At 63.0% G+C, this 56043-nt stretch carries 55 protein-coding genes and 1 riboswitch (1 of these 56 only partly in view); of the genes, 26 read left to right on the forward strand and 29 right to left on the reverse strand.

The window, feature by feature from the left end:
- Together HP556_RS30075 and HP556_RS03775 are read left to right on the forward strand one after the other, a co-directional pair.
- Positions 1 to 210 (forward strand): hypothetical protein (locus HP556_RS30075; protein ID WP_210269057.1); only part of this gene is annotated, 210 nt, incomplete at its 5' end.
- A 484-nt stretch (positions 211 to 694) separates the two neighbouring features.
- A complete protein-coding gene (locus HP556_RS03775; protein ID WP_231079079.1) occupies positions 695 to 2758 on the forward strand; it encodes a M23 family metallopeptidase in 2064 nt (687 codons plus the stop codon).
- A 96-nt stretch (positions 2759 to 2854) separates the two neighbouring features.
- Here HP556_RS03775 and HP556_RS03780 read toward each other — a convergent pair whose 3' ends face one another.
- Positions 2855 to 3493: an NAD(P)H-binding protein gene (locus tag HP556_RS03780; RefSeq protein ID WP_175365977.1), complete on the reverse strand. Its 639-nt coding sequence runs from the start codon at positions 3491 to 3493 to the stop codon at positions 2855 to 2857.
- A gap of 72 nt (positions 3494 to 3565) precedes the next feature.
- Positions 3566 to 6202: an ATP-dependent chaperone ClpB gene (gene clpB, locus HP556_RS03785; protein WP_175365978.1), complete on the reverse strand. Its 2637-nt coding sequence runs from the start codon at positions 6200 to 6202 to the stop codon at positions 3566 to 3568.
- A 231-nt stretch (positions 6203 to 6433) separates the two neighbouring features.
- Between clpB and HP556_RS03790 the strand changes: the two genes are divergently transcribed.
- Entirely contained in the window at positions 6434 to 7207 is a 774-nt protein-coding gene (locus tag HP556_RS03790) for an MOSC domain-containing protein (protein WP_175365979.1), read from the forward strand.
- A 6-nt stretch (positions 7208 to 7213) separates the two neighbouring features.
- On the opposite strand, the gene HP556_RS03795 is transcribed toward HP556_RS03790, so the two are convergent.
- The 3 genes from HP556_RS03795 to metX all read right to left on the reverse strand — a co-directional run bounded on the left by HP556_RS03795 (position 7214) and on the right by metX (position 10091).
- Positions 7214 to 7858, reverse strand: coding sequence for a TIGR02594 family protein (locus tag HP556_RS03795; RefSeq protein WP_068729161.1), 645 nt, complete (start codon positions 7856 to 7858; stop codon positions 7214 to 7216).
- Positions 7859 to 8199: 341 nt separating this feature from the next.
- Positions 8200 to 8886, reverse strand: coding sequence for a methionine biosynthesis protein MetW (metW, locus tag HP556_RS03800; RefSeq protein ID WP_246297382.1), 687 nt, complete (start codon positions 8884 to 8886; stop codon positions 8200 to 8202).
- A gap of 2 nt (positions 8887 to 8888) precedes the next feature.
- Complete coding sequence (metX, locus tag HP556_RS03805) at positions 8889 to 10091, reverse strand: homoserine O-acetyltransferase MetX (protein ID WP_175365980.1); 1203 nt, start codon at positions 10089 to 10091, stop codon at positions 8889 to 8891.
- A gap of 87 nt (positions 10092 to 10178) precedes the next feature.
- Positions 10179 to 10258: riboswitch (SAM riboswitch) on the reverse strand.
- Positions 10259 to 10461: 203 nt separating this feature from the next.
- Here metX and HP556_RS03810 point away from each other — a divergent pair.
- From HP556_RS03810 to HP556_RS03820, 3 genes are read left to right on the forward strand one after another with little or no spacing between them, the layout of a single operon-like run.
- Positions 10462 to 11313, forward strand: a complete 852-nt coding sequence (locus HP556_RS03810; protein WP_093757388.1) for a chorismate mutase — start codon at positions 10462 to 10464, stop codon at positions 11311 to 11313.
- Positions 11314 to 11339: 26 nt separating this feature from the next.
- On the forward strand, positions 11340 to 12443 hold the full coding sequence (gene hisC, locus HP556_RS03815) for a histidinol-phosphate transaminase (RefSeq protein WP_175365981.1): 1104 nt from the start codon (positions 11340 to 11342) through the stop codon (positions 12441 to 12443).
- A 1-nt stretch (position 12444) separates the two neighbouring features.
- Positions 12445 to 13383: a prephenate/arogenate dehydrogenase family protein gene (locus HP556_RS03820; RefSeq protein ID WP_175365982.1), complete on the forward strand. Its 939-nt coding sequence runs from the start codon at positions 12445 to 12447 to the stop codon at positions 13381 to 13383.
- A 126-nt stretch (positions 13384 to 13509) separates the two neighbouring features.
- On the opposite strand, the gene HP556_RS03825 is transcribed toward HP556_RS03820, so the two are convergent.
- A complete protein-coding gene (locus HP556_RS03825) occupies positions 13510 to 14700 on the reverse strand; it encodes a DUF2125 domain-containing protein (protein WP_120287236.1) in 1191 nt (396 codons plus the stop codon).
- Between the two features lie 127 nt (positions 14701 to 14827).
- Here HP556_RS03825 and HP556_RS03830 point away from each other — a divergent pair, with 127 nt between their 5' ends.
- Entirely contained in the window at positions 14828 to 15385 is a 558-nt protein-coding gene (locus HP556_RS03830) for a gamma-glutamylcyclotransferase (RefSeq protein ID WP_120287237.1), read from the forward strand.
- Between the two features lie 7 nt (positions 15386 to 15392).
- Here the strand turns inward: HP556_RS03830 and HP556_RS03835 are convergent, their stop codons facing one another.
- The 4 genes from HP556_RS03835 to ftsE all read right to left on the reverse strand — a co-directional run bounded on the left by HP556_RS03835 (position 15393) and on the right by ftsE (position 18622).
- A complete protein-coding gene (locus HP556_RS03835) occupies positions 15393 to 16166 on the reverse strand; it encodes a lysophospholipid acyltransferase family protein (protein WP_175365983.1) in 774 nt (257 codons plus the stop codon).
- 26 nt (positions 16167 to 16192) lie between these two features.
- Positions 16193 to 16918, reverse strand: coding sequence for a YdcF family protein (locus HP556_RS03840; RefSeq protein WP_175365984.1), 726 nt, complete (start codon positions 16916 to 16918; stop codon positions 16193 to 16195).
- A gap of 80 nt (positions 16919 to 16998) precedes the next feature.
- On the reverse strand, positions 16999 to 17970 hold the full coding sequence (locus HP556_RS03845; RefSeq protein WP_175365985.1) for a cell division protein FtsX: 972 nt from the start codon (positions 17968 to 17970) through the stop codon (positions 16999 to 17001).
- On the reverse strand, positions 17963 to 18622 hold the full coding sequence (ftsE, locus tag HP556_RS03850; RefSeq protein WP_068729180.1) for a cell division ATP-binding protein FtsE: 660 nt from the start codon (positions 18620 to 18622) through the stop codon (positions 17963 to 17965). Before ftsE ends, HP556_RS03845 begins: the two co-directional genes overlap by 8 nt.
- Positions 18623 to 18729: 107 nt before the next feature.
- Here ftsE and HP556_RS03855 point away from each other — a divergent pair, with 107 nt between their 5' ends.
- Both HP556_RS03855 and HP556_RS03860 read left to right on the forward strand, forming a co-directional pair.
- The gene (locus tag HP556_RS03855; RefSeq protein WP_246297384.1) at positions 18730 to 19614 is read left to right on the forward strand and encodes an MJ0042-type zinc finger domain-containing protein; all 885 of its coding nucleotides are present in this window, start codon (positions 18730 to 18732) and stop codon (positions 19612 to 19614) included.
- Between the two features lie 15 nt (positions 19615 to 19629).
- A complete protein-coding gene (locus HP556_RS03860; RefSeq protein ID WP_175365986.1) occupies positions 19630 to 20007 on the forward strand; it encodes a response regulator in 378 nt (125 codons plus the stop codon).
- A 191-nt stretch (positions 20008 to 20198) separates the two neighbouring features.
- Here HP556_RS03860 and HP556_RS03865 read toward each other — a convergent pair whose 3' ends face one another.
- From HP556_RS03865 to argH, 4 genes are all read right to left on the reverse strand, one after another.
- The gene (locus HP556_RS03865; protein ID WP_175365987.1) at positions 20199 to 22820 is read right to left on the reverse strand and encodes a TIGR02302 family protein; all 2622 of its coding nucleotides are present in this window, start codon (positions 22818 to 22820) and stop codon (positions 20199 to 20201) included.
- A gap of 326 nt (positions 22821 to 23146) precedes the next feature.
- Positions 23147 to 24412, reverse strand: coding sequence for a diaminopimelate decarboxylase (gene lysA, locus HP556_RS03870; protein ID WP_175365988.1), 1266 nt, complete (start codon positions 24410 to 24412; stop codon positions 23147 to 23149).
- Positions 24413 to 24418: 6 nt separating this feature from the next.
- Positions 24419 to 24703 carry an LPS translocon maturation chaperone LptM gene (gene lptM, locus HP556_RS03875; protein WP_175365989.1) on the reverse strand — a complete coding sequence of 95 codons (285 nt, stop codon included), beginning with the start codon at positions 24701 to 24703 and terminating at the stop codon, positions 24419 to 24421.
- A 92-nt stretch (positions 24704 to 24795) separates the two neighbouring features.
- Complete coding sequence (gene argH / locus HP556_RS03880) at positions 24796 to 26193, reverse strand: argininosuccinate lyase (protein ID WP_175366041.1); 1398 nt, start codon at positions 26191 to 26193, stop codon at positions 24796 to 24798.
- A 141-nt stretch (positions 26194 to 26334) separates the two neighbouring features.
- On the opposite strand from argH, the gene tlpA reads away from it, so the two are divergent.
- The 3 genes from tlpA to HP556_RS03895 all read left to right on the forward strand — a co-directional run bounded on the left by tlpA (position 26335) and on the right by HP556_RS03895 (position 27919).
- Positions 26335 to 27009 (forward strand): thiol:disulfide interchange protein TlpA, encoded by a 675-nt coding sequence (tlpA, locus tag HP556_RS03885; RefSeq protein WP_246297386.1) that lies wholly within the window; start codon positions 26335 to 26337, stop codon positions 27007 to 27009.
- Between the two features lie 153 nt (positions 27010 to 27162).
- The gene (locus tag HP556_RS03890) at positions 27163 to 27522 is read left to right on the forward strand and encodes a DUF1428 domain-containing protein (RefSeq protein WP_175365990.1); all 360 of its coding nucleotides are present in this window, start codon (positions 27163 to 27165) and stop codon (positions 27520 to 27522) included.
- A gap of 19 nt (positions 27523 to 27541) precedes the next feature.
- Positions 27542 to 27919 carry a VOC family protein gene (locus HP556_RS03895; RefSeq protein WP_089267617.1) on the forward strand — a complete coding sequence of 126 codons (378 nt, stop codon included), beginning with the start codon at positions 27542 to 27544 and terminating at the stop codon, positions 27917 to 27919.
- Positions 27920 to 27960: 41 nt separating this feature from the next.
- Here HP556_RS03895 and HP556_RS03900 read toward each other — a convergent pair whose 3' ends face one another.
- Positions 27961 to 29175, reverse strand: coding sequence for an MFS transporter (locus HP556_RS03900; RefSeq protein ID WP_175365991.1), 1215 nt, complete (start codon positions 29173 to 29175; stop codon positions 27961 to 27963).
- 68 nt (positions 29176 to 29243) lie between these two features.
- On the opposite strand from HP556_RS03900, the gene HP556_RS03905 reads away from it, so the two are divergent.
- Positions 29244 to 30233, forward strand: coding sequence for an AraC family transcriptional regulator (locus tag HP556_RS03905; protein ID WP_175365992.1), 990 nt, complete (start codon positions 29244 to 29246; stop codon positions 30231 to 30233).
- On the opposite strand, the gene HP556_RS03910 is transcribed toward HP556_RS03905, so the two are convergent.
- Together HP556_RS03910 and HP556_RS03915 are read right to left on the reverse strand one after the other, a co-directional pair.
- Positions 30230 to 30424 carry a putative motility protein gene (locus HP556_RS03910; RefSeq protein ID WP_175365993.1) on the reverse strand — a complete coding sequence of 65 codons (195 nt, stop codon included), beginning with the start codon at positions 30422 to 30424 and terminating at the stop codon, positions 30230 to 30232. The two genes, HP556_RS03905 and HP556_RS03910, sit on opposite strands and share 4 nt — an antisense overlap.
- A 71-nt stretch (positions 30425 to 30495) precedes the next feature.
- A complete protein-coding gene (locus tag HP556_RS03915) occupies positions 30496 to 31347 on the reverse strand; it encodes a LysR family transcriptional regulator (RefSeq protein ID WP_089267621.1) in 852 nt (283 codons plus the stop codon).
- Positions 31348 to 31456: 109 nt separating this feature from the next.
- Here HP556_RS03915 and HP556_RS03920 point away from each other — a divergent pair, with 109 nt between their 5' ends.
- On the forward strand, positions 31457 to 31840 hold the full coding sequence (locus HP556_RS03920; protein WP_093757403.1) for a tautomerase family protein: 384 nt from the start codon (positions 31457 to 31459) through the stop codon (positions 31838 to 31840).
- Positions 31841 to 32098: 258 nt separating this feature from the next.
- Here the strand turns inward: HP556_RS03920 and HP556_RS03925 are convergent, their stop codons facing one another.
- The 5 genes from HP556_RS03925 to HP556_RS03945 all read right to left on the reverse strand — a co-directional run bounded on the left by HP556_RS03925 (position 32099) and on the right by HP556_RS03945 (position 35771).
- Entirely contained in the window at positions 32099 to 32980 is an 882-nt protein-coding gene (locus HP556_RS03925) for a 3-hydroxybutyryl-CoA dehydrogenase (RefSeq protein WP_089267834.1), read from the reverse strand.
- A gap of 167 nt (positions 32981 to 33147) precedes the next feature.
- Positions 33148 to 34083 carry an electron transfer flavoprotein subunit alpha/FixB family protein gene (locus tag HP556_RS03930; protein WP_089267623.1) on the reverse strand — a complete coding sequence of 312 codons (936 nt, stop codon included), beginning with the start codon at positions 34081 to 34083 and terminating at the stop codon, positions 33148 to 33150.
- Positions 34083 to 34832 carry an electron transfer flavoprotein subunit beta/FixA family protein gene (locus HP556_RS03935; RefSeq protein WP_175365994.1) on the reverse strand — a complete coding sequence of 250 codons (750 nt, stop codon included), beginning with the start codon at positions 34830 to 34832 and terminating at the stop codon, positions 34083 to 34085. Before HP556_RS03935 ends, HP556_RS03930 begins: the two co-directional genes overlap by 1 nt.
- A gap of 138 nt (positions 34833 to 34970) precedes the next feature.
- Positions 34971 to 35543: a cob(I)yrinic acid a,c-diamide adenosyltransferase gene (locus HP556_RS03940; RefSeq protein WP_089267625.1), complete on the reverse strand. Its 573-nt coding sequence runs from the start codon at positions 35541 to 35543 to the stop codon at positions 34971 to 34973.
- A 33-nt stretch (positions 35544 to 35576) separates the two neighbouring features.
- A complete protein-coding gene (locus HP556_RS03945) occupies positions 35577 to 35771 on the reverse strand; it encodes a twin transmembrane helix small protein (protein WP_068730376.1) in 195 nt (64 codons plus the stop codon).
- 199 nt (positions 35772 to 35970) lie between these two features.
- Here HP556_RS03945 and HP556_RS03950 point away from each other — a divergent pair, with 199 nt between their 5' ends.
- A complete protein-coding gene (locus HP556_RS03950) occupies positions 35971 to 36831 on the forward strand; it encodes a YihY/virulence factor BrkB family protein (RefSeq protein WP_210269064.1) in 861 nt (286 codons plus the stop codon).
- Here the strand turns inward: HP556_RS03950 and HP556_RS03955 are convergent.
- The 3 genes from HP556_RS03955 to HP556_RS03965 all read right to left on the reverse strand — a co-directional run bounded on the left by HP556_RS03955 (position 36758) and on the right by HP556_RS03965 (position 39903).
- Positions 36758 to 38020, reverse strand: a complete 1263-nt coding sequence (locus tag HP556_RS03955; protein ID WP_175365995.1) for an ATP-binding protein — start codon at positions 38018 to 38020, stop codon at positions 36758 to 36760. The genes HP556_RS03950 and HP556_RS03955 overlap by 74 nt on opposite strands.
- Positions 38021 to 38110: 90 nt before the next feature.
- The gene (gene gluQRS / locus HP556_RS03960) at positions 38111 to 38998 is read right to left on the reverse strand and encodes a tRNA glutamyl-Q(34) synthetase GluQRS (RefSeq protein ID WP_210269059.1); all 888 of its coding nucleotides are present in this window, start codon (positions 38996 to 38998) and stop codon (positions 38111 to 38113) included.
- An 11-nt stretch (positions 38999 to 39009) separates the two neighbouring features.
- Positions 39010 to 39903 carry a LysR family transcriptional regulator gene (locus tag HP556_RS03965; RefSeq protein ID WP_175365997.1) on the reverse strand — a complete coding sequence of 298 codons (894 nt, stop codon included), beginning with the start codon at positions 39901 to 39903 and terminating at the stop codon, positions 39010 to 39012.
- 121 nt (positions 39904 to 40024) lie between these two features.
- On the opposite strand from HP556_RS03965, the gene HP556_RS03970 reads away from it, so the two are divergent.
- Entirely contained in the window at positions 40025 to 40765 is a 741-nt protein-coding gene (locus HP556_RS03970) for an SDR family oxidoreductase (RefSeq protein WP_175365998.1), read from the forward strand.
- A gap of 45 nt (positions 40766 to 40810) precedes the next feature.
- Positions 40811 to 41710: an SDR family oxidoreductase gene (locus tag HP556_RS03975; RefSeq protein ID WP_175365999.1), complete on the forward strand. Its 900-nt coding sequence runs from the start codon at positions 40811 to 40813 to the stop codon at positions 41708 to 41710.
- A gap of 69 nt (positions 41711 to 41779) precedes the next feature.
- On the opposite strand, the gene HP556_RS03980 is transcribed toward HP556_RS03975, so the two are convergent.
- A complete protein-coding gene (locus HP556_RS03980; RefSeq protein ID WP_246297388.1) occupies positions 41780 to 42364 on the reverse strand; it encodes a L,D-transpeptidase in 585 nt (194 codons plus the stop codon).
- Between the two features lie 652 nt (positions 42365 to 43016).
- Between HP556_RS03980 and HP556_RS03985 the strand changes: the two genes are divergently transcribed.
- From HP556_RS03985 to HP556_RS04000, 4 genes are all read left to right on the forward strand, one after another.
- Entirely contained in the window at positions 43017 to 43904 is an 888-nt protein-coding gene (locus HP556_RS03985; protein WP_175366000.1) for a cation diffusion facilitator family transporter, read from the forward strand.
- Positions 43905 to 43981: 77 nt separating this feature from the next.
- Complete coding sequence (locus tag HP556_RS03990; protein ID WP_175366001.1) at positions 43982 to 44365, forward strand: DUF2946 family protein; 384 nt, start codon at positions 43982 to 43984, stop codon at positions 44363 to 44365.
- 70 nt (positions 44366 to 44435) lie between these two features.
- Entirely contained in the window at positions 44436 to 46634 is a 2199-nt protein-coding gene (locus tag HP556_RS03995; protein WP_175366002.1) for a TonB-dependent receptor family protein, read from the forward strand.
- 44 nt (positions 46635 to 46678) lie between these two features.
- On the forward strand, positions 46679 to 47641 hold the full coding sequence (locus HP556_RS04000; protein WP_246297390.1) for a DUF1775 domain-containing protein: 963 nt from the start codon (positions 46679 to 46681) through the stop codon (positions 47639 to 47641).
- A gap of 86 nt (positions 47642 to 47727) precedes the next feature.
- Here HP556_RS04000 and HP556_RS04005 read toward each other — a convergent pair whose 3' ends face one another.
- The gene (locus tag HP556_RS04005; RefSeq protein ID WP_120287257.1) at positions 47728 to 48699 is read right to left on the reverse strand and encodes a S1C family serine protease; all 972 of its coding nucleotides are present in this window, start codon (positions 48697 to 48699) and stop codon (positions 47728 to 47730) included.
- 101 nt (positions 48700 to 48800) lie between these two features.
- Positions 48801 to 49877, reverse strand: coding sequence for a carboxylesterase family protein (locus HP556_RS04010; protein ID WP_175366003.1), 1077 nt, complete (start codon positions 49875 to 49877; stop codon positions 48801 to 48803).
- A 219-nt stretch (positions 49878 to 50096) separates the two neighbouring features.
- Between HP556_RS04010 and HP556_RS04015 the strand changes: the two genes are divergently transcribed.
- From HP556_RS04015 to HP556_RS04030, 4 genes are read left to right on the forward strand one after another with little or no spacing between them, the layout of a single operon-like run.
- On the forward strand, positions 50097 to 50792 hold the full coding sequence (locus HP556_RS04015) for a GntR family transcriptional regulator (protein ID WP_175366004.1): 696 nt from the start codon (positions 50097 to 50099) through the stop codon (positions 50790 to 50792).
- Entirely contained in the window at positions 50789 to 51685 is an 897-nt protein-coding gene (locus HP556_RS04020; RefSeq protein WP_175366005.1) for a fumarylacetoacetate hydrolase family protein, read from the forward strand. Before HP556_RS04015 ends, HP556_RS04020 begins: the two co-directional genes overlap by 4 nt.
- A 36-nt stretch (positions 51686 to 51721) precedes the next feature.
- Positions 51722 to 52618, forward strand: coding sequence for a polysaccharide deacetylase family protein (locus HP556_RS04025; protein WP_175366006.1), 897 nt, complete (start codon positions 51722 to 51724; stop codon positions 52616 to 52618).
- A 58-nt stretch (positions 52619 to 52676) separates the two neighbouring features.
- Complete coding sequence (locus HP556_RS04030; RefSeq protein ID WP_175366007.1) at positions 52677 to 53654, forward strand: Bug family tripartite tricarboxylate transporter substrate binding protein; 978 nt, start codon at positions 52677 to 52679, stop codon at positions 53652 to 53654.
- A 24-nt stretch (positions 53655 to 53678) separates the two neighbouring features.
- On the opposite strand, the gene HP556_RS04035 is transcribed toward HP556_RS04030, so the two are convergent.
- Entirely contained in the window at positions 53679 to 54236 is a 558-nt protein-coding gene (locus tag HP556_RS04035; protein WP_089267641.1) for an HNH endonuclease, read from the reverse strand.
- Between the two features lie 221 nt (positions 54237 to 54457).
- On the opposite strand from HP556_RS04035, the gene HP556_RS04040 reads away from it, so the two are divergent.
- Positions 54458 to 56043: the 5' portion of a chloride channel protein gene (locus HP556_RS04040; RefSeq protein WP_175366008.1), read on the forward strand. 169 nt of this gene lie beyond the right edge of the window; 1586 of the gene's 1755 nt are visible here — the first part of the coding sequence; the start codon lies at positions 54458 to 54460; its stop codon lies beyond the right edge, outside the window.

The raw sequence follows: 56043 nt of genomic DNA on the forward strand, positions 1-56043 counted from the left end.
ACCGCCGAAGTCTTTCGTCCGGCCCCGTCTCAAGAAGCCGAAGCTTCCATCGAACGAGACCCGCAAGGACTCCGCCGTCCACGTTTCTCTTTCTTCAATTTAACTTGTCAAACAGCCCGACGCAGATGCGTCAATCTCCCCGAGAGGGAGAAAATCTTGTCACTCAATCACCCGACAACAGATCAGCAGCCGACACCTATCGGCTACTGAAACACTCTTCGCGGTGATGAGCTTCCGAGACACGAACAACCGCCCGGGCTGGTAGGCCCCGGCGCCGCTGCGCTCAGTGGCCGGGTTATAGGCCCCCTCACCCGAAACTGTCAACGCCATTCGTCAGAAAATCGTCACGTGCTGTGGAGGACGCTCCAGGGCCCAAAAAGCGTAGGTTTTACAGGGGTGACGCCGTACAAGAGCCACATTCCTCCGACGTTCTGAGCATGCCTTGTGCAAAGATTCTGCGTCGCCTCTGAAACTTTTTGGGGGCGGTCGAACCGGATCTGGGCCCAACGGTCTCTCGAAAGAACGAGCTGCGTCATCGCAGTGCGCTTTTGGGCCAAAGAGAACACAGCGAAAGAGTTTGCAGCATTGACGTTCGTCCATTCGGCCAGCATTTTGGCGCGCACTGTTCGACCGTCGATGCGATGTGCTTGGGGAAGACTCTTCGCATGATGCTGGGAATTCGGGGGATGTCGGCTTGAATCACGGACTGTCACGCGGTGGCGCCTATAATCGTGAGACCGGGATGATTGATCTCGGCCACGAGCCGCCGCTATCCGTTGACGGCTCCGAAGCCGCAGTCATCGATCGTCGCCGCGTCTCGGTACAATGGTTCAGTGGTACTATCCTCACAGGTCTCTGCGGCGCGGCTCTGATCGGCGGCGCCGTTTTTGCGTCGCTTGACGGCGAGATGACCTTTGCCAAGGTACCGGAGCGTGTCGAAGGCGCGCTACGCGGCGCCTTCAGTGCCACCGACAAACAAGCCAGCCTGCATAAGTCTGACCGCCTGCCGCCGCCGAGCGACTCTTCCGCCGCGCGCCAGGTACTCAAAGTCTCCACCGTCACCCGCGTCGGCAATCGCGACGTCATGCGCGTGCGGCCCTTCATCCGGATTTCCGGCAATCTGGCGATGGCGACCAGCGATCTCAGCGCCAAGATCCCGCCCTTCAATGCACAGCGCCTGCTGACCGATGTCGGCAGCCCCGCCCCGAACAGCGACGACGCCGCGGTCAATCCGAATGCCGTCGAGCCGGATGCCGAAGTCTCCTTCGTCACCCGCGATCTCGGTCAGGTACTGCCGAAAGCCAAGATCGGCGCCAGTGTTGCCATCGATGAAGTCCTGATGCGCGTGCGCGACGCCTCCAACTGGCGCGGCAATACCGGCGTTCGCTACACGACGGTCGCCAGCGCCACCGGCGATATCGGCGGCCAGCCCGACATGAAGATGGCCTATGCCGCCGAAGGGACCACAGCCGATCCTTATGCCGGCTTCGAAACCCGTATCGTGCCGGAAAACGTCACGCTGCTGGCCAAGACCAAGGATCAGGCGACCGGCGGCAACCCGAATGGCGAGCGTATCCATATCGTCAAGAAGGGCGACACCATCCTGACCATCCTGCGCGACCAGGGCGCGATGCCCGAGGAAGCCAAGGCCATTGCCACTACGCTGGGTGCCCGCGGCCGCGACGGCGGACTGAAGGAAGGCCAGAAAGTTCGAATCCTGATGTCGCCGGCCGGACCTGGCCAGCGCTTGCAGCCGTATCGCGTGATCGTCGCCAACGACTCCACTATCGAAGCTGTCGCCGCTCTCTCCGATCTCGGCAAATACGTCGCCGTCGACGTCTCCAGCATGAACACCGTCGCCGAAGCGCCAAGCGCATCGGATGATGACGAGGAGGATGACGGCACCGGCGTGCGGCTCTATCAGAGCATTTACGAGACGGCACTGCGCAACAAGGTCCCGGCTACTGTCATCGAGGACATGATCCGGATCTACTCCTACGACGTGGATTTCCAGCGCAAAGTACAGCCCGGCGACTCGTTCGACGTGTTCTTTGCCGGCGAAGACGAAGGCGCCACCATCACCGAAAAGACCGAAGTGTTGTTCGCTTCGCTTACGGTGGGCGGCGAAACCAAAAAATACTATCGCTTCCTGACCACCGACGACTCGGTCGTCGACTACTATGACGAGACCGGCAAGAGCGCGAAGAAGTTTCTGGTCCGCAAACCCGTCAATAACGCCATCATGCGTTCAGGCTTCGGCGGACGCCGCCACCCGATCCTCGGCTACACCAAGATGCATACCGGCGTGGACTGGTCGACGCCCTACGGCACCCCGATTTTCGCATCCGGCAACGGCGTGATCGAAAAAGCAGCCTGGGAAGGCGGCTACGGCAAATATATCCGCATCAAGCACAACAACGGCTACGAGACCGCCTACGGCCATATGTCGGCCTTCGCCAAGGGCATGGAGCCCGGCAAGCGCGTGCGGCAGGGTCAGGTCATCGGTTTCGTCGGCTCCACCGGCATGTCCACAGGCGCCCACGTTCACTACGAAATTCTGGTCAACGGCCGCTTCGTCGATCCTATGCGCGTGAAACTGCCACGCGGCCGCTCGCTCGAAGGGCCGATCATGGCCGGCTTCGAGAAGGAACGTGACCGGATCGACGCCCAGATGACCATGCGAGGCCCCGGCGCCCGCGTGTCCGACGCAGGCGTGACCGGCGCGGTGCCACCAGCACGGCCGACGACCAGCCGCTAAATTCGTATTTTTCGCCTTCTTCTGCGCGTCAGACCAACGCCGCGTGGGCTAGGTGACGCTCGGGACAGTAGCAAAAGAGTCGCTGAGGTCCGGCGATCAATCCGCGGCGAGCTCTGCAGACCCGATCAGGTGAACACCAGGCGCGCCGGTTACGGCGGCCTCGATCAGTGCATCGGCGATCCTGTCGGCGGGGCTGATCCGGTAGCTGCGCGGCAGGACCGGACCGAGGATACCGAGCACCGCTGCTGCGATGCGTTCGCCCAGCCGGAATTCGTCACGGTCACCGCCGATCAGGCCCGGCCGCACAACCGTCAAAGACTGAAAGCCCATCGCCTTCAGCGCTTCCTCCACTTCGCCTTTGGTACGCGGATAGAGCAGCTTTGAGCGCGCATTGGCACCCACCGACGAATTGAGCGCGAAACGGCTAGCGCCGTGCTTGCGCGCCAGCCGGGCAACTTCAAGCGGGTAATCATGATCCACAACGCGAAACGCCTGATCCGAGCCAGCTTTGGCGCGCGTCGTGCCGAGTGCACAGATCACACCCTCGACGTCCCACCAGTCGGCCTCGGCGGGTAACCGGCCGAAATCGACCAGTGGGTTGTCGAGTTTCGCATGCGCCTCGAGCGGCCGCCGCGTCGGCGCAACGACGCGCGCGATCCGACTGTCGGCGAGCGCTTTGGCGATGACATGGCGGCCGACAAGGCCGGTGGCGCCGACCACGAGAATGCGGGTCATGATCTTTCTCCGACGTGGAAACGGCCTGAACCGTGAGGTTCAGGCCGTTTCGTTGCGTTTAAATCCGTGCCGTCAGTTCAGCTGCCGCTTCGGCACCGGCGCCTCGAACTCGGCGATCTCCGCGGTCCGGGCCGGTTTGCCGTTGAAGGTCAGGACGTTGCCGGCGGCGCTTATGTCGACATGGTCACCGTCCTTGACGTCGCCGGCGAGGATCATCTCGGCCAGCGGATCCTGGACGTTGCGCTGGATAACGCGCTTGAGGGGACGGGCGCCGTAGGCGGGATCCCAGCCCTTGTCCGCGAGCCAGTCGCGGGCATCGTCGTGCAGCACCAGCGTGATCTTGCGATCTTCCAGCAGCTTTGTGAGCCGCGCGAACTGGATCTCGACGATCCGGCCCATTTCGCTCTTCTGCAAGCGGTGGAACAGGATGATCTCGTCGACACGATTCAGGAATTCCGGCCGGAAATGGGCGCGGACGTTGCCCATCACCAGGTCGCGCACCGCTGACGTATCCTCGCCCTCGGGCTGGTTGACCAGGAATTCCGAACCGAGATTCGACGTCATGATGATCAGCGTGTTGCGGAAATCGACGGTGCGGCCCTGGCCATCGGTCAGGCGGCCATCGTCGAGCACCTGCAGCAGCACGTTGAACACGTCCGGATGCGCCTTCTCGACTTCGTCGAACAGAACGACCTGATAGGGCCGCCGCCGCACAGCTTCGGTCAGCGCGCCGCCCTCGTCATAACCGACATAACCCGGAGGCGCGCCGATCAGGCGTGAGACCGAGTGCTTCTCCATATATTCGGACATGTCGAGACGCACCATCGCGGTGTCATCGTCAAACAGATAGGACGCCAACGCCTTGGTCAGCTCGGTCTTGCCGACGCCGGTGGGGCCGAGGAACATGAACGAGCCGATCGGCCGGTTCGGATCCTGCAAGCCCGCGCGTGAACGACGGACGGCAGTTGCCACCGCACGCACGGCTTCGGCCTGGCCGACGACGCGCTCGCCGAGGCTCAGCTCCATCCGCAACAGCTTGTCCTTCTCGCCTTCGAGCATCTTGTCGACCGGCACGCCGGTCCAGCGCGAGACCACCTGCGCGATGTGATTGGCGGTGACCGCCTCTTCCATCATCTCGGAATTCTCGTTGGCTTCGATATCGGCCAGACGCTTTTCAAGGTCGGGAATCCGGCCATAGGCCAGCTCACCGGCGCGTTGATATTCGCCGCGGCGCTGTGCTTCGGCCAGTTCGAGGCGCAAGCCATCGAGCTCGCTCTTGAGCTTCTGCGCATTCGACAGCTTGTTCTTCTCGGCCGACCAGCGCTGGGTGAGCGCTGCCGATTTCTCTTCGAGCTCGGCGAGTTCCTTCTTGAGCGTTTCGAGCCTGCTCTTCGAGCCTGCATCGGTTTCCTTGCCAAGCGCCTCCTGCTCGATCTTGAGCCGGATGATCTCGCGGTCCATCGAATCGAGTTCTTCAGGCTTGGAGTCGACTTGCATCTTCAACCGTGCCGAAGCCTCGTCCATCAGGTCGATGGCTTTATCCGGCAGGAAGCGATCGGTGATGTAGCGGTTCGACAGCGTCACGGCGGCGACCAGCGCCGAGTCCGTGATGCGGACACCGTGATGCTGTTCGTATTTGTCCTTGAGGCCGCGCAGGATCGAGACGGTGTCTTCCACAGTCGGCTCAGCCACGAAGATCGGCTGGAAACGCCGCGCAAGCGCCGCGTCCTTCTCCACATGCTTGCGATATTCGTCGAGCGTGGTGGCGCCGATGCAATGCAGCTCGCCGCGCGCCAGTGCGGGCTTCAGCAGGTTGGACGCATCCATCGCGCCATCGCCCTTGCCGGCGCCGATCAGCTGATGCATTTCGTCGATGAACAGGATGATGCCGCCTTCGGCCGAGGTCACCTCGCCGAGTACAGCCTTCAACCGTTCCTCGAACTCGCCGCGATATTTCGCGCCAGCGATGAGCGCACCGAGATCGAGCGACAGCAGGCTCTTGTCCTTCAGGCTCTCCGGCACGTCGCCATTGAGGATGCGCAGCGCGAGACCTTCGACGATGGCGGTCTTGCCGACGCCGGGTTCGCCGATCAGCACGGGATTGTTCTTGGTTCGCCGCGACAATACCTGAATCGTGCGGCGGATTTCCTCGTCGCGGCCGATCACCGGGTCGAGCTTGCCATCGCGCGCGGCCTGGGTCAGGTCGCGGGCATATTTCTTCAACGCGTCATAGGCGTTTTCAGCCGTGGCGGAATCCGCCGTGCGGCCCTTGCGCAGCGCATTGATCGCCGCGTTGAGATTTTGCGGCGTGACGCCGCCCTTGTTCAGCAGGCTGCCGGCTTCGGAGTCCTTGTCGAGCGCCAGCGCAAACAGCAGCCGTTCCACGGTGACGAAACTGTCGCCAGCCTTTTCGGCGGCCTTTTCGGCGGCATCGAAAGCGCGCGCGGTCGCCGGCGCCAGATAGACCTGTCCGGCCCCTGCGCCCGAGACCTTGGGCATCTTGCCCAGCTCGGTTTCTGTCGCCTTCAGGATGGCGCGGGAGTTGCCGCCGGCACGATCGATCAGGCCGCCGGCCAGACCTTCGCTATCATCCAGCAGAACTTTCAGGATGTGCAGCGGCGAGAATTGCTGATGGCCCTCGCGCACGGCCAGTGACTGCGCCGACTGAATGAAGCCGCGCACCCGTTCGGTGTATTTCTCAATATTCATCGTGTGTTGTCCCTCGGCCTGCCCTGTCCGCCTCGAAAGCACGGAGGGGGCATCTTCATTGGGTTTCCGCAGGCCGCATTGATGGTGGTCAACCGGCTGCGGTCGTCGCTGGCGTCAAAACCAGCTTGATGCAAATGTGGGCAGCCAGTTCCCGAAACGGAAGGGGTCCGCATAAAATTCCAATCGGCCAGGCGATGGCGCCGCGGGCCCAAATCTCTTAAGACCGGAACCATGCCAGAACAGTCTTACGCCAGCGTTGCCAGCATCTACCGCTATCCCGTGAAGGGCCTGACGCCCGAGCCTCTGGAAGAAGTCACGCTGAAGCCCGGCCAGACCCTGCCGGCCGATCGGCGCTATGCCATCGAGAACGGCCCGATCGGGTTCGACCCGGCAGCACCGCAATATTTTCCGAAGACCCAGTTTCTGATGCTGATGCGCAACGAGCGCCTGGCGGCGCTCCGCAGCCACTACGACGACGCCAGCCATACACTGACGATCCGGCAGGATAATGTGGCGGCAGCGCGAGCCGATCTGCAGACGGCCGAAGGACGTGCGGAAATCGAAGCGTTCTTTGCTGCAAATTTTGCCGATGAACTGCGCGGACCACCCAGGGTGCTGTTCGCGGACGGCCATAGCTTTTCGGACGTGCCGCGCAAGGTGGTGTCGATCATCAACCTCGCCAGCGTCAAAGACCTCGAAAAGGCCGTCGGACAGCCGGTGCATCCGCTACGCTTTCGCGGCAACCTGCATGTAGCGGGCTGGCCGGCCTGGCATGAATTCGAGCTGATCGATCGGACGCTCGCCATCGGCAGCACCCGGCTCAAGGTGGTGAAGCGCATCGTCCGATGTGCAGCGACCAATGTCGATCCGGATACGGCCGCGCGGGATCTGACGATTCCGAAAACGCTGCTGCAGACCTACGGTCACGCCGATTGCGGAATTTACGCAGAGGTCATCACCGGCGGCACGATCGCCGCCGGCGACAAGATCGTCGTCGAAGAATAGACGAGCTCAGCTCGTCGGCATCACGTAGGCGTAAACGCGACCACGCGAATACACCGACTCGGCGACGCGGTTGCCGTGATTGCCGGAGACGATGATCGGATTGCCCTTGGCATCGACGCCCGAGACGACGCCGACATGACCGCCGCGACGACCGCGCGACATCACGGCGATGGCGCCGACTTGCGGACCGGAGATGCGCTGGCCATAGCTCGAGAACGAGCGCGCCATATCAGACCCGGTGCCTTGATGGCCGGTGCGCTTCAATACGAGGTTCATGAACGCTGCGCACCACAAACGACCGCGGGCCGTCGGATTGCCGCGGCCGATGAAGCTGCGCGCTGCATCGACGATGCCTGAACCGCCGAAGCCGCCGGAAGGCTGGTTCATGCTTGCATTGGCGTTATTGAAATTTGTGGAGTCGCCGAACGAAGGCGCCTGCTGTTCGACTCGGGCACTGCGCCGTGCATACCGCGCGCGATGCCGGACGTGATGACGCGTGCTGTGTGTGTACTTGCCGACGTGGTGCGAATGACGCGAAGCGCCGTGATGAGGACGTGCCGACGCGGGAGAGACTGACGCGAGAACTGCCGCCGAACACACCGCAAGAGCCGAGATGCGAAGTGCACGGCGATACGCAAAGAACTGAACCATACCGAATTTTTCCTCTTAACACCCCCGAACCCCATCGGCCCAAATACGCAGGCCAACAATCGGGACGGGCGTGGTAACGAAGTTGGTATGGCGATAACAAGACCTAGAACGGTTCAAGTGACGATTTTTTAACGGCGACATCGGAGTGAATCGCTTCAACTTCAACGGACGCCATACGTATAGACATAGCAGCCACCCATTCGACAGAATGCGCGCTTATATTACCTATTCGAATTAGCTTTTATGCACATCTTTGGCGTGTATCGCAGGCCGACACACGGCGTGAAAAGCCGCATAGAATGCGGTATTTCTGTTTCCATCAGGCAGAAATCTACACGCGATCAGGGTTGCGCCGATTTACTCGCGCGGCTCAGCAGGAAAACGCCCTGCTCCCCGAACATGTTCCAGAACCACCACGGCGCATTGAGGCGCAGCGGACGGCCATAGAGATCGAGCGCAACGGCGCGCTCCATCTTCACGTTGATCTCGTCGCACAGGACAACGAAGTCCTTGATGGTGCAGAAGTGAATGTTCGGCGTGTCGTACCACGTCGCCGGCAGATTCTCCGTACGTGGCATGCGGCCGCCGACAAGCAACTGCACGCGCATTTTCCAGAAGCCGAAATTCGGAAACGACACGATCGCGCTGCGGCCGATGCGCAGCAGATTTTCCAGCACCACCCGCGGCTGCCGCGTCGCCTGCAGCGTCTGCGACAGGATCACGTAGTCGAACGCATCGTCGGGATAGTTGATCAAGTCCGTATCGGCATCGCCCTGCACCACTGCGAGGCCTTTGCCGACACAGCGGTTGACGCCCTCGCGCGACAATTCGATGCCGCGGCCGTCGATGCCGCGGCTCTCCAGCAATTGCAGCAGATCGCCATCGCCGCAGCCCACGTCGAGCACCTTCGAGCCCGGCTTGATCATCTCCGCGACCAGGAGGTGATCGCCGCGATAGTCCTGCGTACCGCGCGGCGCCGGCGTCGCCACCGCAGCATTCAGCGGCAAGGTCTGTTGTGGAAACGCCATCTCTATGTCCCCGTAACAGGCAGGCCGCGCACGGAGGCTGCGGAGTTCAGAAATGCACCGGCGATATCGAGGAACTCGGGCACGTCGAGCAGGAAGGCATCATGACCCTTGTCGGTTTCGATCTCCGCAAAGGACACGCGGACGCCGCCGGCATTCAGCGCGTGCACGACGTCGCGCGATTCTGCCGTCGGGAACAGCCAGTCTGATGTGAACGACATCAGACAGAAACGCGTCTGCGTATCGCGAAACGCTTCCGCAAGCTTGCCGTTGTGGTCGGCTGCGATATCGAAATAGTCCATCGCACGCGTCAGATAGAGATAGGAATTGGCATCGAAGCGCTCGACGAAGGACGAGCCCTGATAGCGCAGATAGCTCTCGACCTGGAAATCAGCATCGAAGGAGAATGTCGGCAATTCCCTGTCCTGCATGCGGCGGCCGAACTTGCGGTGCAAGGCGGCATCCGACAGATAGGTGATATGCGCGGCCATCCGCGCAACGCCGAGGCCGCGATGCGGATGCGTGCCTTCCTCGAAATAGCGCCCGCCGCGCCAATCGGGATCGGCCATCACGGCCTGACGCCCCAATTCGTGGAACGCGATGTTCTGCGCCGAGTGCCGCGTGCTGCAGGCAACCGCCAGCGCGGAGAACACGCGCTCCGGATAGGCCGCGGTCCATTGCAGCGTCTGCATACCGCCCATGGAGCCGCCGACGACGCAAAACAACTGACCGATACCGAGACTGTCGATCAGCATCGCCTGCGCACGCACCATGTCGGGAATGGTGATGACCGGAAAATCCAGTCCCCAGATCTTGCCAGTGGCGGGATTGGTCGAGGCCGGACCGGTCGAGCCCATGCAGCCGCCGAGCACGTTCGAACAGATGATGAAGTAGCGTTCGGTATCGAGTGCCTTGCCGGGGCCGACCAGCGTCTGCCACCAGCCGGGCTTGCCGGTGATCGGATTGATATTGGCGACGTGCTGGTCGCCGGTCAAAGCGTGGCAGACCAGGATGGCATTGGATTTGTCGGCGTTGAGCGTTCCGTAGGTCTGATAGGCAATCTGGAACGGGGTGAGGTCGACGCCGCAATCGAGCCGCAGCGGCTGATCCATGCCAAAACCCGCGACCAGCGAGGTCGGATGATCGGCTTCATGTCCACGCTCATCGGGGCGGACAACCGGACTCTTCACCAGTTCGACATTTACCATCTTGATACCGGCCTCCTCAGGAGGTTCTCAAACCAAAACCGGAATCAGGCCATAAAAAACCCGGCCTGAACAAATAGCTCGGCCGGGATCAAACTGTCCCCGGCCTGTTTAGCGAGTTGTTTAACGTGGCTGCAAGCCGGCCGGCTCAAATGACCACGGAAGAGCCCAGAAACTAGTCCCACACCCGCCTGCCGTCAATATGGGCATACCCCGGTCAAATTGCCCAACTGCCCTGCGGCCAAATCTTCCATGTTTTCTTTGCTTTCCGGCACCGTCTTACCTAATCAATGGCCGTGCCCGCCGGCTCCCCGGAGCCGGCCCGGCAAGCTCGACGGGACCTATCACGCCTCCCGTCCCGAAGGTTTTGAACATGTCGAAATTACCACCCGCCCCGCCCTCGCTGGATGAACTGCGCAAAGAGATCGACAGCATCGACGCGCAGGTTCACGCCCTGTTGATGCAGCGCGGCGACATCATCGACCGGCTGATTTCGGTGAAGCAGACCCAGGAGGTCGGCTCGGCCTTTCGGCCGGCGCGCGAGGCCGACATGATGCGCCGTCTGGTGCAGCGCCATCGCGGCATCCTGCCGATCGACACCGTCGAGAGCATCTGGCGGGTAATCATCTCGACTTTCACTTACGTTCAGGCGCCGTTCTCGGTGCATGCGGATCTGTCGCTCGGCGAGAGCGCGATGCGGGATTCCGCGCGCTTTCACTTCGGCTTCACCGTGCCTTACGTCGCGCATTTCAGCGCCGCCGCAGCGGTCGAGGCCGTGGCCAAGTCCAAGGGCGATCTCGCGCTGGTCTCGGCGACGTCCAGCCGCACGCCTTGGTGGATCCCGCTGGAAGCCCAGGGCGCGCCGAAGATCATCGCACGCCTGCCGTTCATTGAACGCGCCGACCATCCGGCCGCATTGCCGGTGTTCGTGGTGTCACGCGTTGCCGACAGCGCCATGGTGACCGAGGTCGAGATGTGGAGCGTGCGGGTGTCCGGCTGGAATGCCGAGACCGCGCGTGCGCTGTCGCCGCTGGCCGAAATCGTCGCCGTGCCGGATACCGCCTTTGACGGCGCGGCGCTGCTGATCTCGATCACGAGAGCCTCCAGCCTCGACAAGATCAAGTCGGCGCTGATCGAAGCCGGCGCCTCGGTGCGCTCCACGGCTCTCGTCGGCAGCCACGCAACCCGCTATACCGTGGCCGCCAGCGACGCACCGCGTTCGTAAGCCAATCTGACGTTCTGGAGTTGAAGATGTCCCGTCCTGTGCCGAAGCCCGGCATTCTCGATATCGCGCCTTACACCCCTGGCAAAAGCCCGGTGGTGGAGCCCGGCCGCAAGACCTACAAGCTGTCGGCCAACGAGACCCCGTTCGGTCCTTCGGCGCGCGCCAAGGACGCCTTCGCCACCGCTGTCGCGCATCTCGAGGATTATCCGGAAGGCACGTCGAAGGTGCTGCGCGAGGCGCTAGGCCACCGCTTCGGCCTCGATCCCGCGCAGATCATCTGCGGTGCCGGCTCCGACGAAATTCTCAACCTGATTGCGCATGTCTATCTCGGCCCCGGCGACGAGGCGATTTCGACCGCGCACGGCTTCCTGGTCTACCCGATCGCTACCCAGGCGAACGGCGCCACCAATGTGGTCGCTCCGGAAACCAACTTCACCTGCAACGTCGATGCGATCCTGAACTGCGTCACGCCGCGCACCAAGCTGGTGTGGCTGGCGAACCCCAACAACCCGACTGGCACCTATCTGCCGTCCTCCGAGATCAAGCGCCTGCGCGCCGGCCTGCCGGAGCACGTGCTGCTGGTGCTCGACGCCGCGTATTGGGACTACGTGACCAAGGGCGACTACGACAACGGGCTGGAGCTGGCGAAGACCACCGAGAATACCGTCGCCACCTACACCTTCTCGAAGGTGCACGGCCTCGCGGCACTGCGGATCGGCTGGATGTTCGGCCCTGCGCACATCGTCGATGCGATGAACCGGATTCGTGGGCCGTTCAACGTCTCGGCGCCGGCGATGATGGCCGCGGTGGGGGCGATCGAGGACACCGGCCATGTCGAGATGTCGCGCACATACACCGCCAAGTGGATCGGCATCCTGACCGAGGAAATTACCAAGCTCGGCATTGAGGTGACGCCAAGCGTGGCCAATTTCTTGCTGATGCATTTTCCGGCGACCGGCAAGACCGCAGCGGATGCCGATGCGTTCCTGACCAGGCGCGGGCTGGTGCTGCGCGCCGTGACCAATTACGGCCTGCCGAACTCGCTGCGCATGACCATCGGCACCGAGGAAGCCAACAGGCTGGTGATCGAGACGCTGCGTGAATTCATAGCATCGAATTCGGGGCAATGACGTGAGCGCCACGCCGCCCTTCAAACGTATCGCGCTGATCGGCCTCGGCCTGATCGGCTCGTCGCTGGCGCGCGGCATTCAGCAGCTTGGCCTTGCCGGTGAACTCGTTGCCACCGACAATTCGGCGGCCGTGCGTGCACGCGCCGTGGAAATCAAGCTCGCCGACCGCATCGCCGACGACAATGCCAGCGCCGTCAAGGATGCCGATCTGGTCATCGCCTGCGTGCCCGTCGGCGTGGCAGGCGACGTGGCGAAAAGCATCGCGGCGCATCTCGCGCCCGGCGCGATCGTGTCCGACGTCGGTTCGGTGAAGGCCTCCGTACTGCAGGCGATGTCGGAATATCTGCCGGACAACGTCCACTTCATTCCCGCGCATCCGGTCGCCGGCACGGAAAACTCCGGCCCGGATTCCGGCTTCGCCGAATTGTTCAGCAATCGCTGGTGCATTCTGACACCGCCCGAGGGCGCGGATCCCGCGGCCGTCGAAAAGCTCACCGGCTTCTGGGCTGCGCTCGGCGCCAATGTCGAGATCATGCAGGCCGCGCATCACGATCTGGTGCTCGCGGTCACCAGCCATCTGCCGCATCTGATCGCTTATACAATCGTAGGCACGGCCGACGAGCTCGAAGACGTCACGAGGTCGGAAGTGCTGAAGTTCTCCGCGGGCGGTTTCCGCGATTTCACCCGTATCGCAGCATCAGACCCGACCATGTGGCGCGACGTGTTCCTCGCCAACAAGGACGCGGTGCTGGAAATGCTCGGCACCTTCCAGGAAGACCTGTCGAAGCTGACCCGTGCCATCCGCCGCGACGATGGCGATGCGCTGTTCGAGCACTTCACCCGCACCCGCGCGATCCGCCGCGGCATCGTGAGTATCGGTCAGGATGAAGCGGCACCGGACTTCGGGCGCAAGCATCAGGCGCTGACGAAGAAGGATTGATCGCAGGACCAACAGCCGTCATTGCGAGCGAAGCGAAGCAATCCAGCCTTACTTGCTTTGCGGCTTCTGGATTGCCGCGTCGCTTCGCTCCTCGCAATGACGTGGAGAGGCCGGCGAACCTCACGCCTAAAACAACGGCGGGATCTGCGCCACGCGCAGCGGCCCGAGGAACACCGCGCCATCGACAAATTTCAGCGGGAACGACCGCGCCGCTTTGCCTTCCAAGACAGCCGCAGTCCCGATCGAGTTGACGCCGGCGGCAAGGCCGCTGCCGGCATTCTTGCGTACGACATTACCGAGACCGGGGATCGCGCGATCCAGCGCACCGAGGATGTTGTTGACGTCTTGCGACTTCACGCCGGGCGCAATGCGGTCCAGCGCCTCCTGAGGCACGCCCATCTCCAGCAACTTGTCGATGCCGAGGGCGGCGATAGCCTTGTCCAGCCCCGCCACGGTCATCTGCAATTCGCCGTCGAGATTGCCCGCGGCGGTCAGACCGAGCGAGCCCGTCGCCAGCGAGATGATCTCGCCCTGCTGGACGCGCGACTGCACGATCTCGACGCGTCCACCTGCAGCCTGAAGCTCGCGGAAACGCTGCGGCCAGGGCTTGGGCGAGACATCCTTGAGTCCACTGAGCAATGCGCGGATATCGGCATCGAACGGTGCCGCGAGGATCGGATGAACATCGGCAATGCTGCCGCTCCTGATCTGCAGGGCCGTCTCGATCACCGGCTTGTCCGGCGTCGAATTCGCTGCCGTGCGGCCATGCAATTCGACCTGTTTGGCACGTGCGGTCGGCGCCTGCACCGAGCCGGCGAAGCGGTCGAGCGACACATCGTCGAACACGATGTCGGCGCTGTCAGGCGTACCGGGCAGACCGGTGATGCTGCTGCGCGCCGAGCCCCAATTCATTACCATCGCCGGCTGACCGCGATCGGACAGGACTGCCGGCGCGGTGAATTCGGCGACCAGGAGCCGCGGCGTATAGATCTGCGCAACCACGACGATCTCGCCGAGCTTCGCGGTGATCGGCACCTGCGTCGCATTCTGGGTGGCCGTTTGCGAGGTCAGCGAAACGCTGACACCGCTGCAGCGGACTTCGAGCCGGAACGGGAAGCCGGAGACCGAACGGTTGGCGCAATCATAGACGCGCCCAGCCGCGGCCTCTCGGGCGCGCCAGATATCGACGTTTTCGTCGACCTTGGACGCGGCATAGAACCAGAAGCCGCTCCACGCCGCCGCAAGGACGACGATGATGACGGGCAGGATGAAAATCGGCCAGAGGCGGCGCTGGGTGGGCTGTGCATATTCGGACATGGCGGGACGTAGATCGCATGATTTTGTCAAATCGGCGATCCCTTTCATGGGGTTATCCTGTCGTCGCAGGGCCACATTGCAGGAAATCAAGATCGCCCGGGCCCAAGGTTTCTGCTAGGTCGGCATCATGACCGCGAAAATCACCGCCCAGCCCGATTCCGACAGCGATCTCTGGGTGTTCGGCTATGGCTCGCTGATGTGGCGGCCGGGCTTCGAGTTCATCGAACAGGTCCCGGCCAGGCTGATCGGCGAACATCGGGCGCTCTGCGTCTATTCCTTTGACCATCGCGGCACGCCGGAAAAGCCCGGCCTCGTGCTCGGCCTGGATCGCGGCGGCGCCTGCCGTGGCATTGCCTTTCGCGTGGCGGCCAAGCTGCGCCATGACACCATCGCCTATCTCAGGGAGCGCGAGCAGACCACCCATGTCTATCGCGAGGTGATGCGCTCCGTCTGGCTCGATGACGTCGAGCGTACCCGCGTCAGCGCGCTGGCCTATGTGGTCGACCGCGGCCATGTGCAGTACGCGGGGCGACTAAGCCTCAGCGAACAATTGCACTTCGTGCGACAGGGCCACGGGCGTTCCGGACTCAACCGCGATTACGTGCTCTCGACCGTGAAGGCCATTGAGGCCGAAGGTTTTCGCGACGCGCAGCTCCATCAGCTCGCGGCGATGCTGCACGAGTGACCAAGCGCTAGCTCTCTTTCACCGCCACATTCGGCACGCGCCCGAAGATCGTCGCCTGCTCCGTGCGCGCCTCCGCAACGATACGATCGGTGGCAGCTTCGATCGACGTGCTGATCGCCGCGATGAATTCCTTGCGTGGCAGGCCGGGCGGCAGAGGATCGAGAAACTCCACCACCAGCGTTCCGGGATAGCGCAGGAAGGTGCGGCGCGGCCAGAACAGGCCGGAATTCAGCGCCACCGGCAGACACGGCGCGCCGGATTTGGCGTAGATCTGCGCGACACCGGGTTTGTAATCCGGTGGTGCCTCGACAGGCCGACGCGTGCCTTCGGGAAAGATAATGAGCTGACGGCCGAGCTGGATTTCCTCGGTGGCGCGCTTGGCCATATCGATGAGCGAACGCGCGCCGCCATCGCGATCGACGCCGATCATCTTCGACTTCTTCAGGTACCAGCCAAAGAACGGAATCTGCCCGAGCTCGCGCTTGTAGATGAACAGCGGCCGATCGAAGAACGGCATCAGCGCGAAGGTCTCCCACATCGATTGATGTTTCGAGGCGACCACCAGTGGGCCCGCCGGAATTTTCTCGAGACCGCGATAATCGACCCTGGTGTTGCAGACGATACGCATCAGCCAGATGCTGCTGGTCGCCCACGCCTTCGCGATCGCCATGAAGGCGCGCGGCGGCATCACGAAGGTTGGAATCGCCACCAGGATCCAGAACACCAGCAGCACATAGAACAGCACGTTGTAGATCAACGAACGCACGAATATCGAAGTCATGGTGTTCCGATCAGCTCAATTGCAGTTCAATTCGCAGACGCCGTGGCCGGCCGGCGCTGCGGCGCGTCGCTCTGCTGGTCGCTGCCGGAATCCGGCATCAGATCAATGCCGATATTCGCCAGCCGCACCCGCGCTTCAGCCGCGAGATATTTGACATATTCCGATAGCAGCAACCGCAGCGTCGGGCCACTGGTCCACCACGGTTCGTCACGCCATTTGTCGCCAATCACCGAGAACGGAATCAGCTCGATATCCGGCATCTCATGTGACATTTCGACGATCGCGCGCGGCATGTGATAATTCGACGTCACCACGATCAGCGACTTGAAGCCACGCTCATGGACCCAGCGCTTGGTCTCTACCGCATTGCTGCGGGTGTTGACGGCGGAGCGATCGAGATCGACGCAGCAATCCAGCAACCGCTGGCTGTCCGGCAGTGTGCGCGAGATATTGGCCGCACCGTTGGTGGGATGCACGCCGGAGATCAGCAACCGCTTACCGAAGCCATTGGCGAGCAGTTCGAGCGCATCCGCAACGCGCGACGAACCGCCGGTCAGGACCACGATGCCGTCGGCATTCGCCGACGGCTTCAACTCGCCGCTGCGCAGTTGCGCGAGAAACGCAACGAAGCCGATGGCGCCGACCATGAAGGACAGTGCAAATGCGACCACAAGTGCCGCACGGATGACGCGCCGCCGCGGTGGCGCGGCAACGGGCATCTCCGTGGTGTTCTGGTCGTCGAGCAAGATCATCGGTCTGGCGTTTGGTCCTTTGGCAGCAATCTTAGGTATTTTTCGGCGCCTTGGCGATGCCATCGCCTGTGCCTGACGCGTTACTCGATGTCGTTCAGCGTCGAGAACAATGTGCGGCGCGACGCCCAGGCGGTAATTCCTGCTATCAACAGCGCCTGCCCTGCCACCGCGAGATAACCTGACGACCGCAGCGAGAACGTCCCCAGCAATGCAGCGAACTGATCGCCTACCGGCGTGCCGGAAAACCAGCTCGCGATCGACTCCGAAAACCCGAACATCAGCATCGCGGCACCGCCGCCAATGATACCGCCCTGCAGGCCAAGCCGCAGGAAGTGGCGGAAGAAGCGATTGGCGATATAGCGGTCGCCGGCGCCGACGAAATGCAGCACCTCGACGATCGGCCGGTTCGCCGCCATCGCGCCGCGCGTCGCAAAGGATACAGAGATAATGGTGGCGATAATAACGAGCGCAAGGATGCCAAGCCCGGCCAGCACCGTTGCCGATGTCATCGACCGCATCCGCTCCACCCAGGCGCGATGATCGTCAACGCTGGCCGAGGGCACAGCCTGCGTCACCCGCTTGCGCAAGCCGATAATGTCCAGCGCCGTCCCCGGCGTGACACGTGCAATGATGACGCGCGGCACAGGTAGCTCGTCGAGCGACAGTCCCGTGCCGAGCCACGGCTCCAGCAACTGCGCCGATTGCTCCCGGCTATAGGGCTGCACCTCGACAATCCCCGGCTGGCCGCGAATGGCATCGGTCACCGCCTGTGTGTCGCGGTCGAGATCGCGGCCGCCCTGCGGCTTCACCTGGATGGTGATTTCGCTGGCGACTTCCGATTGCCACTCCGACGCCGAGGCGCTGATCAGCAGCACTGCGCCTGTCGTGATGGAGGCGAGGAAGGTCATGATGGCGACGACGGCGACCAGCGCGCGGCCGGCGATCGAGCCGCGCGGCACGATCGGGGATGCATTGCGCGCCTTTGCCGGGACCTGCGGGCGATCGGTGCCGAGGTCCATCAGCGGGCCGTGTTCTTCGCCGATTCTACTCATAGATATGCAGCCGGCCTTGATGCAGCACCATGCGCCGCGCGTCGTATTGATCCATCAATGTAATATCGTGGGTCGCGATAATCACCGCGGTGCCGGACTTGTTGAGTTCGATGAACAGCCGCAGCAGACGCCGGCCCAGCGTCGGATCGACGTTACCCGTCGGCTCGTCCGCCAGCAGCAGCATGGGCCGTGCGATCACCGCGCGCGCAATGGCAGCGCGCTGCTTCTCGCCGCCCGACAGGATCGGCGGCAGTGCATCCATGCGATCGCCCAGACCCACCCATTTGAGGAGATCGATAACCTCGCGCCGATAGCTGGATTCCTCGCGGCCCATCACCCGGAACGGCAGCGCGACATTCTCATAGGTCGTCATGTGGTCGAGCAGACGGAAATCCTGCAGCACGATACCGATGCGCTTGCGCAGGTCGGCGATCTCGTCCTTGCCGAGCAGCGAGATATCCTGGCCGAACAGATTGACCAACCCGCGGGTCGGCCGCAGCGACAGGAACAGCAGGCGCAGTAGCGAGGTCTTGCCGGCGCCAGAGGGACCGGTCAGGAACTGGAACGAATGCGCAGGGATCTGGAAATTGAGGTCGCGCAGAATCTCCGGGCCAAGCCCGTAGCGCAAACCAACATTTTCGAACCGGACCACATTCAGCTCCGTTCGATGGGTTCAAAAAGCCTCAAAAAGACGGTCAATTGCTTGTGCGGCCGTTATGGTTTCCGATTCGTTAACGGTCGTCTTGTAGCCTGCCGGCCATGTCATCGGCTATCGGCTCCATGCATATCGTTTGCCCCAATTGCACGACGTCCTACGCCGTGAACCCGGCCACGTTCGGCGATGCCGGACGGACGGTGCGCTGCGCCCGCTGCAAGGAAGTCTGGCTGGCGCGCCCAGAGGATCTCTCCCGCGCCGAAGCCCGTATTCCCGCCATGGCGGCGAAGGCCAGCGAGCCCGATCCGAACGAGGATATGAGCGCCTGGGGCGTGACCGAGGACGACGACGCCTCGGCACCGAACGTTCCGGTGGTGGAAAGCCCGTCGATTTCCGCTGACTGGCCGACCGACGCCAATGATCGCACCGAAACCGCCGACTGGGCCACGCTGGCGCAACACGACGCGGTGGCCGCGATGCGGGCCACCCCGCCATCGCGCTTCGCAGCGCTGCGCCGTTTCGTGCCGTCGCTGCCGCGCCTGTTCGTCATGCCGAAGCACAGTCTGCCGATCGCGACCGCTACCATGGCGTCGCTGTTGCTCGCACTGGTGATCTGGCGCGTCGACCTGGTCAAGCTGATGCCGCAGACCGCGACTTTCTACCAGGCGGTCGGCCTCGACGTGAATGTGCGCGGCCTTGCCTTCAAGGACGTCAAGGTCACCACCGAGACCGTCGATGACAAGTCGGTCTTGCTCATCGAAGGCCTGATCGTGTCAGAGACCCGCATCCCCACCGCATTGCCGCGCCTGCGTTTCGTGGTACGCGACGAGAAGGGGACTGAAATATATGGCTGGAACGCCGTGCTCGAGCAGCCCGGCCTCAATCCCGGCGACAAGACATGGTTTCGATCGCGGCTGGCCTCGCCGCCGGCCGAGGGCCGCAGTATCGATGTGCGTTTCTTCACCAAGCGCGACGTCGCCGGCGCGTAAGTCCAAGGAGTTGTCGTGGCGCGTATCCTGATTGCTGATGACGAAGAATCGATGCGGCTGCTGGTCGGCCGCGCCATCGCCATGGATGGCCACGAGATCGTCACGGCCGAAGACGGCGCCGAGGCGCTGGAGATCCTTACCGAGCAGGGCGGCGCATTCGACCTGCTGCTGACCGACATCAAGATGCCTGTCATGGACGGCATTGCGCTGGCGCTGGCCGTCGCGCGCGATTTTCCCGAACTGACAATCCTGCTGATGACCGGTTACGCCGACCAGCGCGAACGCGCGACGGGCCTGAATGCCATTGTGCACGATGTGGTGACGAAGCCGTTTTCCGTGGCGGATATCCGCACGGCCGTGGCGGACGCGCTGGCGGTGAAGAACAAGGGATAGAGGGCTCTTTCTTATCCCTCCCCCAAGCGGCGGAGCCGCGCAGCGGGGAGGGTGGCTGGCCGAAGGCCAGACGGGTGGGGTCTCGCCCCGCGTGACAGCGCTGCTTGTGGCACCCCCACCCCGGCCTATCGGCCGACCCTCCCCGCAAGGGGGAGGGATATTGCTGAGGTCGGCGCTTCCTAACTCCGCCCTCAATAATCCTTCAGCAGCCGCTCGATATAATCCAGCTCAAGCTGCGGCCGCGTCGTGTCGCCGAGGCGACGACGCAGCTCTTCCAGGATTCTCCGCACGCGCTGCACGTCGATCTCGCCGGGAATCTTCACCGTGAGGTCGTCGCCAAGTTCGCGGCCACGCAGCGGACGCCCGAGCGGATCGCTTTGCCGGCCACCGCTCTGCTGGCGGCCGGGATTGTTGCCGGGGCCGTCGTTCTGGCCTTCGCCCTCGCCCTGCTGCATGGCCTGCGCGAGCTTCTGTGCACCCTTGCGGAGCGCATCGAGTGCCTTGCCCTGCGAACCCACAGCGCCATCGGCATTGCCCTCGCCGAGCTGGCCGCCGGCATCGCCCATGGCGCTGTCGGCATCACCGAGACCATCACCGTCGCCGTCACCATCGGCGTCCGCCTGATCGTCGCCGCCTTGACCTTGGCCCTGCCCTTGCTGGCCCTGCTGTCCTTTTTGCCCCTGCTGTCCTTTTTGGCCCTTCTGACCCTGACCCATACCCTGCTTGGCGAGTTGGTCCTGCAGCTGCTTGAGGCGGTCGCGCAGATTCTGCTGATCCTGCTGCAGATCGCCCATACCCTGCTCGCCCTGCTTGCCGCGGCGGCGCTCGTTGCGCTGGTCCTGGCCTTGCTTGAAGGTCTTGTCGCGAAGCTGCTGCTGCTTGCGGATCATGTCCCCAAGCTCGTTCATCGCCTGATCCATCTCGCTGTCACCGGACTGGCCGGGCTGCGCCATCTGCAGGTTTTCCAGCATCTGCTGCATCTGTTCGAGCAACTGCTTGGCGGCATCCTTGTCGCCGGAGCGCGACAGCCGCTCCATGCGCTCGATCATGTTGTTGAGGTCCTGCTGCCGCATGACCTTGGTGTTCTTGTCGAGCGGACGCGCCAGCTGCTGCGGATTCTGCTTCATCTGCTCGGCGAGCTGCTTCAGAAAGTTATCCAGCGCCGCACGCAGGTTCTCGGTGAGCTTCTTGATCTCCTCGTCGCTGGCGCCGCGCTCCAGCGCCTGCTTCAGCGCGTCCTGTGCCGCCTTCAGCGCCTTGTCGACATCGGTGATGTCGCCGTCCTCGATGGTGACGGCGAGCGCCCACAGGCTGGCGACGACTTCTTTCAGAGCCGCGTCGGTGCGGGCGCGTTCGATCTGGGTGGCAACACTGCGCAGCCCGAGATACTGACCGGCTTCCGGCGTGAAAGCTTCCGGCGCGATCATCAGGGCCTGCAGCGCGAAGGAGACCTGGCCGCGCTGATTGGCGTCGAGTGCCAGGATACGGCGCTGTTCGATCAGCGCGCGTGGCAGCGGCTTGGTGAACAGCCGTTCCGGCAGTCGCATGCTGAACGGCTCGCTCTTGCCCTCGTTGCCCGACTCATCCTTCGCGGTCAGCGTCAGAGTGACATCAGCGCCGGCATAGGGATCCTCGCTGAGATCCTTGACGGTCTGGCCGACACCGTTGCGCGTGCGCGCATTTGGCAGCACCAGCGCAAATGACGGCGCATCGAACAGCGGCCGCGGCTTGGCGGCTTCCTTGATGCCATCCTTGGTCTCGGCGGGACGCGCCGCGAATTGCGCATGGGCTTCGGTAACGCCGTAGTCGTCCTCGAGCTTGTAGGACATCTGCAGCGAACCGCGCGCCTGACGCTCCGGGTCCTTGGCGAGCGCGATGGTCGGCGGACGATCACCCGTTGCCGTGAACTTCCACTGCGGCTGGCCGGACGGCGCACGGACATGTGCCGTCCCGTCAGACGTGATGGTGAAATGCTTTTCGTTGGTGCCCTTCGGGGCTTCCGCCGTCGGCGCCACGTCAGCGACGCCGCCGGTGAGAACGACATCAAGCGCACCACCGCTGGAGCGCACGATCAGCGTCGAGCCCGACGGCACCGGCAATGCAGCGGCATCGGCCGTGGACGCATCCTTATTGGCGGCAGACAGGATGATCGGCGGCTTGCCGGTGTAAGGCGGCGGCGTGATCCAGGCATCGACGCGCACATTCGCCGGCGCCAGCACGCCGTTCCAGTCGAACGCCGCCATGATCCGCGCACCGCGCTCACCGCTGGCGGCAAACCAGGTGGCGAACAACAGCACGACCACGATGGCGCGCAGCGCCCAGGGGTCATGGATCGCGAGGCGCGGCGATGGCAGGCCAGCGCGGATTTTCTTGAGCGAGGCCAGCGTACGCTCGCGCTGAACCAGCCACAGCGCCCGCGCCATCGGGTCCTGCGACGACAGCGTGTCGGTCAGCGCCGTTGCGGGGCGATGTGCAATGCCGGTACCGCGATCGAGGCGCGACAAGCCCTCTTCACGCGACGGCCAGCGAAACTTGACGAGAGGAACGAGCGTCGCCAGCGCGGCGATGACGAACAACGCCAGACCGATGGCGCGCGCAGTGAAAGGAAGCGTCAGCCACAGACCGGCCCAGGACGCCGCCAGAAACAACCCGACGACACTGAGCAGCCGGGCCAGATGCGGCCACCCCCGCTCCCAGCCAATCGCCAGCCGGGCGCGCTGCAGCGCCTGCGCGAGCTGAAGCTGTGCCGCCGCCTGACGATCGGCATGTACGTCGCGTTGGGGGTCTGGTCGGTCGGGGGGCGCAGCGCTCAACGACGATCTCCGATGTTACCGCACGACACACTAGCACGGCGGCGGCAATGAGGCATGGCACGGGGGCCATCCGTGCACATGCAAAGCCTGAGCCTAAGTCGATTCGGAGCGATTGGGGTCACGAAGCCGTGAGGGGGCTTTGTAAGAAAACGCCGGCCGTGCGTTCCCTCGCCCCGCTCTTGCGGGGAGAGGGTGGGGTGAGGGGCTCTTCGAGATCCGCCTACCTGCGCTTGAGCTTGAAGAGAGCCCCGTGCCCCGCCCCTCACCCGCCGCGAAGGAGCGGCGACCTCTCCCCGCGCAGAGCGGGGAGAGGTAAAATCACCGCCTCACAGCCAAGGCGCGGCCTTGTCCATGGCGATGAGCTCCTCGACCTCGATCCGCGGGCGGACCACCGCATACTGATCGTCCTTCACCAGCACTTCCGGGACCAGCGCGCGGGTGTTGTAGGTTCCCGCCTGCACGGCGCCATAGGCACCGGCGGTCATGATCGCGAGCAAATCGCCGGACTTCAGCTCCGGCAGCTTGCGGTCCAGCGCCAGATAATCACCGGTTTCACAGACCGGGCCGACCACATCAACGGCCGCGAGCTTCGCACCGGGTGCGGGCGCCGCCACCGGCAGGATCTCATGATAGGCCTCATACAGAGTCGGCCGGATCAGATCGTTCATGGCCGCATCGATGATGACGAAGGTCTTGCCGTCGCCATGCTTCACATGGATGACGCGCGCAACGAGGATGCCGGCATTGCCGACAATCATCCGGCCAGGCTCGAACATCAGCGTGCAGCCGAGATTATGCGTCACGCGCTTGACCATGGCCGCATAGGCCAGCGGCTCCGGCGGCGCGGCGCGGTCTTCGTAATAGGGAATGCCGAGACCGCCGCCGAAATCGACATGCGAAATCGTGTGGCCGTCGTTGCGCAGCACGGTGACGAAATCGGCCAGGATGCGAAATGCCTGCTCCATCGGGGCGAGATCGGTGATCTGGCTGCCGATATGCATGTCGACGCCGGTCACCTCAATGCCCGGCAGCTTCGCGGCACGGGCATAGACCTCGCGTGCCTTGCTGATGGGAATGCCGAACTTGTTTTCGGACTTGCCGGTGGAGATCTTGGCATGCGTGCCGGAATCGACATCGGGATTCACGCGGATCGAGATCCGCGCTGTACGGCCGGTCTCGCTGGCGATCTCCGACAGCAATGCGAGCTCGGGCTCCGACTCGATATTGAGGCAGAGAATGTCCTCGTCGAGCGCCAACCGCAGCTCGTCCGCGGTCTTGCCTACGCCGGAAAACACGATCTTCTTCGGCGGGATGCCGGCGGCCAGCGCGCGCTTCAACTCACCACCGGAGACCACGTCGGCGCCAGCGCCAAGCTTCGCCAGCGTGCGCAGCACCGACTGGTTGGAATTCGCCTTCATGGCGTAGCAGACCAGCGCCTTGGTATCGGCAAAGGCCTCGGTAAAGACGCGGTAGTGCCGCTCCAGCGTTGCGGTCGAATAGCAATAGAACGGCGTGCCGACGGCGTCCGCCATTTCGGCAATATCAACGCCTTCGGCGTGCAGCACGCCGTTGCGATAGTCGAAATGGCGCATGGCGAGTTAGTCCAGGATCGGATCGAGCAGGAACGGTTTCTTGCGACCACGGGTCGCCGCCGGCGGGCCCTCATCGACACCGTTCGAGGGCGCGAACACGTCCCTGCCCTTATTGGCAGCCGACTGTGCATCGGGATCGGCCGCCGGAGCGCCGGTGCCCATCGGCTGCGCGGACGCCTGTGGCGGCAGATCGAGGCCGCCTTTACGGCCGCAGCCAGCCAGCGCCAAAGCAGAAACGGTCAGAACGAGAATGGCCCATCGCGCGGACGCAGGGCGGGTCGGACGAGTCACAGCTAAATCCCCAAATGCGGGCGCACCATACAAAGATTGCCGCGCTCTGGCGAGACCCCGAAATCCATTGAATTTTCGCACGCCAAGCCCGATCAGCCCAATTTCCGCTCTTTTTCCAGTCGCTTGAGCCAGGCCTTCGCCTGCGACGTCACATTCTTCGGCGCCGTGCCGCCATAGCTGACCCGGCTCTTCACCGACGATTCCACCGACAGCACCTTCATCACTTCTGCCGTGATCTTCGGTTCCACCGCCTGCATCTCCTTCAGGTCGAGCTCGTGCAACGCCACGCCCTTCTTGGTGGCGATGCCGACGATCCGGCCGGTGACGTGATGCGCCTCGCGGAACGGCATTTTCAGCGTCCGTACCAGCCAGTCCGCCAGATCGGTGGCGGTGGCATAGCCCTCGCCGGCAGCAAGCTTCATGCGCTCCTCATTGGGCACGAGATCGCGGACCATGCCGGCAATCGCGCGGATCGCCAGCGATAGCGCCGAATAGGCTTCCATCGCGCCCGCTTTGTCCTCCTGCATGTCCTTCTGATAGGCCAGCGGCAGGCCCTTCATGACAATCAACAATCCGGTGAGCGATCCGATCACGCGACCGGTCTTCGCGCGGACCAGTTCGGCGGCATCCGGATTACGCTTCTGCGGCATGATCGAGGAGCCGGTGGTGAACTTGTCCGAAAGCCTGACGAGACCAACCAGCGGCGAGGTCCAGATCACGATCTCCTCGGCGAAGCGCGACAGATGCACGGCCGCGATCGAAGCCGCCGACAGCGTCTCGAGTACGAAATCGCGGTCCGACACCGCATCGAGCGAATTCGCCATCGGGCGATCGAAGCCCAGCGCCTTGGCTGTGGCATGGCGATCGATCGGGAATGAGGTGCCGGCCAGCGCGGCGGCGCCGAGTGGGCTTTCATTGAGGCGCTTGCGCGCATCGGCGAAACGGCCGCGATCGCGCGACACCATTTCCACATAAGCCAGCAGATGATGACCGAAGGTCACCGGCTGCGCAGTCTGCAAATGGGTGAAGCCGGGCATCACCGTGTCGGCATGCTCCAGCGCACGATCGACCAGTGCCCGCTGCAACGACACAAAGGCCGCATCGATCTCGTCGATGGTATCGCGCACGAACAGCCGGAAGTCGGTCGCAACCTGGTCGTTGCGCGAACGCGCCGTGTGCAGACGGCCGGAGGCCGGGCCGATCAGCTCGCCGAGCCGGCTCTCCACATTCATGTGAATGTCTTCGAGCGCCCGCTTGAATGTGAACGCCCCCTTGGTGATCTCTGACAGGATCGTGTCTAGACCGCCTGCGATATTTTTCGCATCTTTCGCGGTGATAATCCCTTGCTTGGCAAGCATCGCAGCATGGGCCTTGGACGCGGTAATGTCCTGGGCATAGAGGTGGCGATCGACGTCGATGGAGACATTGATTTCCTCCATGATGGCGTCGGGGCTTTCATCGAACAGCCCGCCCCACATCTTGTTGCTCACATTGGAGCCCTTACCGTCATTGCTGGACTTGCCGTTGCCCTTGCGCGAAGCCATGAATTGTCACTCATCTTTAACCGCAGCCGACGGATCGTCCGTCGCCAACCGTTGCATAGCCCTAACTGAGACCGAATGACAAACCCTATGCCCGACCAGCCTGCCCCCCGTCCGGCCAAACGCCGCCTGATCGTGCTTGGCGCGGTGCTCGTGGGCGCCGTGATCGGCTTTGCCGCGGTATCCAATATGGATCGGCTGCGGCAGCAGGCTGCGCCGGGCGATCCGACCTGCGCGCCGGCCATCGCACTGTCGAAGAAGATCGAGCCGCTGGCACGCGGCGAAGTCGCCGGCCTGACCATGGCCAGGACGCCGCTGAAACTGCCAGACCTCGCTTTCAGGGATGCCGATGGCCAGGAGAAGAAGCTGTCCGACTGGCGCGGCCGGACGGTGCTGGTGAACCTGTGGGCCACCTGGTGCGTGCCCTGCCGCAAGGAAATGCCGGCCCTGAATAACCTCGAGACCAAGCTCGGCGGCCCGGATTTCCAGGTCGTGGCAATCAATATCGACACCCGCGACGCCGAGAAGCCGAAGGCTTTCCTGAAAGACGGCGGCCTCAACCGGCTGGATTATTTCACCGACACCTCAGCCAAGGTGTTCCAGGACCTCAAGGGCATCGGCCGTGCACTGGGTATGCCGACCTCGGTGCTGATCGACGGCAAGGGCTGCGAGATCGCGACCATCGCCGGCCCCGCCGAATGGGACAGCGAAGATGCCATCAAGCTGCTGAAAGCGGCGGTGAAGCCCGCCGCGGCCAGTTTCTGAAGACCACGGCACAGACAACTGCGACATACGGCCGCCTGCGCGGATCGCAAAATTCTCCAGAATGCTGTCGGATGAACGCAACTGCGTTCGTCTTGAAAACAACCGGGCCACGCGCGCCCGGCGCCGACGCATGACAGCAGGGAGAAACGACCAATGGCCTATATCGACGGATTCCTCGTTCCGGTGCCGAAGAAGAAGCTGAAAGCCTATGCCGCCATCGCGCGCAAGGCCGGCAAAATCTGGCGCGAATACGGCGCACTCGACTATCAGGAATGTGTCGCCGATGACGTCAGCGTCGGCAAATGGACATCGTTCCCGCGCAGCGTGAAACTGAAACCCGACGAGACCGTTGTGTTTTCCTATATCATCTACAAGACGCGCAAAGATCGCGACCGCATCAACGCCAAAGTGATGAAGGATCCGCGCCTCGCCGAGATGATGGATCCGAAGGCGATGCCGTTCGATGCCAAGCGCATGATCTATGGTGGCTTCAAGACGCTGGTTTCAGTCTGACGCAACAACGGAGGACGCCATGACGCCGCACGGCCATTTCAACTGGAATGAATTCGTGACGCGCGATCCCGAGCGCGCGAAAGCCTTCTATCAGGAGACCATCGGCTGGACCTATCAGGCCAAGAAGCTGGCGGGCGGCGGCATCTACTGGATCGCCATGATGGATAATGTGCCGGTCGGCGGCATCTTCCACGCGGAAGGCCCGGGCTACGAGAATGTACCCGATGGCTGGATGCCGTATCTCGCGGTCGACGATGTCGATGCGCGTGTGAAGAAAGCCGTCGCGGCCGGCGCGACGCTGATGCGGCCGGTATTCGACATTCCCGATGTCGGCCGGCTCGCAATCCTGCTGCAGCCCGGCGGTGCCGGGATCGGCTGGATCACACCGGTCGCGTAAGAGAAGCCGGGAGGCAGCAGGCTGCTGCCTCCCTTCGCGCTTCAGGCCGGCACTTCGCCGCCGCTGCGCGACAGCAATACGAGCAGCGCGCCCGCCAGTGTCGCCGCTGCGAGATAACCAACGGCACCGAACGGACCGAAACCGTCGACCAGAATGCCGCCAACGACTGCGCCAACCGTGATCGCGACCTGGAAAGCCGACACGAGCAGGCCGCCCGCAGATTCAGCTTCGTCCGATGCGACCCGCACCATCCATGTCTGGAAGCCAACCGGCAGCACGCCGAACGCAAAACCCCAGAGGCCAACTGCGATGCCCGCGACAAGGCCCGAAGCGCCAAAGACAAACAGCACCAGCGCGAGCACGGCGATCGCCGCAGATCCCGTGACGATCGCAAGTTTCGCACTACGGGCGACAAGCACCCCGCCCGCGAAATTGCCGAAGAAACCGCCAACGCCATAAGCCAGCAGGACGAGCGAGATCGCAGTGACCGGAAGCTGCGGCACTTGTTCGAGGAAATGCCGGACGTAAGTGAATCCCGCGAAGTGGCCCGAGATACTGACGGCGATTGCGATCATCACAAGCCGGACACTGGGCCGACGCATCAGCACGAACAGCGTGCGCACATCCGGTGATGTGAGCGGCGGCAAGCGCGGCAGCGTCAGCATCTGAAAGACGAGCACGACAGCGCCGACAGCGGCCGCCAGCAAAAACACGTTCCGCCAACCCCAGAGATCGCCAAGATATGCACCGATCGGCGCGGCGCTGACGGTGGCGATCGAAACACCGCTGAAAATCAGCGAGATCGCGCGCGGCAGCGCCTCCGCCGGAACAAGCCGCATCGCTGTGGCAGTTGCCATTGCCCAAAAACCGCTGAGGCTGATGCCGAGCAGCACGCGGGCAAGCAACAGGATCGGCAGGTTGCTTGCGGTAGCTGACAGCAGATTGGACACGATCAGCAGCACTGTGAGCGACCACAGGACGACGCGACGATCCATGGCGCGTGTCACAATGGCCGTCGCAAGTCCGGCGATGATCCCGACAAGGGAGGTCGCCGTCACCACCTGCCCGGCAGCGCCAACCGAGACCCCGAGATCCGTGGCGATCGGCGTGAGCAGACTGGCGGGCAGGAATTCAGCCGTGACCTGGCTGAACGCGCCAAGCATCAAGGAGACAACAGCCGCCCAGGCCGCGTTCGTCCGCTCATTGGTTATTGGAGAAACATCGGCATCAAGTGCAGCAGTGGCGGAATCAGTCATGGCAGTCTCCAGCAGGGACCCCGGAGATGGAGGTGACCTCCTGGAGTTTCCATGCTAGAAAACCCTCAATGCTTGATCATTCGTCCACAACTGTCGCCACTCACCCCCTGACTGAAATGCTCCGGGGCTTGAAGATTGAGGGCGTCGATTACGTCCGCTGCCGCATGACCGAGCCATGGGGGCTGGTATTCCCGGCACGGCCGAAGGCGCAATTCCACTTCGTCGCCGAACGCGGCTGCTGGCTGCGAACTCTTGATAACGCGTGGGTCCGCCTTGAACCAGGTGATGCGGTCCTGCTGCCGCGCGGCGCGGAACATGCGCTGGCGAGTTCACCCGATGCCTTCCCGGCACCGGTCGAGAATTGCCAGTTCGAGCCGGTTTGCTGCGGCATCCTCGACACCTGCAGCGGCGGCAACAGGAATGGCGAAGAGACCGTGCTGTTCGGTGCCGGCATGACCTTCAACCTCGACAGCCAGCATCCGTTACTTCTGATGATGCCTGAGCTGATGCAGATGCACGAACTTGCCACCGACGAGCCCGCCATCCCGCATCTGCTTGAGGCCATGACGTCCGAACTAGCGCTGGATCGCGTCGGTGCCGGCGGCATGCTGACGCGGCTGGCCGATGTCGTCGCCGCGGCACTGATCCGCAACTGGGTAGAGAAGGGCTGCGGCTCTGACGGTTGGGTCGCAGCCGCGCGCGACCCCGGTATCGGGCGAGTTCTCGCCGCGATCCACCGCGATCCGACCAGGGACTGGACCGTCGAGGCGCTGGCGAACGTCATGCATGCATCACGTTCGGCGTTCGCATTGCGCTTCGCCAATGTCGTCGGCCAGACACCGGCCCGTTACGTCGCGCAATTGCGGATGCAGGAAGCAAAGCAGTGGCTCGTACGCGACCGCCTGAAGATCGCGGTCGTCGCACGTCGGCTTGGCTATGAATCGGAAGCAGCGTTCAGCCGCGCCTTCAAGCGCATCATCGGCGCGCCACCGAGCCATTTTCGCGCGACACTGACTGCTGCCTCCAGCGGCGAACAGCCAGGTTCGACAGCGCCCTAAGCGGCGATATCGAGATTGCCGCCGACGCCTGCGCCGAGATTGGCCTGCGATGCCTGCTGCGCGCCGCCTAGCAGTGTCAACACGGTGTTCTTTTCCATGTCGGCATTCGACTTCATGATCGAGGTGGCGATCTGCGACTGCGTTCCCGCCGCCTTCATGGCAAGCGCGCTGGCGACCAAGGCCATATCCATAGAGATACTCCGTAACGTCGTACCGCCGGTATAGCGATGCGGGGTTAACGAATGTTGACCTCGTGCAACAATCAGCCAGCATTCGCCCGAAATGCTGCGCCCAGCGTGCGCAGCGCGCCGCGCGCCCTCGCATCAGTGAGGCTGGAATGCAGCATCGTCTCGGCATCCTGCAATTTCGGCAGACCGAGGCGCGGGCCAAGATCGATGCTGCCGGCGGGAGCAACACGGCGGACCAGCGCACCAACGGCGAGACCGGCGGAGATCGCCGCGCCGATAGTGGCAACACCGCCGCCAACGAAGGCTTCGGTCCACGGAATACCAGCCCCATCGAGCGCCGCAATCGCCGCCGAACGGACCGTACATGGCGCGGACTGCGCCGCGAGTCGCAGCGGCTCACCGGGCGCGTGCCGAAAATCCAGCGTGCCCATCCAGCCAAATGGTTCTTCCATCAAGACCTCGCCGTCACCACGTCGCCTGTCGATCCGCAACACGATCGCCGCATCGAGATCGCCAGCATCATAGGCCGACAGCAGGACCCGCGATGACTCGATCCGCAATTCGATCACCAGCGACGGATCGGTCGCGCTCATGCGTTTCAATACGTCGGCAAGATCGGCGCCGACGAGATGATGGCTGATCCCCACCACGAGACGCCGCCGCTCCGCAGCGAATGAGCCAATGGCCGACTGATGCGCCGCGACGAGATTTCGCGCGGAGGCCAGAAAAGCCGCCCCCTCCGCCGACAGGCGCACCAACCGCGGCGTTCGCTCCAGCAGGCGCTTGCCCAGCCCGCTTTCCAGCCGCTTGATCTTCAGGCTGATCGCCGACTGCGTGCTTCCCATCGCCTCGGCGGCGCGGGTGAAGCTGGTGAGATCGGCCACCAGCACGAAGGCCTGCACGGCCTCGATATCGAGCGCTTTCATCGACCAATCATTTCAATATGACATCATTGAAATATTATTTCATACGATTTTCCAATGATCAATATGGGATTAGGTTTGCTGCATCGGATTTGAACGACAGGAGACCACCATGCCGCTGGTTCGCATTTCACTGAAGAAGGGCAAGCCCGCCGCCTATCGGGAGACAATCGCCGAAGGCGTCTATCAGGCGCTGCGCGAGACCTTCAACGTCCCGGAGGGCGACCGGTTCGTCACCATCTCGGAGCACGAGGATGGCACTTTCATCTATGATCCGAATTATCTCGGCATTCGCCGGACCGATGATCTGGTCATCATCCAGTTGACGGTGAGTAACACTCGTCCGCGTGAGCAGAAGCAGGCGCTCTACAAACGGATCGTCGAGAAGTTGACTGACAGACCGGGCCTGCGGCCCGAAGACGTCTTCATCAACCTCGTCGAAGTGCTGCCCGAGAACTGGTCGTTCGGCAACGGCGTGGCGCAGTACGTGACATGATTACGCAGCGCGAGACATTGATGGCGCATCTGTGCGGAGTCGGCATGGGCATGGCGATGATCGTCGGGATGCTGCCGGCGGTGACGAAGCTGATGCGGATGTTGATTTAACTTGGTCGCGAGGCCAACCACACACACCGTCGTCATCCGCGGGCTTGACCCGCGGATCCATCCTTCTTCCTTGCATGCGTAAAGGTGGATTGCCGGGTCAAGCCAGTCAATGACAGCGTTCTATCTTAAAAAAGACGAGCGCTTCGTCTTAGCGCGTCGGGATCGGCTTCTCGCCGCGATAGTCGTAGAAACCGCGCTGGGTCTTGCGACCGAGCCAGCCGGCTTCGACATATTTCACCAGCAGCGGGCACGGCCGATACTTGGAGTCGGCAAGGCCTTCATGCAGCACCTGCATGATCGACAGACACGTATCGAGGCCGATGAAATCGGCGAGTTCGAGCGGCCCCATCGGGTGATGCGCACCGAGCTTCATCGCCGCATCGATGGCTTCGACATTGCCGACGCCTTCATACAGCGTGTAGATCGCCTCGTTGATCATCGGCAAAAGAATACGATTGACGATGAAGGCCGGGAAATCTTCCGAGACGGCGATCTGCTTGCCGAGCCTCGTGACGAAGTCCTTGGACGCGTCGAAGGTCGCGTCATCGGTGGCAATGCCGCGGATCAGTTCGACCAGCTCCATCAACGGCACCGGATTCATGAAGTGAATGCCGATGAACTTCTCGGGACGGTCGGTCGACGCGGCGAGGCGCGTGATCGAGATCGACGATGTGTTGGAGGCGATGATTGCCTCCGGCTTCAACACGGCGCAGAGATCGTGGAAGATCTTGCGCTTGATCTCTTCCTTCTCGACGGCGGATTCGATCACGAGATCGCAATCGGCAAGGCCGTCCATCGTGTCCGACGAGGTGATGCGATCCAGCGCGGCCTTGCGTGCATCCTCGGTGATGACCTTCTTCGACACCTGACGCGACAGGTTGCCGTTGATCGTCGCCATGGCAGACTTCAGGCGGTCGGCAGAGACATCGTTCAGCACAACTTCGAGGCCGCCCAATGCAGCCACATGCGCAATGCCATTGCCCATCTGGCCCGAGCCGATCACGCCGACTTTCTTGATCATAACCGCCATCTTGCTTGTCATCTCTGGGAACACGCCGCCCGCGCATGCCGCGTTCGGAAAGCTATCTTTACATAAAATATCGGCCGGAGTCAGTCACTCCGGCCGATGTCGTTAATTGAGGCGCAAAGCCCTAATTCAGCAAGGCCTTATTTGCCAAATCCTTGCCTGCCGGGCCTCTACTTGCCGAGTGCTTCGGTCAGCTCCGGCACGGCCTGGTAGAGGTCGGCGACCAGGCCATAATCGGCGACCTGGAAGATCGGCGCGTCTTCGTCCTTGTTGATCGCGACGATCACCTTGGAGTCCTTCATACCGGCGAGATGCTGGATCGCGCCGGAAATGCCGATGGCGATATACAGCTCCGGAGCCACGACCTTGCCGGTCTGGCCGACCTGCCAGTCGTTCGGGGCATAACCGGCATCCACCGCGGCGCGCGAGGCGCCGACACCGGCGCCGAGCTTGTCGGCGAGCGGCTCGATGTATTTGGCAAAGTTCTCGCGGCTCTGCATGGCACGGCCACCGGACACGATGATCTTCGCCGAGGTCAGTTCCGGACGATCGCTCTTGGCCATGTCCTCGCCGACGAAGGTCGACAAACCCGGATTCTCGGCCGTCTTGGCGTCTTCCACCGCCGCGCTGCCGCCTTCACCGGCTGCACCGAAGGTCGAGGTACGCACCGTAATGACCTTCTTGGCATCCTTGGACTTCACGGTCTGGATCGCGTTACCGGCATAGATCGGACGCTCATAGGTGTCGGGTGCGATGACCTTGGTGATTTCCGACACCTGCATCACGTCGAGCAGAGCGGCGACGCGCGGCATCACATTCTTCGAGCGCGTGGTCGCAGCGGCGATCAGCACGTCATAGGCGGGCGCCAGCGACACGATCAGCGCGGCCAGCGGCTCGGCGAGATCGTGGGCATAGGAGGCGTCGTCGGCGAGCAGCACCTTGGTGACGCCCTGCAGCTTGGCGGCAGCTTCCGCGGCCGGCTTCGCATTCTGGCCGGCAACGAGGATGTGCACCTCGCCGCCGATTTGGGTGGCAGCGGTGAGCGCCTTGTTGGTGGAGTCCTTCAGGGTGGCGTTGTCGTGATCGGCAAGCAGCAATGTCGGCATTAGAGCACCCCGGCTTCAGTCTTGAGTTTCGATACCAGTTCGGCGACGTCCTTGACCTTGACGCCGGCCTTGCGGCCGCCCGGTTCGCTGGTCTTGATGATCTCGAGACGCGGAGAGATATCGACGCCGTAACCATCGGCGGTCTTCTCGTCGATCGGCTTCTTCTTCGCCTTCATGATGTTCGGCAGCGATGCGTAGCGCGGCTCGTTCAGACGAAGATCGGTGGTAACGATCGCCGGTCCCTTGAGCTTGACGGTCTGCAGACCGCCATCGACTTCACGGGTCACGGTGACCTCGTCGCCTTCGACAGCCAGCTTGTTGGCGAAGGTCGCCTGCGGCCAGCCGAGCAGCGCGGCCAGCATCTGGCCGGTCTGGTTGGCGTCGTCGTCGATCGCCTGCTTGCCGAGGATCACCAGGCCGGGCTTTTCCTCATCGGCGACAGCCTTGAGGATCTTCGCCACGGCGAGCGGCTCGACGGTGCCTTCAACCTTGACGAGGATGCCACGGTCCGCGCCCATCGCGAGGCCGGTGCGGAGGGTTTCGGACGCCTGTGCGGGACCGATCGAGACCACGACCACCTCGGTTGCCTTGCCGGCCTCTTTCAGGCGCAGGGCTTCCTCGACAGCGATTTCGTCGAACGGATTCATCGACATCTTGACGTTGGACAGTTCGACGCCCGATCCGTCGCTCTTGACGCGAACCTTGACGTTGTAATCGACCACCCGTTTGACCGCGACCAGAACCTTCATCGATCCTCTTTCGTGTGAGTTTTATTGTTTCAGAGCTTGCTCGGAAGCTTGGGCGCGGAACCTAAAGCCCCTGCCACACGGGGTCAACGCGCCAGACCCTAAAATCGAATGTCTCTAGGCCAGCCGATTTAGCCGAAATTACCGGTTCTGGCCGGGCACCCAGAGCACATCGCCGGCACCATTGTCGTTCTGCGAGCGGCTGGCGACGAACAGGAAGTCCGACAGCCGGTTCATATACTGGATACCAGCATCCGAGACCGGCTCATCGGGCTGAGCGGCGAGTTCCACTATGATCCGTTCCGCACGGCGGCAGATCGTCCGGGCGACGTGAAGGTGAGCGGCGGCAGGAGTTCCGCCAGGCAAAACAAACGAGGTCAGATCGGCCAGCGGCGCGTTGAGCATGTCAATATCGTTCTCCAACCGCTCGACCTGACTCGCCAGCAGGCGCAGCCGCTCGGCCTTGCCCTCGCGCTGCGGAACCGCGAGATCAGCCCCGAGATCGAACAGATCGTTCTGGATCAGCCCGAGCATCGCATCTAGGGACCGCGCATGGGCGAGATGCAGCCGCACCACGCCGATCGCCGCATTGGTCTCATCCACGGTTCCATAGGCGCTGACGCGGAGATCATATTTCGGCCGACGCTCGCCGGTGCCGAGAGCTGTCGTGCCGTCATCGCCAGTGCGGGTGTAGATGCGGTTGAGAACGACCATTGAATTGATCCAGCGCCGGTTAAGGAATTTGCGTCAGCGGCCCATCGCCCAGACGGTGGCCATGGTGAGGATAATGGCGACGAATTGCAGAACCACGCGCCACCGCATCAGCTTCTGCGAGCGATCAGGCGAGCCGCCGCGCATCATGTTGAACAGGCCGAGCAGCAGGACCAGCGCAACGGCGCCGACCGCGATGGGGAGGATAATGTTGCTGAGCGTTGACGTCATATCAGCTACATAACACTGCGTCACAGGCTGCGCTATCGTCAGTCGTCAAAATGACACAGCGATTACGCGCGCGCCGCAATGCAACGATCTGGCTTTTTCGCGTTAGATATCAGAAGCTAACATGAGGGCCGGTGATTTGCCGGGCCGATCCCGAACCAGGTGGCACGTGGGGCAGATACGCACCGTCTACGATGTCGTGATGGACGCCTTCTATACGTTTCTTGCCGATGACGGCTGGGCGATCGCCAGCCATATCGCTCTCTCCACCCTGATGGCGCTGTTTCCGTTCCTGATCGTGCTGGCCTCACTGGCCGGCTTTTTCGGCTCCAAGAATCTCGCCGATCAGGCCGTCGGCCTGCTGCTGGAGGTCTGGCCCGATCAGGTGGCCGGCGCACTGTCCTCGCAGATCCACGACGTGCTGACCACCACCCGCGGCGACGCGCTCACCATCGGTCTCGTGCTCGCAGTGTATTTCGCCTCCAACGGCGTCGAGAGCCTGCGAGTCGCACTAAACCGCGCATATTCGGTGATCGAGCTGCGGCGCTGGTACTGGTTGCGGCTGGAGTCGATCGGCTACACGCTGGTCGCTGCCGTCACTGCGCTGGCCATGGCGTTCCTGATCGTGCTCGGCCCGCTGATGCTGGAAATCGTGAGGCGCTATGTCCCGCTGATGGTCGAGAACAACGAGCGGCTGCTGACGGTGGCGCGTTACGGCATCACCATCGTCGCCATGGTGATCGCATTATTCATCCTGCATGTGTGGCTGCCGGCAGGCCGCCGGACCTTCAGTCAGATCCTGCCAGGCATCATCTTCACGATGCTGGCGTCGCTGGCCTCGGGTATCGGCTTCGGTCTTTATCTGGCGCGCTTCGCCAACAATTACGTGACGATGTATGCCGGCCTGGCATCGGTGATCATCGCGCTGGTGTTTCTGTATTTCATTGCGGCGATCTTCGTGTTTGGCGGCGAACTGAATGCCGCCATCATCAAGTCGCGGCTGCCCCACGGCGTCTCGCTTCAAGCAGCGCAGTCGCTAGCGCCCGCGGAGACACCGGTTTGATCAGAAACGCGTCGGCGCCCGCCTGACGCGATGCGGCTTCGTCTTCACTGCGACCGGACACGCCAATGATCGCGACGCGGCCAGGCGGCGCCTTCAGCGCACGGATTTGTCGGATCGCCTCGACGCCATCGATACCCGGCAGCACCATGTCCATGAGCACCGCGTCGAACGTGCCCTGCGCGACGCGCTCCGCAGCTGCTTCGCCACGACCGATGAACTCGGCCTGATGACCGAGTTCGGTGAGAATGGCATTGAGCACGACGCGACCAAACGGATTGTCCTCGACGCTCAGCACCCGCAGCGCGTCTCCCGGAGCAAAAGAAGCATCATCGGCGCTCGACATGATGGCGATCGGACCACTCGTCTTGTCGAGGCCGACCGTCAGCGTGAATACTGTCCCACCACCGCGGCTCTGCGCCACAGTGATATCGCCACCCATGGCGCGGGCGAGTTGTTTGACCGACGACAGGCCGAGGCCGGCGCCGCCAAAACGCGACGCGATCGACACATTGGCCTGCGAGAACGGTTTGAACAGCCGCTTGATCTCGGCGAGCGTGAGCCCGATGCCGCTGTCGGAAACGGTAAAAGATACGCCGACCTTGCCCGCCATGCGCACAGGCAAAACTTTCAGCGCGACATTGCCCTGCTCGGTAAATTTCACCGCATTGTCGATCAGGTTTTCCAGCGCCGCACGCAGCCGCACGGGATCGCCGATCACGAACACGGGCAGTCTGTCGGAGATCACGACCCGCGACAGCAGTCCCTTGGCAGCCGCGCGGCCCGCGAGCGAGTCACCGATGTTGCGGGCAAGCGCGCGCAGATCGAAGAAATCCTGCCGCAGTTCGAATCGGGATTTGTTGCTGCGCGCCGCATCGACGAACAATGTCGCGAGACCCGCCAGATGTTCGGCGCCAGCCTTGATCGTCTCGACCCAGCGCCGCTCACGCTCGTCGAGATCGGAGGTGGCCAGCAGATCGCTGACCGCAAGAATGCCGGTCAGCGGCGTGCGCACCTCATGGGCAAACACCGCCAGCGCGGTTTCCACCATCGTATCGGCACGCACGGACCTGCGCTTGGCGCGCGGCTTCGATGCAAGCTTCTTTACCGCACGCTTCTTGGCCACGCGCCTTTTCAGCGTTTGCTTGGTGCGCGTCCGCATCTTGCGCGGAGAGCGCGATGTCAGCGCCATATGTTGCCCACCTGTCCCGGCGGCACCATGCCACGGCGGGGCGCGCGGAGTCACGCAGCAGGCCTGGTCCGGCTTGCGAATTTCTTGCGGCTAACTTGCGGCAGACGGGTCAGGTAGCCCGACCATGCGGCGGATATCCGCTGGTGTAGTGCTCCCGGCCCGCAACTCACGCAGGCTGGTGGAGCCGGTCGATTTGGACAGTTTGGCGCCAGCTGTATCGCGCACGAGCAAATGATGCCGATAGACCGGTTGCGGCAGGCCGAGCAGTTGCTGCAACAGCCGGTGCACGCTGGTCGACCAGAACAGATCCTGGCCGCGCACCACATGGGTCACTCCCTGCAGCGCATCGTCGATAACCACCGAGAGATGATAGCTGGTCGGCGTTTCCTTGCGAGCCAGGATCACATCGCCCCAGGCTTCCGGCTGCGCAGCAACGATACCCGTCTCGCCGCCCGGACCCGCCCCCCGCTCGGTCCATGTGAGCGGACCGCTGGCCGCAATGGCTCTGGCCATATCGAGCCGCAACGCCATCGGCGCATCCGCCTGTCTGAGTTCGGCGACGGCCTGTGGCGACAACGATCTGGCAATGCCTGGATAGAGAGGCGCACCATCGGGATCGCGCGGCCATGAGCCTTTCGCTTCTTCGGCCGCGATCATGCGCGCTATCTCGGTGCGGCTCTCGAAGCTCGGATAGAGCAGTCCCATGGCGGCGAGCCGCTCGGTCGCGGCGCGGTAGTCGGCGAAATGCTGCGACTGTCGCCGTACCGGCATCTCCCAGGCGATGCCGAGCCAGGCGAGATCCTCGTAGATCGCCGCCTCGAATTCCGGCCGGCAGCGCGTGGCATCGATATCCTCGATCCGCAGCAACAACCGGCCACCGACCTCGCGCGCCAGATCGAAATTCAGCAGCGCCGAATAGGCATGGCCGAGATGCAGATAACCGTTGGGGCTGGGCGCGAAGCGAAAAACAGGGGCCATCACAGGTTTGCCTAGATCAGGTCGCGCGCGAAAGCACGCGTCAGCCAGTCCATGAACACACGCACCCGCGGCGAGAGCTGGCGATTGCGCGGATAGAGCAGCGACACGAGCGACGGCGTCGGCGGATGTTGCGGCAGCACCTCGACGAGCGTGCCATCGGCGAGTTCACCCTTGATCCGATAACGCGGCACCTGCACCAGACCGAAGCCGAGTTTCGCCATCGCCGCGTAGTTATCAGCGCTGTTCACGGTGATCGCCACCGGCAATGTGACATGACGCAACGCGCCGCTGTCCTGAAATTCCAGCGGCAGTACAGCGCCTGTTGCCGAAGAGTGATAGCCGACCATGCGATGGCCTTCGAGCGCATCGATGGACAAAGGCACGCGCATGCGCGCGAGATAGGACGGCGCGGCGCAGGTGACTTCGTCCATCATGGTCAGCCGCCGCGCCACCATATCGCTGTCGCGGAGCTCGCCGACACGTACCACGCAGTCGATGCCTTCACGGATCAGGTCGACCAACCGATCGCCCTCGCTGAGATAGAGCTGGATATCAGGATATTCGGCGAGAAAGTCCGGCAGATGCGGCAGCACGAAATTGCGCGCCAGCGTGCCATTCATATCCACCCGCAACGGCCCTTTCGGCTTGGCGCCGCAGAACGCGCTTTCGGCGTCTTCGAGATCGGCGATCAGCGTCAGGCAGCGCCGGTGATAGGCCTCGCCGTCCAGCGTCGGCCGCACCAGCCGCGTGGTGCGCTCAAGTAACCGCACGCCGAGCCGCGCCTCGATCTGCTTGACGGCATCGGTCACGGTCGAACGCGGCAGGCCGAGATCCGCCGCCGCCGCCGTAAAGCTGCGCCGCTCCACCACCCGGGTGAACACCCGCATCGTCTCGAAACGGTCCATCTATTTGTTCGTTAAATCCGAATTGTGATGCCAGATAATGCATCATTATCCGAAAAATGGAATGGCCTAGATTTCTCCTATCAGAGCGGCGCCGCTGCTCACCACACCGAGGAGAACGAAAATGGCAAACGGAACCAATAAGGTAGCTATTATCACCGGCGCCTCACGCGGCATCGGCGCAGCCATCGCCGAGCGACTGGGCCGCGACGGCTTCACGGTCATCGTCAATTACTCCGGCAATGCCGCGCCGGCCGAGGCGGTCGCGCAAAAGATCGAAGCCGCGGGCGGCCGCGCGCTGACCGCCAAGGCCGATGTCAGCGATCCCGCCGCTGTGCGTGGGATGTTCGATGCAGCGGAAGCAGCCTTCGGCGGCGTCGATGTACTGGTCAACAATGCCGGTATCATGAAGCTGGCGAAATTCGCCGATGCCGACGATGCGTCGTTCGACCAGCAGATCGCGGTCAATCTGAAAGGTACGTTCAACACCATGCGCGAAGCCGCCAGGCGGCTGCGCGACGGCGGACGGATCGTGAATTTCTCCACGGGTGTCGTTGGCACCAAGCTCGAGAGCTACGGCATCTATGCCGCCACCAAGGCTGCGGTCGAAACCATGACGGGTATCATGGCCAAGGAGATGCGTGGCCGCTCGATTACCGTGAACGCCATCGCACCCGGCCCAACCGCAACCGACCTGTTCCTCAATGGCAAGTCACCGGAGCTGATCGAGCGTTTCGCCAAGGCGACGCCAATGGAGCGCCTCGGCACACCCGAGGACATCGCCAATGTCGTTGCCTTCCTGGTCGGTCCGGAAGGCGGCTGGATCAACGCCCAGGTGCTACGCGCCAATGGCGGGCTGGTCTGAACCAAACGCCAACACCCTCAAAAACCATTCAAAGGAATACGTGCCATGAAACACGTCATTGTCATCACCGGCGCATCGAGCGGCTTTGGCGCGCTCACCGCCCGCGCCCTCGCCGAGGCCGGTCACACCGTTTATGCCAGCATGCGTGAGACCACCGGCCGCAATGCGTCGGCCGTCGCCGACGTCGCAAAGTATGCCGCTGAGCACAAAGTCGATCTCCGCAGCGTCGAACTCGACGTCGCCTCGCAGGAATCGGCCGATGCCGGCATCGACCGGATCATCGCCGACAACGGCCACCTCGATGTCGTCATCCACAATGCCGGGCACATGTCATTCGGGCCCGCAGAAGCCTTCACGCCGGAGCAATTCGCACAGCTCTACGACATCAACGTTCTGTCGACCCAGCGCGTCAATCGCGCAGCGCTGCCGCAACTGCGCAAGCAGGGCAAAGGTCTCCTCGTCTGGGTATCGTCATCCAGCGCACGCGGCGGCACACCACCCTATCTGTCGCCGTATTTCGCCGCGAAGGCGGCGATGGATTCGCTTGCAGTCTCCTATGCCGGCGAACTGACGCGCTGGGGCATCGAAACCTCGATCATCGTGCCCGGCGCCTTCACCAAGGGGACCAACCACTTCGCACATTCCGGCAAACCGGCCGACACCGCTCGCGCGGCTGAATACGACGACGGTCCCTATGCCGGGGTACCTGATATGGCGTTGAAGGGCTTGGCTTCGCTGGAGCCCACCGATGCGGATGCTGCCGATGTGGCAAAAGAGATCGTCCGCGTGGTCGATCTGCCGTTCGGCAAGCGCCCGTTCCGCAGTCACATCGATCCGTCGGAAGATGGCGCCGAGATCGTCAACGGTGTCGCGGACCGCGTTCGCGCCGAGATGTTCCGCCGCATCGGCATCGCCGATTTGCTAATACCGCGAGTGAATGCCTGAGACGGGATGTCATCAACGAAAATGGGGCGAGCGTGAACAACGCCCGCCCCATTTTACTGAGACACAGAGTTAGGACTCGGCGCGGCCGCTCTGGATCACCACCACGCGGCTGCCGATCTTCACGCGATTATAGAGATCGACGATGTCCTGATTCATCAGCCGGATGCAGCCGCTTGAGACGGCATGGCCGATGGTCTCGGGCTCGGTGGTGCCGTGAATGCGGAACATGGTGTCGCGGTCGCCCTGATAGAGATACATCGCGCGCGGCCCGAGCGGATTGTCGATACCGCCCTTCATGCCGCCCGCCATCTTGCGGTAGCGCGCCGGTTCGCGGTTCATCATGTTTTCCGTCGGGCTCCAGTGCGGCCACTCGGCCTTGCGCTTGATCACCGCAGCGCCGGCGAAAGCGAGGCCGGCCTTGCCGACGCCGATGCCGTAGCGCATCGCCTTGCCGTCACCTTCGACGAGATAGAGATGCCGTGCGGCCGTATCGACCACGATGGTGCCTGCGGGCTCCTTGGTGCGGTAGGCGACGCGCTGACGCAGCATCGCCGAATCGATTCCGGAGACGTCGATGGCCGGCAGCGTGTGCCCGCCGTCATTCAACTCGGCATAGCTGGCGGACGGACCGCCAAAGCCGGTGGACGACATCATCCCCCCGCTGCTTGCACATCCTGCCAACACAGCGGGCAACATCAAAAGCGCCAGAAGGCGCAGCCCGCGTGATCCACCAAAACCTGTCATTCCCAACCCTTGCTGCAACGCGCCCAATCCGGACGACCCGCACCTCATACAGGGCTGAGCGATCAAATCAGGCTCAACAGCGTGTCATTTCGCTCATGGAACAGCTCTGGACTGCACTTTGCACGCCGCTGTGGTGATCGCGCCACAGCCGCGCAGGCTCACGAATAACCTCAGGTTGATCGATCGCCTTTGAGGGTCGGCCGGCGCGCAGCGCGAGCCTTCCCACGGAACCGCAGCAGCGATGCCCGCCGAAGCGGGCCGGAACACTCCACATGGGTCTCGCCGGCCTTGTTGAGACCGGCGACATTGAGGACCACGCCATGACGACACGATCCAGCACGATGTCGTCCCGCAACTATCAATGCGCGGACAACCGCTACAAACGCCACGCGCATGACGAGATCGATATCATGTCCATTGGGAGGACCACGTGCTCGACGAAGTACACGCGCCTTATAATGCGAAGCACTTGCAGCTGGATTTCACGGCTTGCATCGTTGTGATCGGCATATTAGAGCACACAGCCGCGTGAGACTTCGCGTTACCCCAACGAGATTTTCAGATGACAAGCGTTCGCAGTCTTGCGCAAGGCAGCATTGCCGTTGGCCTGCTGGTCCTCGGTATGAAATACGCTGCCTATCATCTGACCGGCAGCGTCGCACTGCTGTCCGATGCGATTGAAAGCATCGTCAATGTCGTGACGGCGATCGTCGTCTTGCTCGCAACCACGCTGAGCGCGAAACCGGCAGACGACGATCATCCCTACGGGCATCATAAGGCTGAATATTTCTCGGCCGTGCTCGAAGGCGTGTTGATCGTGCTCGCCGCGATCCTGATCCTGCGCGAAGCCTATCAAAGCTATCTTGTACCGCGCCTTGTCGAAGCACCCTGGGTCGGGCTTCTGCTCAACGCAGCGGCGAGTGTCATCAATGCAGGTTGGGCATGGGTCCTGATCCGGCAAGGTCGCATTCACCGCTCGCCGGCTCTCGCAGCGGACGGCCGCCATTTATTGTCCGACGTGTATTCTTCAATCGGCGTCCTCGGCGGCGTCGGAGTAGCGGCACTGTCGGGCATCGCCATTCTCGATCCGATCCTTGCGGCGCTCGTCGCGCTCAACATCCTGTGGGCCGGTTGGGGCCTGATGAAGGAGTCGCTCAGCGGATTGATGGATGAGGCCATCCCGCCAGCCATGCTCGCGAGCATCAAGCAGACCATATCGGCCCATGCCGACGGCGCCATCGAGGCGCATGACCTGCGCACCCGCCGCGCCGGCAGCATGACCTTTATCGATTTCCATCTGGTGGTGGCAGGATCGACCACCGTGAGCGCCGCGCACGACATTTGCGACAAGCTCGAGACCGCGATCCGCCAGGAGATCGGCGAGGCTCTGATCACCATCCATGTCGAACCCGACGACAAGGCCAAGCATTCCGGCATCGTCGTTCTCTAGATTTCGGGTAACTTCGCTCCACGAACGGCTTTGACAGGTTCCGCCCCCGTGTTAATCGGGAGGCGAGGATCGTTCCCGTGACACATGTTCCGCGCAAACGCTGGTTTGGGGCCGTGGCATCTTTGGCCGCTGCCTATGCGCTTGTGCTCAATGTCGTGCTGTCGAGCCTGTTGCTCGCCGCGATCTCGCCGACCGCGCAGGCCGCAGGCTTCGAGCTCTGCCTCACCCATCCTGACCTTGCCGCATCCCCTGACGACGCCGGCAAGACGTCAGGCGCTCCGGCGGTGCATTGCCCGATTTGCGTCGGCACCCATGCGCCGGGCGCTCCGCCTGCCTCCGCGACTTTCCTCGTCTCGCGCATCGCCATCGCGATCGCTCCCGTTGCCGCCCTCGACGATCGCATCGTCGCGACCGCCGCAACCTCCGACCACCGGGCCCGCGCGCCGCCGCGCCTGAGCTGACGTTCCACGCCGTCAGACGCCGCGCATCAGCGCGCGCGTTGCTCAGTTCAATCCCGGTGGAGTTTTCCCCATGCTATCCGTTTCCATGCGGCTGCGCAGCGTCCTGCTCGCATCCGCGGCCGCGCTCATTCCAGGCGCGGTGTCGGCCCAATCGGCCCTTTCAACATCGCTTCCGGCGGTTACCGTCGATGCACCCGCGCAGCAGCGCGCTGCAGCCACGCGCAAGCCACGCAACGCGGCGCCAAACGCCCGTACGGTCCGCAGCACCCCTGCGGCACCGCCAGCATCTGTCGGCGCGCAGGCCCCGACCGTCCCAGGGGCCCTTACGGTGCTCACCGCGCAGCAGGCACTCCGCGAGATCCAGCAGACGCCCGGCGGCGTCGCGCTGGTAACGGCGGATGCGTGGCGAACATCGACGCCGTCGAACACCATCAAGGACATCCTCGATTATGTGCCGGGCGTGTTCGCGCAGCCGAAATGGGGCGACGACACCCGCCTGTCGATCCGCGGATCGAGTCTGTCGCGCAATTTCCATCTGCGCGGCGTGCAGCTCTATATGGACGGCATCCCGATCAACACCGCCGACGGCTATGGCGATTTCCAGGAGATCGACCCGACCGCCTATAAATATGTCGAGGTGTTCAAGGGCGGCAACGCATTGCGCTTCGGTGCCAATTCGCTCGGCGGCGCGATCAATTTCGTAACGCCCACCGGCCGCGATCCTTTTCCGAACGGCGCGTCGGTCGACATGGGCGCTTTCGGCTTCCGCCGCCTGCAAGCGAACACCGGCGGTGCCAATGGTCCGTGGGACGGTTTCATCACGGCCTCGACGCAGTCCGCCGATGGCTTCCGCGATCACAGCAATGGCGAGGCCACGCGGGTCAGCGGCAATGTCGGCTACCAGTTCTCACCGGATTTCGAGACCCGCTTCTATCTCAACGCCAACAGCGTACGTCAGCGCATTCCCGGCTCGGTGAGCAAGGCGTCAGCGCTGAATTCTCCGGAGACGGCAGCAGCAGGCAATCTCACCGGCGACCAGCAGCGCAACATCGACACCGTGCGCCTCGCCAACAAGACCACCATCCGGCTCGACAATACCACCATCGACTTCGGCGTCTTCGGCTTCGACCGGCACCTGATGCATCCGATCTTCCAGTATCTGGACTACAGCTATCAAGACTATGGTGGCTTCGCGAAAGTGACCGACGACCGCAATATCGGCGGCTATCGCAACGTGTTCGTCGCGGGCGTGAATGTCATCAACGGCCGGATCGACAACAACCAGTATGTCAATGTCGCGGGCCAGAAGGGCGCGCTGGCGTCGTCCTCGATCGACCGCTCGAAGAACACGTCGGTCTATGTCGAGAACTCGCTCTATGTGCTGCCCACCGTCGCATTGATTGGCGGCACGCAATTCCTCTATGCCACGCGCAACCGTCAGGACCGTTTCCTGAACGATGGCGACCAATCGGGCGCCACCGAATTCAACCTGTGGAGTCCGAAAGGCGGATTGCTCTGGAATATCGATCCGACCTGGCAGGCTTACGCGAATATCTCGCGCAGTGCCGAAGTGCCGAGCTTCGGCGAGAGTTCGAACGGCCCGGGCATCCCGACGATTCCCTTCACCAGCATCCGGCCACAGCGTGCGACCACCTATGAAATTGGCACCCGCGGACGGCGGCCAGACCTGACATGGGAATTGACGGGTTATCGCGCCAACATCACCGACGAATTGCAGTGCATTTACAGCGCCTTCGGCAACTGCAACGTCACCAATGCGGATCGCACCATCCATCAGGGCATCGAGGCAGGCCTCGGCATCGCTGTCTTCAAGGGCATGTTCGACGCGGGTCCGCAGCCGGACAAGCTCTGGCTCAACATGGCCTATACGTTCAACGACTTCCGGTTCGACAATGACGCGACTTTCGGCAACAACCTGCTGCCGGGCGCGCCGCGGCACTATCTGCGCGCGGAATTGCTCTACAAGCATGCCAACGGCTTCTATCTCGGCCCCAATCTCGAATGGGTGCCGGAAGCTTACTATGTCGACAGCGCCAATACGCTGAAGACCGAACCCTATGCGCTGCTCGGCCTGAAAGCCGGCGTCGACAATGGCGGCACATATTCGGGCTATATCGAAGCACGCAACGTGCTCGATACCCGTTACATCGCCTCCGCCAGCATTCTCAATCAGGCCACGGCGACATCGCCGCTGTTCGAACCCGGCACTGGCCGCGCCATCTATGCCGGCGTCAAGGCGAGGTGGTGAAGATGACGAATTCCGCTATGCTTCAATCCACGAAAGGACGTTCCATGACCAACCGCTCCATGCTGTTGCTTCTCACTGCGCTGGGCGCAGTGGCATCGCCTTCTTATGCCCATGTCTTCGTGCAGAGCGGTCCGGCTACGGTCGGCGGCTCCTATCGCGCAGTGCTCGCCGTGCCGCATGGCTGCGGTGCCTCGCCAACGACGAAGATCACCGTGCAGATTCCGGAAGGGATGATCGCAGTGAAGCCGATGCCGAAGCCGGGCTGGACCATCGCCGTGAAGAAAGGCGCCTATGCGCAGTCCTACGATTTCATGCACGGCATGAAAGCGTCGGAAGGCGTCAAGGAAATCACCTGGACCGGGAAGCTCGACAACGACTTCTATGACGAGTTCGTGTTCTCGGCCTATCTGCCCGCCGCATTGAAGGCCGATGCACCGCTGTATCTGCCGACGCTGCAGAGCTGCGAGCAGGGCTCGGAAGACTGGGCGCAGATCCCGGCCGCGGGGCAGGATCCGCACAGCCTGAAATCACCGGCGCCAGCCATACGCCTTGCCGCGGCATCACCACATGATGCAATGGCGCAGATGGCCGGCATGGTCCATGCGGGCGACCTGATGATCATGACGCCCTGGACGCGGGCCACACCGCCCGCGGCCAAGGTGGCTGGTGGCTATCTCACCATCACCAACAACGGCAAGACCAGCGACAAGCTGCTCGGTGGCACATTCACCGGCGGCAGCCGCATCGAAGTGCATGAGATGAGCGTGACCGATGGCGTGATGAAGATGCGTCCGCTCAATGAGGGGCTCGAGATCAAGCCCGGCGCCACCGTGAAGCTCGAGCCCGGCGGCTATCACCTGATGCTGATGGATCTCGCCAAGCCGTTCGCCAAGGGCGACAAGGTGAAGGCGCAGCTGCAGTTCGAGAAGGCTGGCAAGGTGGACATCGAACTCGACGTCAACGCCGTCGGCGCGTCGGCACCAGCCGGCGGCGGACACGCGCACTGATCACGTCGAGATACTGCGCACCGCACATGTTGCGGTGCGCATGATGCCTACGACCAGGCCGCGATTGTATCGGGTGTATCGTGGCGTTAGTGCAGCCGGGGAGCTTTCAGCATCTTGGAGCGGTCCGTCGATACCAACTCGACATCGAATGTATCGCCACCGCGATAGAGCGTCAGCGGCACGTCGACACCGGCCGGACCTAGCGCCCAGAGCGCGCGATAGAATTCGACGGAATCGGATACCTCCTCACCGTTTACGGCAAGAATCACGTCGCCGGTCTTGAGCTCGGCCCGGGCCGCCGGGCCCTTCCTGGCGATCCCGACAACGACGACCTTGTCCTCGACCTCGGCGGCATACAGCCCGAGCCACGGCCGCGGCGGCTTGTTGGCACGACCATAGGTCTTGAGATCGTCGAGGACCGGCTTCAGCAAGTCGATCGGCACGACCATGTTGAGATGTTCGTTCTTGCCACCGTGCTCGCGCTCGATCTGCAGCGAGCCGATGCCGATCAACTCGCCTTTGGCGTTGATCAGGGCGGCACCGCCCCAGTTCGGATGCGCCGGATGGGTGAAAATCGCGTCGTCGAGCAGGTATTCCCAATAGCCGGCGAATTCCTGTGTCGCGGCGATCTTCCCGGCCACGGACCGCGTGCGTCCGCCGACGCCGCCGACCACCACGCGATCGCCGATCTTCGCGCTCGCCGACTCTCCGAGCGGCAGCGGCGCGATGTCGATCTCGCCGAGCGCCTGCACGAGTCCGAAACCGCTTTCCTGATCGACGCCTAGCGCCGTGCCCTGCACCACGCGACCGTCGCCGAGATGTACCCAGATCGTTTCGGCCTCAGTGATGAGATAGCCGATGGTGAGAATGAGACCGTCACCGATCAGCACGCCATTGCCGGCGCGCTCGGTGCCGAGCGTATCTGCCGTAAAAGCATCTTCCGGGATGATGCAATGCAGCCCAACCACCGCCTCCAACGCCTGTTCGAGGTCGAATCCGTAATCCTCAGCACGCGGCTGCACGCCCGGGGGCACTTTCCACTCGGTCAGTGAAGGCATGCAAAATCTCCTTTGTCCGGAATGGGTGGCCCCCGCCATATAAGAACCGATCGCGGACGTGGAAGTCCAGCCTGTGAACTTAGCGGCCCCGCGGCGTTTGGTTACGCACCGGGACGTTGTGCGAGCCACGTCAGCAGCACCGCATTGACCTCGCGCGGATAGCAGTGGCTGAGATCGTCGATCTCGCGATAGGTGACATCGGCACCGGCGATCGTGAGCGCCTGCTGTGCCTCGCGCGCGGTCTGCACCGGAAACATCCAGTCGAGACGGCCATGGACGAGATGGATCGGCAGGCCGCGCAGGCGATCTGCATCGGCAAACTGCGCCATCAGTGGATGGAAGGTGGAGGCCACCGGCGCCAGATGGGTGAAGGGCGACTCGGCGCGGAGGCCGCTGACATAGCAGAAGGTGCCGCCATCGCTCATGCCGGTCAGCAGCAATTGCGCGGGATCGATATGCCAGCGCGACTGCACCAGATCGAGAATGCGCGAAAGATTCGGCGTATCGGCATCGTCGCCCATCAGCGCCCAGGTGCTGCCGATCGCCGTCGGCGCGATGAGTATCGCGCCAGAGCTGCGCGCATCGGCGAGCCAGCTCCACAAGAAAGCCCGGCCGTTGCCGCTGCCGCCATGCAGCGCCATCACCAGCGGCCAGGCACGATCCGGCGTGTAGGTTTCCGGCACATACATCGAGAAACCGCCGCGACGTCCGGGCTCGCCATCATGAATGACGCCGGTGTTCTCTGCCGAAGGCAATGCCAGTCGTTCAAGCAGTGCCGTGTTCTCGCGCATGTCAGGCGGAAGAAAGAACGTACTCACAGGCGGCAGCCGCGCCACCGTGGCATAAAGCGATTCCTGCGCGCGCGTGGCGTGGCGCAATGCACGAAACACCATCGGCAGATCGCCGCCGGGCTGCTGGGCCGCGCGCAAGCCGGTAAAGGCTGTCAGCGCCGCGTCGCTCGCCGCATCGAGATGTGCCCGCAGATCGCTAAAATCATCCGGCCATGCGTTGAGCTCTGCGCGCACCGCCTTGAGCGCCTGATCAGGCTCGCCCACCGCTTCCATGACGGCACCGAAAGTCGGCGGATGCAGATTGCGCGCAACGAATTGCAGCGCCTCGAGCGACTGCAGCAGGGGCGGCAGCAGAACAACGATATCGTCGACGACTATGTCGCTCATCGGAAGCTCCGGGCAGATCGTTTGGCCCCATCAATCCAGGACCGAGCGAGAAGCCAGAGACCATACTGATACGACGGCAAAGCGGCCATCACCGCGCCCGGCGAAAGATCTGTCAGCCCCAGTTACAGATCATCCAAGTCACTCACTTTCGGCAAGATCGCTGCGATGCAACATTGAAATACCATAGACTTCTCGATTTTGTATACATATACAAAATTCATGAGCATTAGCCCGATCGCCGCCAGGCCCTATCTGAGAGACGAAGTCTATACGGCCCTGAAAGTTCGACTGGGGGTGCGTGCGGCCGGCCTCACGGCCCCCTTGCGACTTCGCGAAGAGGAGCTTGCGGCAGAGCTCGGGGTCAGCCGGACGCCCGTACGTGAGGCCATGCGCAGGCTCGAGCAGGAAGGGCTGATCACGTTTCGCCCGCGCCGCGGCGCACGGCTGATGCCGACATCACTGCCGGAATATCTCGAATGGCTGTCGATCCGAGAAATGCTGGAAGGTCTGGCAGCGCGCGAAGTGGCCCTCAACGGTGCGAATGATGTCGCGCTCCGCCTGCAGGCCGTGTTCGCCGATTTCGATGAGGCCGGCGCGCTGGCACGCCCCGCCGAATATGCCGCTGCCAACACCGCCTTTCATGCGCTGATGATCAAAGAGAGCGGCAACGCCCTGCTCGGCAAAACATGGGACTCATTCGGCCATCTGAAAATGGCGGGACTGCGCTTTATCGAGCGTCTCAATCGCGGCTCGCAATCGTTTCATGAGCACCACGACATCATCGACGCGATCGCGCAGCGCGATCCCGACCGCGCGGAAATGCTCGCACGACGGCATGTCCGTTTGCTGCGCGACCAGGCAGCGGCGTCGTTGAAAGAATTTGACCTCCCCGGACAGAATGAGACCACACCATGATCTTCCTCACTTTTGCAGCCGCAGACGGACCGCATCTGGGCCTCTTGATCGACGACAATGTTCTCGATCTGACGAAGGCGTGGCCGGATGGCCAGGCCTCCGCGCCGCGCCATGTCGGCGATCTCGCGGAAGCCGGCGAGGCGGGGCTCGCCATCGTGCGTGGTCTCGCATCCACCGCGAACGCCGCGAACCTTGTTGCGCTGGCATCGCTGACGCTGATGGCACCGATTCCGCGGCCGAAGAAGAACGTTTTCTGCGTCGGCCGCAATTACAAGGATCATATCGACGAAGGCATGCGCGCGCAGGGCAAGGCGCCCGCGCCGCTGCCAAGCGTGCCGGAATTCTTCACCAAACCGCCGACCGCCGTGATCGCTTCAGGTGAAACGATTCCGCAGCACGCCAATGTCACCGAACAGCTCGATTACGAAGTCGAGCTCGCCGTCATCATCGGCAAGCCGGGCAGCAGCATTTCCGCACAGAACGCCTTCGATCATGTGTTCGGCTATTCGATCATCAACGATATCACCGGCCGCGACATGCAACGCCGTTACGGCCAATGGTTCAAAGGCAAGGGCCTCGATCGCTCCTGCCCGTTCGGGCCGGTTGTGGTCCATGCGTCCGCGCTGCCGAATGTTGCCGACATCAGGATCTTCAGCACGGTCAATGGCGAGGTACGTCAGGACAGCCGCACCAGCCGCATGATCTTCGATATTCCAGCCATCATCGAACATCTGACGCGCGGTCTCACGCTGGAGGCTGGAGACGTGATCGCCACCGGAACTCCGTCCGGGGTCGGCTATGCGATGACGCCGCCGCGCTTCCTGCTCAAGGGGGATCGCGTCACGGCCGAGATCGAAGGCATCGGCATCCTGTCCAACAGCATCGTGGCCTGACACGGCAACGCACTCGCCAATAACAAGGAAAACAACATGAGTGAATCCCGGACATTCCGCGTGCAGCGCGCGACGTCGGACTTTCGCTGGCCGAATGGCGCACGCATCGGCATCGTCTTCAACCTGGCCTATGAGGCCTGGTCGCCCGGCAAGGCACCGGGCATCGGGCCGATGGGTAACGTGTTGCAGCCCGGCTTTTTCGATACCAACGCACATTCCTGGGCAAGCTACGGCGCCGTGCGCGGCATCCAGCGCCTCACGCGCATCGCTGCCGCGAACGATGTGAAGACCAGCATCATGGTCAACGGCGTGCTGGCCGAAACCCACCCGACAGTGCTGAAGGAGCTTCATGCCGCTGGTCACGAGATCGTGGCGCATTCCTATGGCATGGATGTCATCCCGGTCTATTTCGACGAGGCCGGTGAGCGCGCCAATATCCGCCGCACCGGTGACCTCATCGCCGCCGTCACCGGCGAACGTCCGAAAGGATGGATCAGCCCACGTGGCACCGGAAGCCTGATTTCGCCAAAGCTGCTCGCTGAGGAAGGCTATGTCTGGTTCGGCGACTGCAATGACGACGACCTGCCCTCGATCATCACGCAGAAAGATGCGCCGGAACAACGCATCGTCGGCATTCCGCTGACGATGGACGTGAACGATCTGCCGCACAGCATCCGCTACGGCAATGCGCCGGCGACGCTGATCGATCAGTTCCGCGCAATCCTCGACAATGCAAACCAGGCCGACGCGGCACCGTTCATGCTCGATGTCACCGCGCACACCCATGTGTTCGGTCGGCCCGCAGGCGCGTGGGTTTACGACGCCATGATCAAGCTGGCGCGCAAGCGCGACGATGTCTGGATCGGCACGCGTATGGAGATAGCCGAATACGCGCTGGCGCAGGGCCGGTGGTTCAAGGACGAGGTGTTCTGAACCACGCCCGTTGAGGAGGCGCAAAAGCCTCCCGAAAAAAACATCGAGGAGGAATATCATGACGCACTTCTTCAAGCGCGCATCCAGCGCGGTCGTCATCACCGCAGCGCTGCTGACGGCGATCGGTCCCGCCGTCGCCCAGCAGCCCTACCCGGCGCAGCCGGTGCGCCTGCTCGTCGCTTTCGCGCCGGGCGGCCCAGCCGATATCATCGCGCGCATTGTCGGACAGAAACTGAACGACCTGTGGCGCGAACCCGTCGTAATCGAGAATCGCGGTGGTGCCGGTGGCAATATCGCGGCTGCCGCCGCTGCAAGGGCCGAACCCAATGGCTATACCGTGCTGGTGACTACAAGCGCATTCGCCGTCAATCCGAGCCTGTCGGCAAAGGCCGGTTATTCGCCGGACGAATTCAAGACCGTGGTGGTCGCGGCGACCACGCCCAATCTGATCGTCGGCGCGCCTAGTCTCACAGCATCGACCCTGCGCGAGGTGATCGCCTCTGCCGCCAAGGAAAACTTCACCTATGGCACCGCCGGTGTCGGCACCACGCCGCATCTGTCGGCCGAAAAAATATTCAGGCTCAACGCCAAGGCCAACATCGTACATGCGCCGTTCACGGGTGCAGGTCCCGCGCTAAACGCGGTGATGGGCGGTCACACGCCTCTGGCCAGTGTCGCCTTGCCCGCGGCGATGGAGCTGGTGAAGGGCAAACAGGTCAAGGCACTGGCCGTGACAAGCCGCGAGCGCATGCCATCGCTTCCGGATGTCCCGACCGCGCGCGAGCTCGGACTGAGTGACGACGAGGATGCAACCTGGGTGGCATTCCTGGTGCCGGCCAAGACGCCGCAGGCAGTCATCGACAAGCTCAACGCCGACGTGAACAAGACGCTTGCAGAAGCAAGTGTTCGCGAACAATTCGACCGCATCGGCTTCGCGGCCGTTGGCGGCTCGGTGACCGACTCCCAGAACTATGTGCGCGGAGAGATCACCAAATGGGGCGATATCATCCGCAAGCTCGAGCTGAAGCAGGAATAGCGGGCTTAGCGTAGCGCCCGACGCCTACGGATCCAGTTCCGTATCCCAGTAGAGATAGTCCAGCCAGCTGCCGTGCAGATAGTTCGGCGGAAACAGCCGGCCGTTGCGATGCAACTGGTGCACCGTCGGCGCGAACGCCGTCTGGCGCGGGAACATGCGCGCCTGCTGAGTCGTCATATTGCCCTTGCGGAGATTGCAAGGAGAGCAGGCCGCAACAACGTTCTCCCAGGTGGTCTGGCCACCCTTGGAGCGTGGGATGATATGATCGAAGGTCAGATCGTCATGCGAGCCGCAATACTGGCAGGAGAAGCGATCGCGCAGGAAAACGTTGAACCGGGTGAAGGCGGGATGCGTCGTCGGCTTCACGAACGACTTCAGCGACACCACGCTGGGCAGCTGAAATTCGAACGAAGGACTCCGCACCGCGTGATCGTAGTGCTCTACGATATTCACACGGTCGAGAAACACTGCCTTGATCGCGTCTTGCCACGACCACAGCGACAGTGGGTAGTAACTCAGCGGCCGGAAGTCCGCATTGAGGACCAGAACCGGCCAACCGCCTTGCGAGACATGTGCGTTCAAGTAACGCTCCTGACCCCCACATATGGCTGCGAAGCAACCTGTCTCCACATACTACAGGCAGCGTGACAGGGTTGTGAAGGGCATAGGGCAGACCTTATCCCCTCACAAAAGCGCCGCGTTGGGTCGCTTTTCTGGGAACTGCGGGTGGTCTGTCGCAGCGCCTGCCGCTAAACCCCGTGGCGCGCGCCCGGTTCGCGGCCGCAAATACCGGACGCTGCCCGATGGTCCCATCCTCCCGCTATCTCGAGGCCCCGCAACGGCTGCGCGCCTTTGTCCGTGCGCATGAAACCAGCCTTGCGATTCTGGCAGCGCTGATCGGCGTGATCGGCGGTCTCGTGGTGGCCGCCATGAGCGCTGCGGTCAGCGTTCTTCACGCGGTGTTGTTCAATCTGGAATGGGGCCAGCGGCTCTCCAGCCAGTTCTGGATCGATCCGGTGCGCGCGATTCTGGTTCCCACCTTTGGCGGGCTCCTGCTGGGCGTCGCCTTCCTGTGGCTTTTGCGCTGGCGACCGGCCCGCGAGGTCGACCCCATCGAGGCCAACGCGCTCCATGGGGGGCGGATGTCGTTCCGCGGCAGCATCATCGTCGCGCTGCAAACCGTGTGGTCCAGCGGTGTCGGGGCCTCGGTCGGCCTCGAGGCCGGCTATACCCAGCTCGCCAGCGGGCTCGGTGCCTCCATCGGGCGCGCCTTCCACCTGCGCCGCGGCGACCAGCGCGTGATGGTCGGCTGCGGTGCGGCGGCCGCGATCGCCGGCGCATTCGGTGCGCCGCTGGCCGGCGCGTTCTATGCCTTCGAACTGGTGATCGGCGGCTACACATCGGCGAGTCTGATGCCGGTCGGCATCGCCGCGGTGATTGGCTATTTCGTAGCCCATGCCTTCGATCCACTGTCGCTTGGCGTCGTTGCCGGCCGGTTCGGCGACGTGCTCGGTCATGATCTCGCAGTGGCGGCCTTGCTCGGCGTGTTCGCCGCGACCTTCGGCATCGGCATCATGCGTGTCGTCGCCTGGACCGAAGCGCTGCTCACCAAAATCAAACTGTGGCCGCCGCTGCGTCCGGCGCTGGGCGGGCTGCTGGTCGGGTTGATGGCGCTGCTGACGCCGCAAGTCATGGCATCCGGACATGGCGCGCTGCATTTCGGCGGCATGACGGCCTATCCGGTCGCATTGGTGGCCTTCGTGATGGCGCTGAAAACGCTCGCCTCGATCGTCTCGCTCGGCACCGGTTTTCGTGGCGGTCTGTTTTTTGCCACGCTGTTTCTCGGCGCGCTCGGCGGCCATCTGTTCGCGGTCGGCTTCAACGCGACCGGCATCGGCTTCACCATCGACCCCGCCGTCTACACCATCATCGGCATGAGCGCGCTGTCGGCCTCGGTGATCGGCGGGCCGCTCACCATGTCGTTCATCGCGCTCGAATCCACCGGCAATCTCTGGCTCACCACCGCGGTGCTGGTCGCCGTCATCATCTCCACCCAGATGACGCGCGAGCTGTTCGGCTACTCCTTCGCCACGTGGCGCCTGCATCTGCGCGGCGAGACCATCCGCAGCGCCGCCGACGTGGGCTGGATCCGCGATCTCACCGTCAAGCGTCTACTGCGCCCGGACGTCCCGACCGTCGACTCCACCATGCCGCTCGACGAATTCCGCGAGAAGTTCCCGCTCGGCTCGAAGACCCAAGTCGTCGCCGTCGATCCCGAAGGCCGCTATGTCGGCCTCGCCATCGTCGCTGAAGCGCATTCGCCGGATGTGGCAGCGTTCCGGCTCGACAGCCTGCTGCATTGTCGCGACGTCGTCCTGCATCCGGACAT

Source organism: Tardiphaga robiniae (assembly GCF_013359755.1).
Classification (GTDB): domain Bacteria; phylum Pseudomonadota; class Alphaproteobacteria; order Rhizobiales; family Xanthobacteraceae; genus Tardiphaga; species Tardiphaga robiniae.

What these genes read in the sequence shown, in the direction of transcription:
- HP556_RS03825 (WP_120287236.1), bottom strand. Translation starts at nt 14,700, where the DNA reads ATGTCCGAATATGCACAGCCCACCCAGCGCCGCCTCTGGCCGATTTTC.
- metW (WP_246297382.1), bottom strand. Translation starts at nt 8,886, where the DNA reads ATGGCGTTTCCACAACAGACCTTGCCGCTGAATGCTGCGGTGGCGACG.
- HP556_RS03895 (WP_089267617.1), top strand. Translation starts at nt 27,542, where the DNA reads ATGACGCCGCACGGCCATTTCAACTGGAATGAATTCGTGACGCGCGAT.
- lysA (WP_175365988.1), bottom strand. Translation starts at nt 24,412, where the DNA reads ATGCGCCATTTCGACTATCGCAACGGCGTGCTGCACGCCGAAGGCGTT.
- HP556_RS03940 (WP_089267625.1), bottom strand. Translation starts at nt 35,543, where the DNA reads ATGGTCGTTCTCAACCGCATCTACACCCGCACTGGCGATGACGGCACG.
- HP556_RS03945 (WP_068730376.1), bottom strand. Translation starts at nt 35,771, where the DNA reads ATGACGTCAACGCTCAGCAACATTATCCTCCCCATCGCGGTCGGCGCC.
- HP556_RS03915 (WP_089267621.1), bottom strand. Translation starts at nt 31,347, where the DNA reads ATGAAAGCGCTCGATATCGAGGCCGTGCAGGCCTTCGTGCTGGTGGCC.
- HP556_RS03840 (WP_175365984.1), bottom strand. Translation starts at nt 16,918, where the DNA reads ATGATCTTGCTCGACGACCAGAACACCACGGAGATGCCCGTTGCCGCG.
- tlpA (WP_246297386.1), top strand. Translation starts at nt 26,335, where the DNA reads ATGCCCGACCAGCCTGCCCCCCGTCCGGCCAAACGCCGCCTGATCGTG.
- HP556_RS03855 (WP_246297384.1), top strand. Translation starts at nt 18,730, where the DNA reads ATGTCATCGGCTATCGGCTCCATGCATATCGTTTGCCCCAATTGCACG.
- HP556_RS04030 (WP_175366007.1), top strand. Translation starts at nt 52,677, where the DNA reads ATGACGCACTTCTTCAAGCGCGCATCCAGCGCGGTCGTCATCACCGCA.
- HP556_RS03920 (WP_093757403.1), top strand. Translation starts at nt 31,457, where the DNA reads ATGCCGCTGGTTCGCATTTCACTGAAGAAGGGCAAGCCCGCCGCCTAT.
- clpB (WP_175365978.1), bottom strand. Translation starts at nt 6,202, where the DNA reads ATGAATATTGAGAAATACACCGAACGGGTGCGCGGCTTCATTCAGTCG.
- HP556_RS03980 (WP_246297388.1), bottom strand. Translation starts at nt 42,364, where the DNA reads ATGATGTCGTCCACCGGCTTTGGCGGTCCGTCCGCCAGCTATGCCGAG.
- HP556_RS03890 (WP_175365990.1), top strand. Translation starts at nt 27,163, where the DNA reads ATGGCCTATATCGACGGATTCCTCGTTCCGGTGCCGAAGAAGAAGCTG.
- HP556_RS04020 (WP_175366005.1), top strand. Translation starts at nt 50,789, where the DNA reads ATGATCTTCCTCACTTTTGCAGCCGCAGACGGACCGCATCTGGGCCTC.
- HP556_RS04010 (WP_175366003.1), bottom strand. Translation starts at nt 49,877, where the DNA reads ATGAGCGACATAGTCGTCGACGATATCGTTGTTCTGCTGCCGCCCCTG.
- HP556_RS03955 (WP_175365995.1), bottom strand. Translation starts at nt 38,020, where the DNA reads ATGGCGCTGACATCGCGCTCTCCGCGCAAGATGCGGACGCGCACCAAG.
- HP556_RS03995 (WP_175366002.1), top strand. Translation starts at nt 44,436, where the DNA reads ATGCTATCCGTTTCCATGCGGCTGCGCAGCGTCCTGCTCGCATCCGCG.
- HP556_RS03985 (WP_175366000.1), top strand. Translation starts at nt 43,017, where the DNA reads ATGACAAGCGTTCGCAGTCTTGCGCAAGGCAGCATTGCCGTTGGCCTG.
- HP556_RS03950 (WP_210269064.1), top strand. Translation starts at nt 35,971, where the DNA reads ATGGACGCCTTCTATACGTTTCTTGCCGATGACGGCTGGGCGATCGCC.
- HP556_RS03795 (WP_068729161.1), bottom strand. Translation starts at nt 7,858, where the DNA reads ATGGTTCAGTTCTTTGCGTATCGCCGTGCACTTCGCATCTCGGCTCTT.
- HP556_RS03970 (WP_175365998.1), top strand. Translation starts at nt 40,025, where the DNA reads ATGGCAAACGGAACCAATAAGGTAGCTATTATCACCGGCGCCTCACGC.
- HP556_RS04015 (WP_175366004.1), top strand. Translation starts at nt 50,097, where the DNA reads ATGAGCATTAGCCCGATCGCCGCCAGGCCCTATCTGAGAGACGAAGTC.
- HP556_RS03830 (WP_120287237.1), top strand. Translation starts at nt 14,828, where the DNA reads ATGACCGCGAAAATCACCGCCCAGCCCGATTCCGACAGCGATCTCTGG.
- HP556_RS03900 (WP_175365991.1), bottom strand. Translation starts at nt 29,175, where the DNA reads ATGACTGATTCCGCCACTGCTGCACTTGATGCCGATGTTTCTCCAATA.
- HP556_RS03930 (WP_089267623.1), bottom strand. Translation starts at nt 34,083, where the DNA reads ATGCCGACATTGCTGCTTGCCGATCACGACAACGCCACCCTGAAGGAC.
- HP556_RS03845 (WP_175365985.1), bottom strand. Translation starts at nt 17,970, where the DNA reads ATGAGTAGAATCGGCGAAGAACACGGCCCGCTGATGGACCTCGGCACC.
- HP556_RS03910 (WP_175365993.1), bottom strand. Translation starts at nt 30,424, where the DNA reads ATGGATATGGCCTTGGTCGCCAGCGCGCTTGCCATGAAGGCGGCGGGA.
- gluQRS (WP_210269059.1), bottom strand. Translation starts at nt 38,998, where the DNA reads ATGGCCCCTGTTTTTCGCTTCGCGCCCAGCCCCAACGGTTATCTGCAT.
- HP556_RS03975 (WP_175365999.1), top strand. Translation starts at nt 40,811, where the DNA reads ATGAAACACGTCATTGTCATCACCGGCGCATCGAGCGGCTTTGGCGCG.
- HP556_RS04000 (WP_246297390.1), top strand. Translation starts at nt 46,679, where the DNA reads ATGACCAACCGCTCCATGCTGTTGCTTCTCACTGCGCTGGGCGCAGTG.
- HP556_RS03790 (WP_175365979.1), top strand. Translation starts at nt 6,434, where the DNA reads ATGCCAGAACAGTCTTACGCCAGCGTTGCCAGCATCTACCGCTATCCC.
- HP556_RS03935 (WP_175365994.1), bottom strand. Translation starts at nt 34,832, where the DNA reads ATGAAGGTTCTGGTCGCGGTCAAACGGGTGGTCGATTACAACGTCAAG.
- HP556_RS03835 (WP_175365983.1), bottom strand. Translation starts at nt 16,166, where the DNA reads ATGACTTCGATATTCGTGCGTTCGTTGATCTACAACGTGCTGTTCTAT.
- HP556_RS03810 (WP_093757388.1), top strand. Translation starts at nt 10,462, where the DNA reads ATGTCGAAATTACCACCCGCCCCGCCCTCGCTGGATGAACTGCGCAAA.
- HP556_RS03905 (WP_175365992.1), top strand. Translation starts at nt 29,244, where the DNA reads ATGCTTGATCATTCGTCCACAACTGTCGCCACTCACCCCCTGACTGAA.
- HP556_RS03965 (WP_175365997.1), bottom strand. Translation starts at nt 39,903, where the DNA reads ATGGACCGTTTCGAGACGATGCGGGTGTTCACCCGGGTGGTGGAGCGG.
- HP556_RS04025 (WP_175366006.1), top strand. Translation starts at nt 51,722, where the DNA reads ATGAGTGAATCCCGGACATTCCGCGTGCAGCGCGCGACGTCGGACTTT.
- HP556_RS03925 (WP_089267834.1), bottom strand. Translation starts at nt 32,980, where the DNA reads ATGGCGGTTATGATCAAGAAAGTCGGCGTGATCGGCTCGGGCCAGATG.
- hisC (WP_175365981.1), top strand. Translation starts at nt 11,340, where the DNA reads ATGTCCCGTCCTGTGCCGAAGCCCGGCATTCTCGATATCGCGCCTTAC.
- HP556_RS03780 (WP_175365977.1), bottom strand. Translation starts at nt 3,493, where the DNA reads ATGACCCGCATTCTCGTGGTCGGCGCCACCGGCCTTGTCGGCCGCCAT.
- HP556_RS04005 (WP_120287257.1), bottom strand. Translation starts at nt 48,699, where the DNA reads ATGCCTTCACTGACCGAGTGGAAAGTGCCCCCGGGCGTGCAGCCGCGT.
- metX (WP_175365980.1), bottom strand. Translation starts at nt 10,091, where the DNA reads ATGGTAAATGTCGAACTGGTGAAGAGTCCGGTTGTCCGCCCCGATGAG.